This window comes from Streptomyces sp. NPDC002669 (genome assembly GCF_042889165.1).
GTDB lineage: Bacteria > Actinomycetota > Actinomycetes > Streptomycetales > Streptomycetaceae > Streptomyces.
Genome location: NZ_JBIAQQ010000005.1, coordinates 114474 through 170273, shown reverse-complemented (window position 1 = coordinate 170273; position 55800 = coordinate 114474). Strand labels below are relative to the sequence as shown.

Annotated in this window: 49 protein-coding genes, 1 tRNA gene, 1 pseudogene and 1 riboswitch (2 of these 52 running past the window's edge); of the genes and pseudogenes, 29 read left to right on the top strand and 22 right to left on the bottom strand. The window is 72.9% G+C overall.

What is annotated here, in order from left to right; genetic code table 11:
• Positions 1-338, top strand: the 3' portion of a protein-coding gene (locus ACFYW1_RS09780; protein WP_388989670.1) for an FMN-dependent NADH-azoreductase. The gene continues 274 nt to the left of window position 1, outside the view; the window shows 338 of its 612 coding nt (coding positions 275-612); the start codon falls outside the window, past its left edge; the stop codon is at positions 336-338.
• Positions 339-434: 96 nt separating this feature from the next.
• Here ACFYW1_RS09780 and ACFYW1_RS09775 read toward each other — a convergent pair whose 3' ends face one another.
• The gene (locus ACFYW1_RS09775) at positions 435-845 is read right to left on the bottom strand and encodes a RidA family protein (RefSeq protein ID WP_388989668.1); all 411 of its coding nucleotides are present in this window, start codon (positions 843-845) and stop codon (positions 435-437) included.
• 77 nt (positions 846-922) lie between these two features.
• On the opposite strand from ACFYW1_RS09775, the gene ACFYW1_RS09770 reads away from it, so the two are divergent.
• Together ACFYW1_RS09770 and ACFYW1_RS09765 are read left to right on the top strand one after the other, a co-directional pair.
• The gene (locus ACFYW1_RS09770; protein WP_388989666.1) at positions 923-1312 is read left to right on the top strand and encodes a winged helix-turn-helix transcriptional regulator; all 390 of its coding nucleotides are present in this window, start codon (positions 923-925) and stop codon (positions 1310-1312) included.
• A 177-nt stretch (positions 1313-1489) separates the two neighbouring features.
• Complete coding sequence (locus ACFYW1_RS09765) at positions 1490-5005, top strand: protein kinase (RefSeq protein WP_388989663.1); 3516 nt, start codon at positions 1490-1492, stop codon at positions 5003-5005.
• A gap of 74 nt (positions 5006-5079) precedes the next feature.
• On the opposite strand, the gene ACFYW1_RS09760 is transcribed toward ACFYW1_RS09765, so the two are convergent.
• The 6 genes from ACFYW1_RS09760 to ACFYW1_RS09735 form a co-directional block, all read right to left on the bottom strand.
• A complete protein-coding gene (locus ACFYW1_RS09760) occupies positions 5080-5676 on the bottom strand; it encodes a VOC family protein (RefSeq protein WP_388989661.1) in 597 nt (198 codons plus the stop codon).
• A 205-nt stretch (positions 5677-5881) separates the two neighbouring features.
• A complete protein-coding gene (locus ACFYW1_RS09755; protein WP_388989659.1) occupies positions 5882-6664 on the bottom strand; it encodes a maleylpyruvate isomerase family mycothiol-dependent enzyme in 783 nt (260 codons plus the stop codon).
• A gap of 83 nt (positions 6665-6747) precedes the next feature.
• Positions 6748-7317, bottom strand: a complete 570-nt coding sequence (locus ACFYW1_RS09750; protein ID WP_388990166.1) for a hypothetical protein — start codon at positions 7315-7317, stop codon at positions 6748-6750.
• A gap of 155 nt (positions 7318-7472) precedes the next feature.
• Entirely contained in the window at positions 7473-8543 is a 1071-nt protein-coding gene (locus ACFYW1_RS09745; RefSeq protein ID WP_388989657.1) for a prenyltransferase/squalene oxidase repeat-containing protein, read from the bottom strand.
• The gene (locus ACFYW1_RS09740; RefSeq protein WP_388989655.1) at positions 8540-9298 is read right to left on the bottom strand and encodes a class I SAM-dependent methyltransferase; all 759 of its coding nucleotides are present in this window, start codon (positions 9296-9298) and stop codon (positions 8540-8542) included. The genes ACFYW1_RS09745 and ACFYW1_RS09740 overlap by 4 nt, the downstream gene beginning before the upstream one ends.
• Before the next feature lie 65 nt (positions 9299-9363).
• Positions 9364-10686, bottom strand: coding sequence for a glycosyltransferase family 4 protein (locus ACFYW1_RS09735; protein ID WP_388989653.1), 1323 nt, complete (start codon positions 10684-10686; stop codon positions 9364-9366).
• Positions 10687-10918: 232 nt separating this feature from the next.
• Here ACFYW1_RS09735 and ACFYW1_RS09730 point away from each other — a divergent pair, with 232 nt between their 5' ends.
• Together ACFYW1_RS09730 and ACFYW1_RS09725 are read left to right on the top strand one after the other, a co-directional pair.
• Positions 10919-11548 (top strand): TetR family transcriptional regulator, encoded by a 630-nt coding sequence (locus ACFYW1_RS09730; protein ID WP_388989648.1) that lies wholly within the window; start codon positions 10919-10921, stop codon positions 11546-11548.
• A gap of 87 nt (positions 11549-11635) precedes the next feature.
• Positions 11636-12013 carry a DUF4190 domain-containing protein gene (locus ACFYW1_RS09725; RefSeq protein ID WP_388989646.1) on the top strand — a complete coding sequence of 126 codons (378 nt, stop codon included), beginning with the start codon at positions 11636-11638 and terminating at the stop codon, positions 12011-12013.
• Positions 12014-12233: 220 nt separating this feature from the next.
• Here ACFYW1_RS09725 and ACFYW1_RS09720 read toward each other — a convergent pair whose 3' ends face one another.
• Positions 12234-14219 (bottom strand): helix-turn-helix domain-containing protein, encoded by a 1986-nt coding sequence (locus tag ACFYW1_RS09720; RefSeq protein WP_388989644.1) that lies wholly within the window; start codon positions 14217-14219, stop codon positions 12234-12236.
• A gap of 152 nt (positions 14220-14371) precedes the next feature.
• The gene (locus ACFYW1_RS09715) at positions 14372-14842 is read right to left on the bottom strand and encodes a hypothetical protein (RefSeq protein WP_388989642.1); all 471 of its coding nucleotides are present in this window, start codon (positions 14840-14842) and stop codon (positions 14372-14374) included.
• Between the two features lie 802 nt (positions 14843-15644).
• On the opposite strand from ACFYW1_RS09715, the gene ACFYW1_RS09710 reads away from it, so the two are divergent.
• Both ACFYW1_RS09710 and ACFYW1_RS09705 read left to right on the top strand, forming a co-directional pair.
• Positions 15645-16202 carry a hypothetical protein gene (locus tag ACFYW1_RS09710; RefSeq protein ID WP_388989640.1) on the top strand — a complete coding sequence of 186 codons (558 nt, stop codon included), beginning with the start codon at positions 15645-15647 and terminating at the stop codon, positions 16200-16202.
• 36 nt (positions 16203-16238) lie between these two features.
• Positions 16239-17083, top strand: a pseudogene (locus ACFYW1_RS09705) (IS5 family transposase).
• A 15-nt stretch (positions 17084-17098) separates the two neighbouring features.
• Here ACFYW1_RS09705 and ACFYW1_RS09700 read toward each other — a convergent pair.
• From ACFYW1_RS09700 to ACFYW1_RS09690, 3 genes are all read right to left on the bottom strand, one after another.
• Complete coding sequence (locus ACFYW1_RS09700; protein ID WP_388989638.1) at positions 17099-17332, bottom strand: ferredoxin; 234 nt, start codon at positions 17330-17332, stop codon at positions 17099-17101.
• Positions 17332-18795: an aldehyde dehydrogenase gene (locus tag ACFYW1_RS09695; protein ID WP_388989636.1), complete on the bottom strand. Its 1464-nt coding sequence runs from the start codon at positions 18793-18795 to the stop codon at positions 17332-17334. Before ACFYW1_RS09695 ends, ACFYW1_RS09700 begins: the two co-directional genes overlap by 1 nt.
• A 137-nt stretch (positions 18796-18932) precedes the next feature.
• A complete protein-coding gene (locus tag ACFYW1_RS09690; protein WP_388989634.1) occupies positions 18933-20687 on the bottom strand; it encodes a protein kinase in 1755 nt (584 codons plus the stop codon).
• Between the two features lie 312 nt (positions 20688-20999).
• Here ACFYW1_RS09690 and ACFYW1_RS09685 point away from each other — a divergent pair, with 312 nt between their 5' ends.
• The 8 genes from ACFYW1_RS09685 to ACFYW1_RS09650 all read left to right on the top strand — a co-directional run bounded on the left by ACFYW1_RS09685 (position 21000) and on the right by ACFYW1_RS09650 (position 30009).
• Positions 21000-22043, top strand: a complete 1044-nt coding sequence (locus ACFYW1_RS09685; protein WP_388989632.1) for an MBL fold metallo-hydrolase — start codon at positions 21000-21002, stop codon at positions 22041-22043.
• A 174-nt stretch (positions 22044-22217) separates the two neighbouring features.
• A riboswitch (cobalamin riboswitch) is annotated at positions 22218-22293 on the top strand.
• A gap of 128 nt (positions 22294-22421) precedes the next feature.
• Positions 22422-23699 carry a prenyltransferase/squalene oxidase repeat-containing protein gene (locus tag ACFYW1_RS09680; protein ID WP_388989630.1) on the top strand — a complete coding sequence of 426 codons (1278 nt, stop codon included), beginning with the start codon at positions 22422-22424 and terminating at the stop codon, positions 23697-23699.
• Positions 23696-24406 carry an SCO2322 family protein gene (locus tag ACFYW1_RS09675; RefSeq protein ID WP_388989628.1) on the top strand — a complete coding sequence of 237 codons (711 nt, stop codon included), beginning with the start codon at positions 23696-23698 and terminating at the stop codon, positions 24404-24406. Before ACFYW1_RS09680 ends, ACFYW1_RS09675 begins: the two co-directional genes overlap by 4 nt.
• Complete coding sequence (locus ACFYW1_RS09670; RefSeq protein WP_388989626.1) at positions 24403-25575, top strand: energy-coupling factor transporter transmembrane component T; 1173 nt, start codon at positions 24403-24405, stop codon at positions 25573-25575. Before ACFYW1_RS09675 ends, ACFYW1_RS09670 begins: the two co-directional genes overlap by 4 nt.
• Complete coding sequence (locus ACFYW1_RS09665; protein ID WP_388989624.1) at positions 25572-27290, top strand: ABC transporter ATP-binding protein; 1719 nt, start codon at positions 25572-25574, stop codon at positions 27288-27290. Before ACFYW1_RS09670 ends, ACFYW1_RS09665 begins: the two co-directional genes overlap by 4 nt.
• A gap of 65 nt (positions 27291-27355) precedes the next feature.
• A complete protein-coding gene (locus ACFYW1_RS09660; RefSeq protein ID WP_388989622.1) occupies positions 27356-28192 on the top strand; it encodes an ECF transporter S component in 837 nt (278 codons plus the stop codon).
• 321 nt (positions 28193-28513) lie between these two features.
• Positions 28514-28930: a transglycosylase SLT domain-containing protein gene (locus ACFYW1_RS09655; RefSeq protein WP_388989620.1), complete on the top strand. Its 417-nt coding sequence runs from the start codon at positions 28514-28516 to the stop codon at positions 28928-28930.
• A 203-nt stretch (positions 28931-29133) separates the two neighbouring features.
• Positions 29134-30009 (top strand): hypothetical protein, encoded by an 876-nt coding sequence (locus ACFYW1_RS09650; protein WP_388989618.1) that lies wholly within the window; start codon positions 29134-29136, stop codon positions 30007-30009.
• A 101-nt stretch (positions 30010-30110) separates the two neighbouring features.
• Here ACFYW1_RS09650 and ACFYW1_RS09645 read toward each other — a convergent pair whose 3' ends face one another.
• Positions 30111-31400: an alpha/beta hydrolase family protein gene (locus ACFYW1_RS09645; RefSeq protein WP_388989616.1), complete on the bottom strand. Its 1290-nt coding sequence runs from the start codon at positions 31398-31400 to the stop codon at positions 30111-30113.
• A 200-nt stretch (positions 31401-31600) separates the two neighbouring features.
• Entirely contained in the window at positions 31601-32779 is a 1179-nt protein-coding gene (locus tag ACFYW1_RS09640) for a steroid 3-ketoacyl-CoA thiolase (RefSeq protein WP_388989614.1), read from the bottom strand.
• Positions 32780-33061: 282 nt separating this feature from the next.
• On the opposite strand from ACFYW1_RS09640, the gene ACFYW1_RS09635 reads away from it, so the two are divergent.
• Both ACFYW1_RS09635 and ACFYW1_RS09630 read left to right on the top strand, forming a co-directional pair.
• Positions 33062-34333, top strand: a complete 1272-nt coding sequence (locus tag ACFYW1_RS09635) for a cytochrome P450 (protein WP_388989612.1) — start codon at positions 33062-33064, stop codon at positions 34331-34333.
• Between the two features lie 120 nt (positions 34334-34453).
• Positions 34454-35533 (top strand): AEC family transporter, encoded by a 1080-nt coding sequence (locus ACFYW1_RS09630; RefSeq protein WP_388989610.1) that lies wholly within the window; start codon positions 34454-34456, stop codon positions 35531-35533.
• A gap of 171 nt (positions 35534-35704) precedes the next feature.
• Here ACFYW1_RS09630 and ACFYW1_RS09625 read toward each other — a convergent pair whose 3' ends face one another.
• Positions 35705-37714, bottom strand: a complete 2010-nt coding sequence (locus ACFYW1_RS09625; RefSeq protein ID WP_388990164.1) for a bifunctional glycosyltransferase 87/phosphatase PAP2 family protein — start codon at positions 37712-37714, stop codon at positions 35705-35707.
• A gap of 422 nt (positions 37715-38136) precedes the next feature.
• Here ACFYW1_RS09625 and ACFYW1_RS09620 point away from each other — a divergent pair, with 422 nt between their 5' ends.
• Positions 38137-39210 carry a DUF2330 domain-containing protein gene (locus tag ACFYW1_RS09620; protein ID WP_388990162.1) on the top strand — a complete coding sequence of 358 codons (1074 nt, stop codon included), beginning with the start codon at positions 38137-38139 and terminating at the stop codon, positions 39208-39210.
• Between the two features lie 91 nt (positions 39211-39301).
• Entirely contained in the window at positions 39302-39796 is a 495-nt protein-coding gene (locus ACFYW1_RS09615; RefSeq protein ID WP_388989608.1) for a GNAT family N-acetyltransferase, read from the top strand.
• Between the two features lie 111 nt (positions 39797-39907).
• On the opposite strand, the gene ACFYW1_RS09610 is transcribed toward ACFYW1_RS09615, so the two are convergent.
• On the bottom strand, positions 39908-41962 hold the full coding sequence (locus ACFYW1_RS09610) for an MFS transporter (RefSeq protein ID WP_388989606.1): 2055 nt from the start codon (positions 41960-41962) through the stop codon (positions 39908-39910).
• A 197-nt stretch (positions 41963-42159) separates the two neighbouring features.
• Here ACFYW1_RS09610 and ACFYW1_RS09605 point away from each other — a divergent pair, with 197 nt between their 5' ends.
• Both ACFYW1_RS09605 and ACFYW1_RS09600 read left to right on the top strand, forming a co-directional pair.
• A complete protein-coding gene (locus ACFYW1_RS09605) occupies positions 42160-43395 on the top strand; it encodes a peptidoglycan-binding protein (RefSeq protein WP_388989604.1) in 1236 nt (411 codons plus the stop codon).
• Positions 43396-43581: 186 nt separating this feature from the next.
• Positions 43582-44244 carry an HAD-IA family hydrolase gene (locus ACFYW1_RS09600; protein WP_388989602.1) on the top strand — a complete coding sequence of 221 codons (663 nt, stop codon included), beginning with the start codon at positions 43582-43584 and terminating at the stop codon, positions 44242-44244.
• 54 nt (positions 44245-44298) lie between these two features.
• On the opposite strand, the gene ACFYW1_RS09595 is transcribed toward ACFYW1_RS09600, so the two are convergent.
• Positions 44299-45036 (bottom strand): ABC transporter permease, encoded by a 738-nt coding sequence (locus ACFYW1_RS09595; RefSeq protein ID WP_388989600.1) that lies wholly within the window; start codon positions 45034-45036, stop codon positions 44299-44301.
• Positions 45037-45315: 279 nt separating this feature from the next.
• Here ACFYW1_RS09595 and ACFYW1_RS09590 point away from each other — a divergent pair, with 279 nt between their 5' ends.
• The 3 genes from ACFYW1_RS09590 (at position 45316) to ACFYW1_RS09580 (ending at position 48388) form a co-directional block, all read left to right on the top strand.
• Positions 45316-45960, top strand: a complete 645-nt coding sequence (locus ACFYW1_RS09590; protein WP_388989597.1) for an HNH endonuclease family protein — start codon at positions 45316-45318, stop codon at positions 45958-45960.
• 891 nt (positions 45961-46851) lie between these two features.
• On the top strand, positions 46852-47298 hold the full coding sequence (locus tag ACFYW1_RS09585; RefSeq protein WP_388989594.1) for a DoxX family protein: 447 nt from the start codon (positions 46852-46854) through the stop codon (positions 47296-47298).
• Positions 47299-47725: 427 nt separating this feature from the next.
• Positions 47726-48388, top strand: coding sequence for a DedA family protein (locus tag ACFYW1_RS09580; protein WP_388989591.1), 663 nt, complete (start codon positions 47726-47728; stop codon positions 48386-48388).
• Here the strand turns inward: ACFYW1_RS09580 and ACFYW1_RS09575 are convergent.
• The 3 genes from ACFYW1_RS09575 to ACFYW1_RS09565 all read right to left on the bottom strand — a co-directional run bounded on the left by ACFYW1_RS09575 (position 48375) and on the right by ACFYW1_RS09565 (position 49999).
• Complete coding sequence (locus ACFYW1_RS09575) at positions 48375-48599, bottom strand: DUF2277 domain-containing protein (protein ID WP_148834866.1); 225 nt, start codon at positions 48597-48599, stop codon at positions 48375-48377. The two genes, ACFYW1_RS09580 and ACFYW1_RS09575, sit on opposite strands and share 14 nt — an antisense overlap.
• Positions 48600-48658: 59 nt before the next feature.
• Positions 48659-49093, bottom strand: a complete 435-nt coding sequence (locus ACFYW1_RS09570) for a hypothetical protein (protein WP_388989587.1) — start codon at positions 49091-49093, stop codon at positions 48659-48661.
• A gap of 240 nt (positions 49094-49333) precedes the next feature.
• On the bottom strand, positions 49334-49999 hold the full coding sequence (locus tag ACFYW1_RS09565) for a hypothetical protein (RefSeq protein WP_388989585.1): 666 nt from the start codon (positions 49997-49999) through the stop codon (positions 49334-49336).
• A 259-nt stretch (positions 50000-50258) separates the two neighbouring features.
• On the opposite strand from ACFYW1_RS09565, the gene ACFYW1_RS09560 reads away from it, so the two are divergent.
• Positions 50259-50333, top strand: a complete 75-nt coding sequence (locus ACFYW1_RS09560) for a 50S ribosomal protein bL37 (RefSeq protein WP_015034725.1) — start codon at positions 50259-50261, stop codon at positions 50331-50333.
• A 1140-nt stretch (positions 50334-51473) separates the two neighbouring features.
• Complete coding sequence (locus tag ACFYW1_RS09555) at positions 51474-52421, top strand: N-acetylmuramoyl-L-alanine amidase (protein ID WP_388989583.1); 948 nt, start codon at positions 51474-51476, stop codon at positions 52419-52421.
• A 161-nt stretch (positions 52422-52582) separates the two neighbouring features.
• Here the strand turns inward: ACFYW1_RS09555 and ACFYW1_RS09550 are convergent, their stop codons facing one another.
• The gene (locus ACFYW1_RS09550; RefSeq protein ID WP_388989581.1) at positions 52583-53122 is read right to left on the bottom strand and encodes a flavoprotein; all 540 of its coding nucleotides are present in this window, start codon (positions 53120-53122) and stop codon (positions 52583-52585) included.
• A 118-nt stretch (positions 53123-53240) separates the two neighbouring features.
• On the opposite strand from ACFYW1_RS09550, the gene ACFYW1_RS09545 reads away from it, so the two are divergent.
• Positions 53241-54422 carry a helix-turn-helix domain-containing protein gene (locus ACFYW1_RS09545; protein ID WP_388989579.1) on the top strand — a complete coding sequence of 394 codons (1182 nt, stop codon included), beginning with the start codon at positions 53241-53243 and terminating at the stop codon, positions 54420-54422.
• Between the two features lie 89 nt (positions 54423-54511).
• A complete protein-coding gene (locus ACFYW1_RS09540; protein ID WP_388989576.1) occupies positions 54512-54706 on the top strand; it encodes a hypothetical protein in 195 nt (64 codons plus the stop codon).
• Positions 54707-54785: 79 nt separating this feature from the next.
• Here the strand turns inward: ACFYW1_RS09540 and ACFYW1_RS09535 are convergent.
• Positions 54786-54857, bottom strand: a tRNA-Val gene (locus tag ACFYW1_RS09535).
• Positions 54858-55075: 218 nt separating this feature from the next.
• On the opposite strand from ACFYW1_RS09535, the gene ACFYW1_RS09530 reads away from it, so the two are divergent.
• Positions 55076-55800: the 5' portion of a DUF4097 family beta strand repeat-containing protein gene (locus ACFYW1_RS09530; RefSeq protein ID WP_388989574.1), read on the top strand. The gene runs 40 nt beyond the window's last position; 725 of the gene's 765 nt are visible here — the first part of the coding sequence; it begins with the start codon at positions 55076-55078; its stop codon lies off the right edge, out of view.

Here is a 55800-nt window from a genome sequence, read left to right as displayed (position 1 = left end):
CCACCCTGAAGGCATGGCTGGACCAGATCCTCCTGGCGGGGCGGACCTTCGGCGAGGGCGTGTCGCCGTCCGGCAAGCGGATCGTGATCGCGTCCTCGCGCGGCGGCTCCTACCGGCCCGGCACGCCGCGGGCCGGTTTCGACTTCGACACCAACTACCTGCGGAAGGTGCTGGGCGACGTGCTCGGCCTGCCGGTCGAGGTGATCACGCGCGAGCTGACGATGGCCCCCGTCAACCCCGCCATGGCCGAACTGGTGTCGCTGGCCGAGGAGTCGGCGCAGCAGTCGCTGGAGCGGGCCGCCGAGTCCGCCCGGGAGCACGCCGCGCTCCTGGCCTGATGCCCGGTCCCGGTGGTCCCGGAGTCGACGGTCCGGGAGCGACGGCCTCGGAACCGACGGTCCGGGCCCGGCGGCCCCGAACGACCGCCCCGCCCCTCAGTCGAGCAGCGCGGTCGCCTCGACCTCGACGAGAACGTCCGGCTCGAAGAGGTGATCGACGCCGATGAGGGAGGCCGGTGGCAGGGGCAGACGGAGCCCGATCTCCTCGGCCACGGCCTCCACCCCGGCCATGAAGTCGCCGATCCGCTCCGGGCTCCACCGGGTCACGTAGAACGTCAGGCGCAACACGTCCGCGAACGACGCACCCGCGCCCGTCAGTCCGACGGACGTGTTGCGCAGCGCCTGGGCGACCTGCCCGGCCAGGTCGTCGGGCGCGACCGGGGTCCCGTCGGCCCGGCGCGCGATCTGTCCGGCGACATGGACGTGTCTCGTCCCGGTGCCCACCGCGACGTGGTGGTACGGGGCCGGCCGCAGCATGCCCCGCGGCGTGAAGTGCTGGACGGTCATGGGTGTTCCTCCTTCGAACCAGGTATCCGTAAGCTACTTAGTGGCAGAAGGACACTTCAACGAGACCAGGTTTCGCCATGGATACCGAGGACGGACTCCTCATCGGCCCCCCGCACCGCGAGCTGCTCGACCAGGTCCTCGACAAGTGGTCGCTCAGCGTCCTGGGCGAGCTGTGCGAACGCCCCTGCCGTTTCAACGAGTTGCGCCGGGCCATTCCCCGGGTCACGCAGAAGTCGCTGACCGCTACGCTCCGGCGGCTCGAACGCAACGGCGTGATCGAGCGCGAGGTCCTCCCCACCCGCCCGGTGGCGGTCAGGTACCGGATCACGCCGCTGGGCAAGACCCTGCGGCCTCCCGTCGACGTGCTGCTGGCGTGGGCCTCGGCGAACATGCCGGCCATCGCACGCGCGCGCGAGGACTTCGACGCGCGGGAGGAGTCGCGGCTGCTCGCCGAACTCGACGGGTAGGGACTCCCGTTCGGACCGGCCCGGGCCGGGCGGCGGGGTCCGTGCGCTCCGGCGCCGTCCGGGCGGTGGACCCCGGGCGGCCGGGCGTGCCACGGTGGTGCCCGATGATTCACCGACCGGACGGGGGCCGGTGACTCCCCGTGTTCCGGGGCCGGTTCGAGGAGTGGTCACAGGGTCATGCAGCGTTTCTGGCGTTCCCCGTTCCGGCGGGCCGCCCCGGCCCCTGCCGCGGAAACACCGGTCGTGGAGGGGCGGGCGCCGGAGGACTCGGACCGGGCCACGGTGCTTCCGACCGGGGCGGCTCCCGCGCCCTTTGCCGCGGACCCGGCGCGCTGGGCCCCCGGTTCGACCGTTGCGGGGCTCTACCGGGTGGACACCCTGCTGGGCGCCGGTGGCATGGGCGAGGTCCACCGGGTGCGGCATCTCGGCTGGCAGCACGACATGGCGGTGAAGAGCCCCCGGCCCGAGCTGTGGGCGGGCGAGCGGGGCACCGAGGCGTTCCTCGAAGAGGCCCGGGTCTGGGTGGGCCTGGAGCCGAACCCGTACGTCTGCGCCTGCCACTACGTGCGCGTGGTGGCGGGGGTGCCGCGGATCTTCTCCGAGTTCGCCGAGGGCGGCAGCGTCGCCGACGCGCTGCGCGGGGGCCGGATCACGACGGTGGAACAGATCCTCGACATCGGCATCCAGACGGCCTGGGGCCTGCACGCCGCGCACCGGGCCGGTGTGGTGCACCAGGACGTCAAGCCCGCGAACATGCTGCTGGGCGGCGACGGGCGCGCGATGCTCACCGACTTCGGGCTGGCGCGCGTCCGGGCCGGGGCGGCCCCGGCCGGTGCGGTGCCGCCCGCCGTACCGGACGGGGACGGGGGCGGGTCGGTCCTGGTCACCCGGACCGGGCTGACCCCGGCGTACGCCTCCCCCGAGCAGATGGCGGGCTCCCGGGTCGGCCGGCGCAGCGACATGTGGTCGTGGGCCGCGTCCGTGCTGGAACTGTTCCTCGGCGAGGTCGTCTGGATGGCCGGTCCGGTGGCCGGGGAGGCGCTGCGGGCCGCCGTCCGGGAGCCCGCCGCCCCCGGACGGCCGCCGATCCCGCACGAGGTGGCCGAGCTGCTGGACGCGTGCCTGTCCGTCGATCCGGACTCCCGGCCGCCGGACATGGACGCCGTCGCCGCCCGGCTGGTCCGCGTCCACGAGGCACGGACCGGCCGCCCCTTCCCGAGGGCCGCCGCGCCGACGGTGTCGCACCTGGCCGACGGCTGGAACAACAGGGCGCTGTCGCTGCACGACCTCGGCGAGGCGGAGGCGGCCGACCGGTGCTGGCGCAAGGCCCTGGAGGCCGACCCCCGGCATCCCGGCGCCACCTTCAACCGGGGGCTGGCGCGGTGGCGGGCCGGGGAGATCACCGACGCCGTCCTCGTCCGGGACCTGGAGTCGGCGCGGGCGGCGCACCCCGGCGACTCCCGGCCCCTCCACCTGCTGGGGCTCGCTCATCTGGAACGGGGCGACGCGCGGGCGGCGCTCGAAGCGCTGCGCGAGGCCGAGCGGTCGGGCCCGGCCGGTCCCGATCCCGAGACCGGTGCCGCGCTGCGCGCCGCGGCCGTGGCGGCCGGGCGGTCCGTGCCCGGCCGCACGCTTCCCGGGCACACCGCCTGGCCCCACTCGCTCTCGGTGACCCCGGGCGGCCGGTTCGCACTGTCCGGCGGTTCGCAGAACGAGGTGTTCCGGTGGGACCTGGGCACCGGGGCCCGGATCGGCACGGTCGACTCCGTGGCGGATCACATCATGTGCGTCGCGCTGACCCCGGACGCCGGGTCCGCCCTCGTGTGCGACGGCCCCGTGGGGAACGAACCGTCCTGGTGGGACCTGGCGAAGGAGAAGCGGCGCGGCGTCCTGCGGGGCCACCCGAAACAGGTCACGGCGCTGGTGATCACCCCGGACGGCCGGCACGCCCTGACCGGGTCCAGGGACCGGACGCTGCGGTGGTGGAGCCTGCCCGGCGGGCGGTGCCGGCGCGTCCTGAGCGGCCACACCGACGAGATCTGGTCGGTGGCCGTGACCCCGGACGGCCGCCGGGCGCTGTCCGGCGGCTCCGACGGCACGGTGCGCTGCTGGGACCTCGCCTCGGGGAGCTGCGCGCGGCCGATGACGGGCCACGAGTGGGTCCACTCGGTCGGCATGTCCCCGGACGGGCTGCTGGGCCTGTCCGGCGGGGCGGAGGGCACCGCGCGGGTCTGGGACCTGGCCGCGGGGCGCTGTGTCCGGGTCCTCGAAGGCCACTCCGACGCCGTGCGGTCCGTTGCCGTCGGCCCCGACGGGCGCCACGCGCTCACGGGGTCCGCCGACGGCACCGCATGCTGGTGGGACCTCGTGGACGGCCGTTGCCTGCGGACGTTCGCCTTCCCCGGCCACGGCATCGAGGCGGTGGCGTTCGCCGGTCCGCACGACGCCGTCGTCTCGTACGCCGGCGGCATCGAGCGGTTCCGGCTGGAGCCCGGCGACCCCGCACCGTGGAGCTACAGCCTTCCCGGCGGCGCGGAGGAGCTCGGCGCGCGGGCGGCGTCGTTCCGGGAGCACCTGGAGCGGTCCCGCCGGCTGGCCGGGGCGGACGATCCGGCGGGCGCGGCGGTTGCCCTCCGTTCGGCCGGGGCCGTTCCCGGTTTCGCCCGCCACCCCGAGGTCGTCGGGCTGTGGCGCCGGATCGGCCCGTACGGCACCCGGACCGGCCTGCGCGACGTGCGGCACGCCGGAATCATCGGCGGCGAGGAGAACGGGCACCTCGGCGACGTCGCCCTCACCGAGGACGGCCGGCGCGCCCTGTCGGGCGGCTGGGACAACCGGATCCGGCTCTGGGATCTCACCACGGCGGAGTGCCTGCACGAGTTCACCGGGGCGGGTCCCGAAGGCCCGCAGTACACCGGTCTGCCCTTCGGCCGTCCCAACCTCTACCGGGTGCGGGCCGTGGCCATGACGCCGGACGGGCGGTTCGGCGCCGCGGCGAGCGAGGAGGGCTCCGTACAGACCTGGGACCTCACCACCGGCGCCGCGGGGCCCGTCATGCCCGGCGGGGACGGCTCGGCCGAGGCCGTCGCCGTCACCTCCGACGCCCGGCGTCTCCTCGTGGGGTACCAGGACGGCACCGTACGGCTCTGGGACGCGGCCACCGGCCGGTGCGTGCGCACCCTGACCGGGCACACCTCGACGACGGACGCCGTCGCCCTCACCCCGGACGGCCGGTTCGGCCTCTCCGGCTCGTGGGACCGGACGGCCCGGCTGTGGGACCTGGGGACCGGCGGGTGCCTGCGGGTCATGACCGGATCCGACGAGCCCGTCACCGAGGTCGCCCTCACCCCGGACGGGGGCCGGGCGCTCCTCGGCGGCTGGGCGGCCGACGCGCGCTGGTTCGACGCGCGCACCGGCGCGTGCCTGCGGGTCCTCACCGGGCACACCGACGGGATCGCCTCGGTGGCCGTCACCCCGGACGGGCGCCACGGCTTCACCGCGAGCACGGACGGAACCATGCGCTGGTGGGACCTCGGTGACGGGAGCTGTCTGCGCGCCGCCCCGCTCACCGGGCACATCGGCACGGTCGAGGCGGTGGCGGTCACTCCGGACGCCCAGTCCGCCCTGTCCGCGGGTCCGGAGGGCACCCTGCGGCTGTGGGAGTTCGACTGGGACTTCGACTTCCCGTCCTGACCCGCGGGGACGGGGCGGGGTGTACGGGCACGGCTGTACGAACGGGGCGGCTGCGGCGACCGGTTGCGGGCCGGTCAGACGGAGGCGGGCCTGGCGGGGTCGGTCGGCCAGGTGCCGGTGCCCGCCCCGGCCCCGGTGCTGACGGGTGAGGGACGCACCCGCCGTCGGGTCGCGGTGCGCTCCCAGGGCTGCGGGTCCGGGTACGTCAGGAGCTCCAGGGTGCTGCCCCACGGGGTGCGCAGGTACACGAACCGGTTGCGCTCCCCCGCCTCGGGGCCCGGCAGCGGCTGCGGTTCGGCGAGCAGCACGGCCCCCGCGGCCACGCAGTCCCGTACGGCCGCGTCCAGGTCGTCGGCGTACAGCGCCAGGTGCTGCCAGCCGAAGTCGCAGGGCAGCACCGGGGGTTCGCGGCGGGGCCCCTGGAACTCGAACAGCTCGATGCACGGGCCGTCGCAGGGCAGGGCCAGCATCCTGACCGCCAGTTGCAGGGTGCCCGCCGGGACGCCGAGCCGCCGCTCGACCTCCGGCCCGCCGTTCGGCCCGTCCTGGCGGCGCAGGGTGTCGTAGAGCACCTCGGCGCCGAGCGCCCTGACGAGGAAGAGGGTCGCGGTCTCCAGGTCGGGGACCGTGACCCCGATGTGGTCGATGCCTCGCACGGTTGTGGCCGTCATGGGTTCACCGCTCCTGTCCGGGACCGCGCCGCCCGCCCCGGAGCGGGCCGGGACCGGCGTCGTGCCCCGCGCGGGCGGGCCGTCCCACCTCCAGCTTCGCTCAGCCCCGCCCCGCCCGCACAGCGGGCCCGCACGGCATCCGCCCGAATCGGTCCGGGACCGGCCGGAACACCGGTCCCGGAGCGGTCGGGGCCTCGCGCCGGGATCAGCCGAACGAGGCGCGCTCCAGCCAGAAGTCCAGCAGTTCCGCGTCGCCCAGTACCTCGACCCGGTCGCTGTCCGCCCCGAGACGGCGGTTGAAGACCAGCATGACGTCGGTGAGCGTGCCCCGCAGTGCCACGGTCGCCTTCTCGTGGGCGCGCCGCCAGGTGAAGCCGTCGTCGCCGAACTCGATCAGCCACTCGGCGTCCGGGACGTCCGTGGCGTGCAGATGGATGGAGCGGCCGGCCCCGGTCAGCTCGGCGGCCTCCGGGTCGCCCGCGGTACGGACGAAGGCGACGATCTCCAGCCACTCCTCGATGGTGTCCGCGGCCAGCGCCGGCGGCACCTCGTAGTCGGTCTTCGCGGCGAGCGCGGCGTCGGCGTGGTGGACGATCGTCTCGTGCGCCATCCGGCGCGCCCAGAACCCCGTGCTCCGTTCCCACGCCCAGGTCCACACCTCCTGGTCCGGCCCGGCCTCCCGCAGCGCCCGGACGGTCTCCGCCGCCCCCTCCGCGAGCCAGGCGTCGAGCACGTCGGGGTCGTCGCTCCCCGGCTCGAACCGCGGCACGTCCTTCTCCGTCACCTCCTCGGTGGCCCGGGTGCGCACGATCTCGCCCACCCAGCGGTGGGCGCCGCCGACGTGCACGGCGAGGTCGCGCAGGGTCCAGTCGGGGCAGGTCGGGACGGTCGCGCCGAGGTCCGCGCCCCGGAGCGAGGCCCTGAACGCGTCGGTGCGGGCGATGATCTCGGTGCAGTACTCGTCATGCGAAAGCAGCGGTGAACTCATGGGCCGAACCCTAGTGCGACCATGAACCGGAGCCCCATCGTTTTAATCCCGCCCCGACCACCCGGCCATGCGAACTCCCTCTCCTACCCGCCCAGTTGAGCGGTGCTGGGCACCTTGTCCTTGACCTCGGCGCCCGCGCTCGCGCCCGCGTCCTTGACGCTGTTGATCACGCTTTCGAAGACCCCGATGTCGCCCTCGCCCGCCTCGCCCTTGCGGAGCTTGGTGCCCAGGCCCTTGAGCGACTCGATGCCCGCCGTCAGGGGCGCGACCGCCTTCGACAGCAGCGGGTCGCCCTTGGCGTTGACCGCCGCCGCCTTCAGCCGGTTGTAGGTGAAGGCTCCCGCGAGGCCGGCCTTGACCAGGGCGAAGGTCCGCCCGTCCGCGCCCTTCTTGAACGTGCCCGCCCGGTACGGCTTGACGATCCACTGGTACGTGGCACCGGCCGCGAGCCCCGCGTTGCTGACGAAGCGCGTCTTGGCGAACTTCTGCGCCTGGACCGATGACGTCCCGCTCGGGGAGGCCGTGGCACTCGCGCCGCCCCCGTCACCGCCGCCGCAGCCGGTGGCCCCCACGAGCACGGCGCAGGCCAGCAGCGGTGACGCGAGCCTCCGGCGCAGCGGTACGGAACGGGATGCGGCGGCGGGGCCGGTCATGGTGGAACTGGGCACGGCGGGCCTCCTGGCCGGACACCTCGGGAATCCCTGCGAAAACGGAGAGTGACCGATTTCGGCACTCTCCGTAAGGTTCGTCCGGCCCGGTGCGGCCCGCCACCCGGGAAACGCCGTCCGGGTGGCCGGGGCCGCCCCGGTCAGCAGCAGTCGGGGTCCAGTCCGCGCGGCAGGTGCTCGCCGCCGAAGACCGCGGTGGTCGCCTCGTCGCCGCCGAGCGCGGCCACCGCGAGCAGCAGCGAACCGGCGGTCCAGGTGGTGAGCTCCTGGGGCCATATCGCCCGGTTGCCCTCGAAGACGTACCCCGTCCAGTACATGCCGCCCTCGGCGCGGAGGTGCTGGATGGACTGGAGGATCTCCAGCGCCCGGTCGGACTCGCCCATCACCCAGAGGGCCAGGGCGAGTTCGGAGCTCTCGCCGCCGGTGACCCACGGGTTGGGGAGCACGCAGCGCACCCCGAGGCCGGGGACGACGAAACGGTCCCAGCCCTCCTCGATGCGGTCCTTGGCGGCCTTTCCGGTGAGCGCGCCGCCGAGGACCGGGTAGTACCAGTCCATCGAGTAGCGGTTCTTGTCCAGGAAGCGTTCCGGGTGGCTGCGGATCGCGTGGGCCAGTGCCCCGGCGGCCAGCTCCCAGTCGGGCTGCGGTTCCTCGCGCCGTTCCGCGATGGCCAGCGCGCAGCGCAGCGCGTGGTGGACGGAGGAGCAGCCGGTCAGCAGCGCGTCGTGGACGGGGGTGCCGTCGGCCTCGCGCTTCCAGCCGATCTGGCCGCCGGGCTGCTGGAGCCGCAGGACGAACTCGACGGCGGCGTAGACGGTCGGCCACATCCGGTCGACGAAGGCGTCGTCGCCGGTGGCGAGGTAGTGGTGCCAGACGCCGACGGCCACGTACGCGCAGAAGTTGGTCTCCAGGCCCCGGTCGGTCGGCTGCCCGGGGTCGCCGTCGTGGTAGGCGGCGTACCAGGAGCCGTCCTCGTTCTGGTGCCGGGCCAGCCACTCGTACGCGCGTGCCGCGGCCTCGTGCTCGCCCGCGGCGTCGAGGGCCATGGCGGCCTCGGTGTGGTCCCACGGGTCGAGGTGGTGGCCCCGGAACCAGGGCAGTGCGCCGTCCTCGCGCTGGACGGCGAGGAGGGCGGCGACGGTCTCGGCGGCCTGCTCGGCGGTGAGGACGCCGGGCAGCACGAGGTGTTCGGTCCGTTCGGGAACGCTCACGCCTCGGCCCTGGTGAGGTCGTCGGCCGCGGCGGCCGCGGGCAGGTGCGGCTTGGTCGCGTACGCCACGAAGCTCTTGCCGACGACCGGGTTGAGGAGCTGCTCGGCGACCCGGGTCGCCATCGGCTTCTTCATGATGTCCCAGACCAGCAGCTTGTGGTACGCGCGGACCGGCAGCGCCTTGTCGTTGTCCACGCCGAAGGCGCACTTGAGCCACCAGTAGGGCGAGTGCAGGGCGTGGGCGTGGTGGGTGCCGTACGGCTTGAGGCCGGCGCCGCGCATCTTGGCGAGCAGTTCGTCGGCCTTGTAGATGCGGATGTGGCCGCCCTCGACCTCGTGGTACGCGTCGGAGAGCGTCCAGCAGACCTTCTCGGGGCCGTAGCGCGGCACGGTGACCGCGATCCGGCCGCCGGGCCTGAGCACCCGGACCATCTCGGCGAGCACGCCCTTGTCGTCGGGGATGTGCTCCATGACCTCGGAGATGATCACGACGTCGAAGGACTCGTCGGGGAACGGCAGGTTGAGCGCGTCGCCCTCCATCGCGGTGGCGGTGGCGCCCTCGGGGGCCTCGCCGGCCTCCTTCATCGCGGCGAACCACTTGGCGACCTCGCGGATCTCCTCGCCGTTCCGGTCGAGGGCCACGACCTGGGCGCCGCGCCGGTAGCACTCGAAGGCATGGCGTCCGGCGCCGCAGCCCAGATCGAGCACTCGGTCGCCGGCGGCGAGCGGGAAGCGGGTGAAGTCCACGGTCAGCACGAGTGCCTGCTTTCGCGGTCGGAGGGGATCGGGGGCGGAGTCGAGTGCGGGACGGGGCGGCCGGATCAGCGTCGGCGGCCGGCACCGGACCGGGCGGCGATCGCCTCGCGGTAGAGGGCCGCGGTGCCGATGGCGGCCTGCTTCCAGGTGAACCGGGACAGCACCCGCTCGCGGCCCGCGGCGCCGAGCCGGGCCCGCAGCTCCGGGTCGGCGAGCAACCGGCCGAGCGCGTCGGCCAGGGCCCCGGGGTCGGCGGGCGGCACGGCCAGGCAGGTCTCGCCGTCGGCTCCGGCGACCTCGGGGATCGCGCCGCCGGTGGTGGCGACCAGGGGCGTGCCGGTGGCCATGGCCTCGGCGGCGGGCAGCGAGAAGCCCTCGTACAGCGAGGGGACGCAGGCGATCTGGGCACCGCGCACCAGGTCGACGAGTTCGGCGTCGCTGATGCCCTTGACGAACTCGACGGCGTCCTGGAGGCCGTGCCGTTCGATGGCCTGCGCCACGGGTCCGTCCTCGGCCCGCTTGCCGACGACCACGAGGTGCGCCCGCGGGTTGCCGGTACGGAGCTTGGCGAGGGCGTCGACGAGGTGGACGAGGCCCTTCAGCGGGACGTCGGCGCTGGAGGTGGTGACGATCCGGCCGGGTATCTCGGCGACCGAGGGGTCGGGGGACCACAGGTCGGTGTCGGCGCCGATGTGGACGACGTGGATGCGGTCCGGGCGCACCCCGAGGTGGTCGACGATCTCCTGCCGGGAGGATCCGGAGACGGTGAGGACGGAGGGCAGTCGGCGCGCGACCCGCTTCTGCATGCGGGTGAAGCCGTACCAGCGGCGCACGGAGGCGCGGCGGCGGCGGTTCTCGGCGGCGTCCAGCTCCAGCTGCCGGTCGACGGTGATGGGGTGGTGGATCGTGGTGACGAGCGGGGCGCCGAGGTCGGCGAGCAGCCCGTAGCCGAGGGTCTGGTTGTCGTGGACGACGTCGAACTCGCCGCGGCGGGCGGCGAGGTGGCGCCGGGCGCGCAGGCTGAAGGTGAGCGGTTCCGGGAAGCCGCCGGTCCACATGGTGGCGACCTCGGCGAGGTCGATCCAGTCGCGGTACTCGTCGCGCTTCGGGGTGCGGAACGGGTCCGGCTGACGGTAGAGGTCCAGGCTGGGCAGCTCGGTGAGCGGGACGCCCTCGTCGAGCACCGGGTAGGGCTGGGCGCCGATCACCTCGACGCTGTGGCCGAGCCGGGCGAGTTCACGGGCGAGGTGGCGGACGTAGACGCCCTGGCCGCCGCAGAAAGGATTGCCCTTGTAGGTGAGGAGTGCGATGCGCAACGGGCGGTCGTCGGCGGTGCCGGACGCGTCCGGGCCCGTACGGGGGCCCGACTCTATGGCCTCAGCGGTCACACTCGGCCCCCTTCATCACTGCGTTTCCGCCGGAGCGTAACCGCTCACGCTAATCTAGAACAAGTTTCAGACTGGATCGTTCAATGAGCTACGAATCTACCGGCAGGTAGCGTCGGTGCAACGGCCGGATCAGGTGATTCGCGCCACCACCGGGCCCCCTGGCATGCTGTCGCCGCCGGGAGACCGAGCGCCTCCCTCCGATCGCGGACAGCAGCCATGGATGGGGGAGATCATGACCGCGGAAGCCAGGCCGGCGTTGCCGCCCCTGACCGAACGGCAGGAGGCCCGCCGCCGCCGCATCCTGCACGCCAGCGCCCGGCTCGCCGGGCGGGGCGGTTTCGAGGCGGTGCAGATGCGTGAGGTCGCGGAGGCCGCCGGGGTCGCACTCGGCACCCTGTACCGCTACTTCCCCTCCAAGATCCATCTGCTGGTCGCCACCATGCAGGACCAGCTCCAGCGCATGCACGCGACGCTGCACAAGCACCCCCCGGCCGGGGACGACGCGGCGCAGCGGGTCGCCGACACCCTGATGCGGGCGTTCCGCGCGCTCCAGCGCGAGCCGCACCTGGCGGACGCGATGGTGCGGGCGCTGACCTTCGCGGACCGCAGCGTCAGCCCGGAGGTGGACACGGTCTCGCGGATCACCACGACGATCATCCTGGACGCGATGGGGCTGGAGCACCCGACGCCGGAGCAGCTCTCCGCGGTCCGGGTCATCGAGCACACCTGGCACTCGGCCCTGATCACCTGGCTGTCGGGGCGGGCGTCGATCGCCCAGGTGAAGATCGACATCGAGACGGTGTGCCGGCTGATCGACGTGACCCGGCCACCGGAAGCGCCCCGGTCCCGGGATGTGCCCTAGCACACACCACCCTCCTTCCGCAGCGTTTCATCACACCCCCCTCACCTTTCTCTCCGAAAGGGCCACAGGTCGCTCCCTAGCATGGGCATGACCAGCACCGATGGAGAGGAACGCATGTCCGATCAGCCCACCGACACGAACAACACAACGGGACCCCAGGCTCCGAACGGACCGGGATACGCCGCCCAGCCCCCGGCCGGTTACGGGTACCCCATGGCCGCCCCGCTGCCCAGCGGCAAGGCGACGGCCTCGATGGTGCTCGGCATCCTCGGCCTGATCCTGATCCCGATCATCCTGCCGATCATCGCGCTGTGCCTCGGCATATCGGCCAAGCGCATGGCGGACCGGGGCGAGGGCGGCGGTCGCGGCCAGGCGGTCGCGGGCATCGTGATGGGCATCATCGGCATCGTCTTCGCCGCGATCGGCGCGACCGTGGCCACGATCCAGGCGGTCGGCGCGTTCTGACGCCCGTCCGCGCGGACGCAGGGTTCCCGGCCGCATCCGGGAAACCTCGCGACCGGTCCGGGGCGCTCTCGCCGGCCCCCGGTCCCCGCGTTCTTCCCCGGCTCCCGGGGTTCCCTTCCCGGCCTCCGGCCGACGGCCCGGCACTCCCTTCGCGAAGCCCTTTCCGAGGCCCCCGGTCAACGACGCCCGGGACCCCCTCTTCCGGTGCCGAGGCCCCCGGTCAGCGTTTCCGGCCGCCCGTCAGCAGATGCAGCCGCAGGGCGAGCTGGAGCTCCAGCGCCCGGCCCGGCTCGTTCCAGTCCGGCCCCAGCAGCGCCTGCACCCGGTCCAGCCGCTGCACGACCGTGTTGACGTGCACGTGGAGTTCGTCCTTGGCCCGGACGAGACTGCCGCCGGACCCGAAGTAGGCGCCGAGGGTGCGTACCAGCTGGGTGCCGCGCCGCGCGTCGTACTCCAGCAGCGGCCCCAGCGCCGCCGTGACGAAGCCGTCGACGTCCTGCGCGTTGCCCAGCACCACGCCCAGGAAGCCGAGTTCCTCGACGCAGGCCCCTTCCCCCGTACGCCCCAGGACCCGCATGGCGTTCAGACAGCGGGTGGCCTCCTGGTGGGCGCGGACCAGTTCCCGGACCCCGCCGGCCGGGCCCGCGGCGGCGACGGTGACGGGGGTCTGGGCCAGTTGCCCGAGCCGCTCCGCCGCGGCGCGGGCCGCGTCACCGGCCGCCGTCGCCGGACCGTCGGCCGCCGTCAGCAGCACCACGCTGCCGGCGTGCTCCGCGGACACCCCGTGGACGTCGCCGCCGAACAGGTAGCGCACCGCGGCGGGGGCCAGCCGCTCCCGGGCGCCGCCCTCGGCGACCTCGGCCACCAGCAGCAGATGCGGGCGGTCGAGGTCGACGCCCAGCCGCCGGCCGCGTTCGGCGAGACCGTCCGGGTCGCGGTCGGCGCCCGTCAGCAGGTCGGTGACCAGCTCGCCGCGGACGCGGTTCTCGGTCTCGGCGACGGTGCGCCGCAGCAGCAGGAGCAGTCCGGTGACCACGGCGGCCCGTTCGTAGAGCCGCCGGTCGGAGTCGTCGAGCCGCCCGTCCCGGTGCAGGACCAGCCCGGCGAGGAGTTCCTGCCCGGCCAGGACCGCGCAGATCCACCGGCCGTCGCGGTGCACGGCCCGGGCCCCGGTACGGGACTCCTCGGCGGTCTCGGCCAGCCAGCCGGCGTCCATGGCGTCGGGGGTGAAGTCGGTGCCGTCGGGCCGGACGGCCGCCAGGGGGCGCCCGGCCGGGTCGTGGATGGTCAGCGGGGAGTCCAGCAGCCCGGCGACCGCCGCCGCGACGTCCTTGACCTCCCGGCCGCGCAGCACCAGGTCGGTCAGCCGGTCATGGGACTCCTCGGCCCGCCGCATGGCCGCCGAGTGTTCCCGCACCGCCGCGTTCGCCTCGGCCAACTCCGCGTTGGTGACGGCGAGTTCGTCCAGTGCGGACCGGGTGTCGGCGAGCGCGCGGGCGGTGTCGATGGCGATCGCCGCGTGGGCGGCGAGCGAGCAGAGCAGGGCGACCTCGTCGGGGCTGAAGACCCGGGCGGCGCGGTCGGCGGCGAAGAGGACGCCGATGACCTTTCCCGTACCGCCCCGGCTGGAACCGAGCAGCAGCGGAACGCCCAGGATGGCGACGAGCCCCTCGTCCAGCACCCCGGCGTTGATGTTGGGGGTGTGGTGGAAGCGGTCGTCGGTGCGGTAGTCGGGGGTCGCGTACGGTCGCGCGGTCTGAGCCACCAGGCCGCCGAGCCCGTCCCCGAGTTCCAGCCGCAGCCGTTGGAAGACCACCGACACCGACCCGTCGGTGACCCGCATGTAGGTGTCCCCCGCCTCCTCGTCGGGGAGCGTGAGGTATGCGGTGTCCGTGCCGAGCAGCATCCTGGCCCGGCGCACGATCGCCTTCAGCACCGCGTCCAGGTCACGGGAGGCGGCGAGGTCGCCCGCGGTGTCGAAGAGCGCGGTGAGCTGGAGCTCGCGGCGCCGGTGCTGCCGCAGGGCGCCCCTGATCCGCAGCGCGGTGGCGGTGGCCCGCTCCACCTCGGCCAGATCCCCCGGCGCCACCCCGTCCGCCCGCGCCTGGGAGGAGACGGCCCCCAGCGCCTCGGCGGGGGCGTCGTCGGCCAGCAGATCGAGCAGACGGCGCAGATGGGGGGCGGCGGAGGCGGGCGGTTCGGTCATGAGCGGTCGGCAATCGTCGAAAGCGGCGGGGGCACCGGCCGGCACCCCCGCCGCGTTCGTACCCGCCCGACGGGGTCCGACGCAAGACACGGAGCAAGGTCTTCGCCCCGCCCCGCCGGATCACGGCGCACCGTGACGACGGAGAGGGCCTCCTACCGCTCCGCGCCCCCTCGCGTCCCTCCGCCGGGCCAGGACTCGATCTTGCGAAGCCGCCAGGTGTCTTCCTCCGGACTCCTGCGGTAGAAGACGTTCGGCTGGATCGGCTCGCACAGCGCCACAAAAACATCCCCGTTGCGCAGGTGTATCTCTTTCTCGAAGAACGTCTCTCGGCTCCTCCGGGCGCGGATGACGCGAAAAGACAGGGTGTGCACTCCCGGGGAGAGGTCAACGAATTTTGGCCGCCTGAGTGTCGTCCCGTCCTTATGACAGACCTCGACACCGTCGCACTCGATCAGGACGATGGCCCATTTGAAAGTAAAGCTGCGATACGAGCTGCGCATGTCCGCGTGAAAGAGAAGTCCGGTCCTCCCGCGCCGGTCCGCGCGTCCGAGAGCCGAACGAACGCGCCGAGGAACTTTTTCGTCGTCGCCGAGGCAGGTCACCTTGAGCGGTTGATTCTTCACTTCACTCCCCTTCTCGCATGCACCGATGCCCGACGAACATCCCACCCGGTCCGGCCGGGACGACTTTTCAAAGAATCTCGGACAGGGCGGTCGCAATCCAGAAGAGCCCGATCAGAACCGCCCCACCTCCCACCGGTCGAAAAGTTCCGCCCGTAGAAGATCTCATCAGAACACGACAGGAGTGGTAATCGAATATCCGATCCACCAGGTTCCAAAAATTCCCCGACAGGCAGCCCCCGAAGACCAGGAAGACCACCCCGACGAAGAAAGCAAGCATCGAGCGCCCTCCCCAGGGATTTTCATCGCCGCAGCGAGCCGCAGTCCCGGATTGCCGGGCAAAAATATCGTACTGGGTGTCACTTTCCTTCCCAGGACCACGAGTCGGACCGGGCCGCTTCTCGAACCGGGCCCCGATGATTCAGGCACCGAGCCGGCACAGGGGCACACGGCCGAGGTGGCCCGTACCGGTTTCGTCCGGTGCAGGCCACCCAAGGGCTGCTGGGGCGCCCCCTAGGGCCATTCGTTTGGATCACTGCCGAAGCAGGGTGTGATCCAGGTTGAGAACCTTGCGCGTTTAAGGCACCGGGAGACAACCGCGAGGTACTGGAGGATGCGGAATCCCTGCCGAGTGAGTCGTCAGCCGCAGTGCGCAACCCGTCCGGGCCTGGGCGTCCATCCGGCATCCGGCGGGCACGTACTTTGCCGGAATCCGGCATGCCGAGAGCTGATGACGCCGGTATACCGTGGCGGCCACAACCGGTGGCGTCGCTGGCCGGGGCGGATGCATGGCGAAGGGGGCGCGATGTTCTTGGTGGCTTGGGGGGTGTTCGCGACGGCCTTGGGCTGGATCGTCGCGACGGATTTTCGGGGAGCTGCCCACCGCTTCCACGCGTTGTCCCACGCTGCCATGCCGTTTGGCGGTGTCGGCGTGTCGGTCGTGGGCGTCGGCTTCTTCCGCTTGGTGGCAGGGGTGTTCGCCCTGGCCGGTCCGGTCGTCTTGGTCGGCGGGCTCATGGACCTGTGGCGCGGCGAGGCTCGGTCGGACAGTCTGCCTCCGATTCCTGCCTGGTTCGTCGTGGTGGAAGCGACAATCGTCGGTGTCGTCCTCTGGAGAACCTGGCAGCGCACTGGCGTACTGCGCCGTGAGTGGGATGCCGGCAACGGTCCGCGGCGTGGCGCTGTTGCCGGTATCACGGCATCGGCTGTCGCCTTCGTCGTGACGTTGGGCTTCGGCTGGGGAACGTGGATGATGGCTAGCTGGTTGGCCGGTGGCCTGTGTGGGCTCACCCTGTTGCTGGGCGATCGACCCGGTAAACCGTCGGACACCGGACTGGCCTCCGCGGACTCGTCGGACACCTAAGCAGTTTCGTTGAGATCAGCGGCTCGTTGTTCCTGCGTGCCGTTGACTAACGCGCGGTGGGCGCGAATCGAGCCGTTACTCCCAGATCGGTCACCGCAGCGGGGTGGCCGGTGGAGGGAGCGTCGAGAGGTGATCGACGCAATCGCCTGGAAGTTCCAGACTGGATCGCAGTGGATTCACCTCCCCGAGAAGTACGGCAACTGGCGAGGTGTCTACAACCGGCTGCGGATGTGGGCCATCGACGGCACCTGGGAGCGGGTGTTCACCGCGCTGGTCGCGCAGGCCGACGCTGACGAAGACCTCAGCTGGACTGTCCCGGTGGACTCCGCCATCGTGCGCGCGCACCAACACGCTGCTGGAGCCCGCAAAAAGGGGCTCCAGCAGGCGAACCTGCGGACCACGCCATCGGCCGGTCCCGCGGCGGACTGACCACAAAGATCCACCTCGCCTCCGATGCCCACTGCCGGCCACTGGCCTTCGTACTCACCGCCGGACAGGCCGGCGACGCACCCGCCTTCACACACGTCATGGCCTGCCTTCGCGCTCCCCGGCGGCGAGGACGGCCCCGCACCAGGCCGGACGTGGTGCTGGCCGACAAGGCGTACTCCTCCCGCGCGATCCGCGAGCACCTGCGCAAGCGCGGGATCCGCGCTGGGACCCCAATGCCGGCCGATCAACGCGGTCACCGCCTGCGGCACGGAAGCCGAGGCGGCAGGCCACCAGCCTTCGACCGCGAGGCATACAAGCAGCGCAACACCGTCGAACGCTGCATCAACCGCTTGAAACAGTGGCGGGGCATCGCCACCCGCTACGAGAAGACCGCGACCATCTACCTGGCCGGACTCTACGTCGCGGGCATCTTCCTCTGGTCCGCTCGGTGATCCAAACGAAACGGTTTAGTCCTCCGGTGGGAACACCGCCTCCCCCGTCGCGGTCAGGGTGATCGTGATCGCCTCGACCGGGCAGCCCTCGGCGGCGGCCAGGACGCCTTCGTCGGCGTCGGTCTCGGGGGACGAGGGGCGGGACTGGCGGGCGGTGTCCAGGGCGAAGCCGTTCGGGGCGTGGTTCACGCACAGGCCGGAGCCGATGCAGATTCCCCGGTCGACCTCCACGGTCCAGCGGTCCCCCATCACGCACCGCCCTCGTAGCCGGCGGGCAGGTGGATCATCTTGTGCTCGAAGTACTCGCCGTAGCCCTCGGGGCCGAACTCCCGGCCCAGGCCGGAGTTCTTGTAGCCGCCGAACGGGCCGAGCATGTCGAGGCTGAAGGTGTTCACGCTGTACGTGCCCGTCCTGACCCGGCGGGCGATGTCGATGCCGTGCTCGGTGTCGGCGGTCCAGACGCTGCCGCTGAGCCCGTAGTCGGAGTCGTTGGCGATCCGTACCGCCTCGTCCTCGTCGCCGTACGGCAGGAGGCAGATGACGGGGCCGAAGATCTCCTCGCGGGCGATGCGCATGGAGTTGTCGACGTCGCCGAAGAGGGTCGGCTCGACGTACCAGCCCCGCTCCTGGGAGGCCGGACGGCCGCCGCCGGTGAGGATCTTGGCGCCCTCGTCCTGGCCGATGCGGATGTAGTCGAGCGAGCGCTGCTGCTGGCGCCGGGCGACGAGGGGGCCGAGCTCCGTGGCCGGGTCGAGCGGGTCGCCGATCTTCAGCGCGCCCGCCGCGGCGGCGAACGCCTCGGCCGTCTCCTCGTAGCGGGAACGCGGTACGAGGATGCGGGTCTGCGCCACGCACGCCTGGCCGTTGATCATCCAGGCGAAGGGGACGATGCCGGCGACGGCGGTGTCCAGGTCGGCGTCCGGGAGGATCACGGCGGCGGACTTGCCGCCCAGTTCCAGCGTGACGCGGGTGAGGTTGCGGGAGGCGACCTCCATCACCCGGCGCCCGGCGGCGACGGACCCGGTGAACGACACCTTGTCGACGCCCGGATGCCCGACCAGGTACTCGCTGACCTCCCGGTCGGCCGGCAGGATCGACAGCACCCCCTCCGGCAGCCCGGCCCCGGCGGCGATCTCGGCCAGCAGATAGGCGTCCAGCGGGGATTCGGGCGAGACCTTGAGGATCGCGGAGCAGCCGGCCAGCAGGGCGGGCGCGAGCTTGGCGGCGGCGGTGAACTGCGGGACGTTCCACGGCACCACCGCCGCGACCACCCCCACCGGTTCCCGGCGCACCAGCAGCGGCCCGAGCACCCCGCCCCGCCGCTCCTCGTACGGGAAGGTGCGGGCGACGGTGATCGCCGCGTCCCACACCATCATCGCGGCGAGCGCCTGCACCATGACGCTCGACGTGTACGGGGTGCCGTTCTGCGCGCTGATGACCCGGGCGATCTCCTCGTACCGGACGGCGAACGCGTCCTTGATCCGGGTCACCACCGCGATCCGCTCGTCCAGGGACATCCGCGGCCACGGGCCCTCGTCGAACGCCCGCCGCGCGGCGGCGACGGCCCGGTCCACGTCCGCCTCGCAGGCGTGCGGCACGCGCCCGATGACCTGCTCGGTGTGGGGCGAGACGACCTCGATGACGTCCCGGCCCAGCGGGTCGGCCAACTCCCCGCCGATGAACAGTTTTCCGTGTTCGACAAGCTCGGTCATGGCTGCTGCCTCCCGCGAACCGGCACGATATCTGACTACCCGTCAAAACTGATACCAGTTCCAGTTCCAGGAGTCCACGGGTGCGCGCACGGCACGGGGCGGGCCCGCGCGGACCGCGGCCCGGGCGGCCGACGGATTCAGCCCCGGACACTCACCGGTCCGGGGCCGTGGACCAACGCGTCCGCATGGCCCTGCCCTCCGTCCGCCACCCTGATCTCGACGTACGAACCTCCGGAGAAGATCCAGTAGTTGTTCCGTTCGCCCGGCACCTGGACGGCCGCGTCGATCCTTTTCCGGAAGGCTGCGTGCATCGCGAAGCTCGCTCCCCAGTCGTCGAGCGACTGCCAGTCCTTCACGAGCCTGCCCCCGGGGCCGGTGCCTTCCGGTTCGTACCGGGCGTACCGGTTCCCCGAGAACACCCAGAATTCCCGCGCGCCCTCGTCCGGCACCGGCATCATCGCGTCGATGCCGGCCGGTGAGCCGGAGCCGAGCCCGAAGCCGTCCGCCCAGTCGTCGAGCGGCTCGGGGCCCGCCAGCAGGCTGTCGTTGTACGTCTCGTTCTCGATGCCGATCCGGATGTACCGCGCCCCCGAGAAGACCCAGTACTCACCGTCGTACCCCGGGACCGGCAGCACCGCGTCGATCTTCCTGCTGAAATCCTGAAGGCCCTTGAAGGCTCCGCTCCAGTTGCTGATCGGCTTGGGCCCGATGTTCCGCCGGAATCCCTCGTTCGCGTCCGACACGTCGACCCGCACGTACTGGTCCCCGTAGAACAGCCAGAGCAGCTTCGCGCCGTACGGGGCGGGCATCGCCGCGCCGACGGGGATGTTCCTGAGCGTCGAGGAGGCCGGGGCCCCGGGGGCTGCCGCGGAGGCCGATGCCGTCGGGGCCGGCTTGCCGGTGCGTCCCGCCTCGGGCTCGGCGCCGTCGCCCTGCCACAGCCGGCTCACCGCGAAACCGGCACCGGCCCCTCCCGCGAGCGCGAGGCCGGCCGCGAGCACCGCCCGGCGGGACGGCCGGCGGCGCGCCCCCTCCGACCGGACCGTCGCGTCGCGCGGTGTGGGCCCGGAGTCCGGCGCGGCGGCCAGTGGGCGCAGCAGTTCGGCGGCTCGGGCGGCGGTCGGCCGGTCGGCCGGGTTCTTGCTCAGCAGGGCTTCGAGCACCGGGGCCAACCGCCCCGCACCGGCCGGGATCTCCGGCTCCTCCCGCATCACGGCGTGCAGGACCGCGGCGGGCTCCGAGCGGGCGAAGGGGGAACGGCCGGACAGCAGCGCGCACAGGGTGGCGCCCAGCGAGAAGAGGTCGCTGGGCGGCCCCGCCGGGCGGTCGCTCATGCGTTCCGGCGCGATGAAGTCCAGGGTGCCGACCACCCCGCCGGGCGTGGTGAGCGACGCGGTGTCGGCGAGCGCCACGATGCCGAAGTCGCAGAGCACGACACCACCGTCGTCCCGCATCAGGACGTTGGCCGGCTTCACGTCCCGGTGCAGTGCGCCGATGGCGTGCACCGCGTCGAGTGCGGCGAGCAGCTGGAGGCCGATCCCGGCGACCCGGGACGGGGACATCGGACCGAGCTCGGCGACGTGTTCGGCCAGCGAGGGGCCCTTCACGAGCTCCATCACCACCCACAGCCGGTCCTCGTGGTCCACGAGGTCGTGGACGTTGACCACGTTGGGGTGGGAGATCCCGGCGATGGCGCGCGCCTCGCGGTGCGCCCGTCGCGCACGCTTGGCGAACTCCTCGGCCCCAGCCCGCAGATGCACCTCCTTGATCGCGACGGAGCGCTTCAGGAGCTGGTCGGTGGCACGCCACACGGTGCCCATGCCGCCGCTGCCGAGGTGTTCGAGCAGGAGGTACCGCCCGGCGATCACTTGCTGTCGCGCATCGTCACCCACCCGCTCAAGGTAGCCGACCATGACGTCCGCCACAGTGATCCTTCGAGGCTCAACCAACGCCGCTTCGGCCAAAGTTGACGCGTCCCGGTCGGCCGGTAACCGGGCCCGGGCCGGCCGGTGCCCGCCCCGGCGGACAAGACGGTCGACCGGGGCTACCAATGGAACAGGTTCTCGTTACAGTGGGCTCGGTGCACCGCACAGCCGTACGTCCGGTACTCCGGTGTACGTCCGGCACTCCGGTACGCCGATGCACTCCGGCACGCCGGTGCACGTCCGGTACGCCGACCAGGCCGCGGAGGGACGGGGAAGCCCATGACTCAGGTGACCGATCACGGCGGGGGCGTGCACAGCATCAAGGTGCCGATCCCGGACAACCCGCTGGGCCACACCCTCGTGCACGTCCTCGACACCGACCGCGGACCGGTCCTGATCGACACCGGCTGGGACGACCCCGGGGCATGGGACACCCTCACCGCCGGGCTGACCGCCGCGGGGACGGACGTCGGCGAGATCCACGGGGTGGTCATCACCCACCACCACCCCGACCACCACGGCCTGTCCGGGCAGGTGCGCGAGGCGTCCGGGGCCTGGATCGCCATGCACCCGGCGGACACCGAGATCGTGCGCCGCACCCGCGAGTCGGAACCCGGCACCTGGCTGACGTACCTCGTGGGCAAGCTCACCGCCGTCGGGGCGCCCGAGGAGCACCTCGCGCCGCTGCGGACCGCCGCGGCCGGGAGGGGCGCGAGGAGCAGCACCCTGCCCGGACTGCGGGCCGCGCTCCCGGACCGGGAGATCGTTCCCGGCGAGCTGCTGGACCTGGCGGGGCGCCGGCTGCGGGCCGTCTGGACGCCCGGCCACACACCGGGGCACGTCTGCCTGCACCTGGAGGAGGAGCATCCGGGGAACCTGCCGGGCCGGGGCCGGCTCTTCTCCGGGGACCACCTGCTGCCGGGGATCAGCCCGCACATCGGGCTGTACGAGGACCCGGACGACGCCACGGTCACCGACCCCCTCGGCGACTACTTCGCCTCGCTGGAGCGCGTCGGCCGGCTCGGGGTCGCCGAGGTGCTGCCCGCGCACCAGCACGCGTTCACCGACGCGGCGGGCCGGGTGCGCGAGCTCCTCGACCACCACGAGGAGCGGCTGGCCGGGCTGCTCGGGCTGCTGTCCGTCCCGCTGACCCCGTGGGAACTGGCCGAGCGGATGGAGTGGAACCGGCCGTGGGTGCAGATCCCGTACGGGTCGCGCAACATCGCGGTCTCCGAGGCCGAGGCGCATCTGCGGCGGCTGGTGAAGCTGGGGCGCGCGGAGGCGGTGGCGGGCGGCGAGCCGGTGAGGTACGTCGCGGTGTGAGGGGCCCCGCGGTGCCCCGCGGTGTCTCGCGGCGTGCGGGCCCCGCGCCTCCTCGCGACGTGCGGGCCCGTGGCGTCCCGCGGCTCCTCGCGGTGTGAGCAACGGGGCACGGGACGGGCCGGGGGCCGTCCCGGGGCGCCCGGTAGAGTGGGCAGGTCGTCATCATGCCCGTTCAGGGGGAAGCCGGTGCGAATCCGGCACTGACCGCGCAGCCGTGAGCCGTCGTCGCAGGCGGTGAGTCGGAATGCCCTGTCCGAGGTCGTGACCGGCTCGCGCCACCGGGCCCCCGGTGGCCGGCACCGTCGAGGTATACGGGGCCGAGCCCGGTGCCTGAGCGTGCCTGTGCCCGGTTCCGCACCAGGAGAGGCCCCGCCCGCCATGACCGTACGCCGCAGCGTCGCAACGCTCGCCGCCACCGCAGCCGTGCTCTGTTCGGCCGCCGCCCCGGTGGCCGTCGCGGCGCCGTCTCCCACCCCCTCTCCCTCCGCCGCCCTGCCGTCGGGGCTGTACGGCACGAAGGACCCCACCTACGACGGGGTGTGGCGGCAGTCGCTGTCCTTCCTCGCGCAGAAGGTCGAGGGCGTCACCCCCGCCGCGAAGTCGGTGAACTGGCTGGTCTCCCAGCAGTGCGCCGACGGCTCGTACGCCGCGTACCGGCCCGACGCCTCCCGGCCGTGCGACGCGAAGACGGTGCCGGACACCAACGCCACCGCGGCCGCCGCCCAGGCGCTGGCCGAGGTGGGCGGCCACCGCGAGACCGTGAACAACGCGGTGCGCTGGCTGAAGTCCGTGCAGAACGAGGACGGCGGCTGGGGCTACACCGCCGGCGCGCCCAGCGACGCCAACTCCACCTCCCTGGTGATCGGCGCCCTCGCCCGGCAGGGGCAGCGGATCACCGACGTCACTACGCCCGGCGGCAAAACCCCCTACGACCCGCTGCTCGCCCTCGCGATCCCGTGCGGCGGCAAGGACGGCGGCGCCTTCGCCTACCAGCCCGACAAGAAGGGGAAGCTCGCCGCGAACGCGGACGCCACCGCGGCCGCCGTGCTCGGCACGATGGGCAAGGCCCTGGCCGTCGGGAACAACGCCGCGGGCAAGAAGCCCAGCAGCTGCACCCCGGGCGACGACCCCACCCCCGAGCGGGCCGCGCAGAACGGCGCCCACTACCTCAAGGGCGCCCTCGCCGAGCAGGGCCATCTGAACGCGCCGCCGATGCCGGGGGCCACCGACACCACGCCGCAGCCGGACCTCGGCAACACCGCGGACGCGGTCGTCGCGCTGTCCGCGTCCGGTCACCAGAACGAGGCGGACGGGGCCGTGGCCTGGCTGAAGAAGAACTCCCGGGTCTGGGCCGAGCAGAGCGGCCCCGCCGCCTACGCACAGCTGATCCTGGCCGCGCACGCCACCGGTGAGAACGCCCGGGACTTCGGCGGCGTCGACCTGGTCGCCGGGCTGAACGCGAGCGGCCCCGCGCCCGCCTCCGTGGTGACGCCCGACCCGGCCGCCGACACCGGCTACGTGCCCACGGAGCAGGACCAGGTGCACAGCGGCGACGACGTGATCGGGGGCGTGTGGTGGTACGTCGGCATCGGCCTGGTCGTCGCCGCGGGCGCGTTCTTCCTGATCAGCGGACGCCGGAAGAGCCAGCGCCCGTGAGGCGGGCGGGAAGGGCCGGCGCACCGCCGGCGGCACTGGGCGTCGTCCTGACCGTCCTCGCCGTGCTGACCGCGCTCGGCACGGGGACGGCCCACGCGGCGGGCTACCGGTACTGGTCGTTCTGGGAGGGCTCCGGCACCGGCTGGACGTACGCCACCCAGGGCCCGTCCCTGGTCCGGCCGGACGACGGCACGGTGCAGGGCTTCCGGTTCGCGGTGAGCGAGGACTCCCAGGACGCCGCGAAGCCGCGCCACGCCCCCGACTTCGCGAAGATCTGCGCGGGCACCCCGGCCCAGGACGGCACCAAGCGGATCGCGCTCGTCATCGACGCGGGCACGGCGACGGACGCCCCGTCCGGGCAGACCCCGCCCGCGCCGCGCACCGCGTGCGCGCGGGTCGCTCCCGACGCCAGCTCCGCCGAGGCGCTCGCCTCGGTGGCGAAGCCGCTGCGCTACGACAGCGGGGCGATGCTCTGCGCCATCTCCGGCTATCCGCGCGCGGGCTGCGGCGAGCAGGTCTCGGACGAGGACCGCGGAACACCGTCCGCGGCCGCCTCCGACGCCACGCCCCGGGCCGGCTCCGGTACCGCGTCCGACGCCGTCGGCGACTCCGGCGGCGGGCCGTCCGCCGGGGTGTTCGTCGGCGTCGCCGCCGTGCTCCTCCTGGGCGTCGCCGCGATCGCGCAGGCCCGCCGCCGACGCGGATGACCGCCTCCACCGACGGCCCGGCCACCGGCAGCACCGCCCCGGCCCGGCCCCGCCGCGCCCTGGCCCCCGCCGCGACCCGGAGCAACGCCGTGCCCGCCGGGGCCTGGTGGCTGTGGGCCCTCGGGCTGGCCACCGCCGCGTCCCGGACCAGCAACCCGCTGCTGCTGGGGCTGCTGGTGGCGGTGGCCGGTTATGTGGTCGCCGCGCGCCGCACGGACGCGCCGTGGGCCCGCTCGTACGGGACGTTCATCAGGATCGGGCTGTTCGTCGTCGGTGTGCGGCTGGTCTTCTCCGTCTTCCTCGGCTCGCCGCTGCCGGGCACGCACACCCTGTTCACGCTCCCCGAGGTGCCGATGCCGGACTGGGCGAAGGGCGTCAGGATCGGCGGCCGGGTCACCGCCGAGCAGCTGGTCTTCGCCCTGTACGAGGGGGCGAAGCTGGCCACCCTGCTGATCTGCGTCGGCGCGGCGAACTCGCTCGCCAACCCGGCCCGGCTGCTGAAGTCGCTGCCGGGGGCGCTGTACGAGGCGGGGGTCGCCGTCGTCGTCGCGATGACGTTCGCGCCGAACATGGTCGCGGACGTGATGCGGCTGCGCACCGCCCGGCGGCTGCGGGGACGCCCGACCGGCGGCGTCAAGGCGGTCCTCCAGATCGGACTGCCGGTCCTGGAGGGCGCGTTGGAACGGTCGATCGCGGTGGCGGCGTCGATGGACGCGCGCGGCTACGGGCGCACCGCCCGGGTCCCGGCCGCCGTCCGCCGCACCACGAACGTCCTCACCCTCGGCGGGCTGCTCGGGGTGTGCGCGGGCACGTACGGTCTGCTGGCCGCGCAGGGAGCGGTGTACGGGCTGCCGCTGCTGGCCCTCGGGCTGGTCGCCGCAGCGGTCGGACTGCGGCTGGGCGGGGCCCGTTCGGCCCGTACCCGCTACCGGCCCGACCGGTGGGACGTCCGGGCTTGGCTGGTCGCGGGCTCGGGGGTCGTGGTGGCGGTGGCGATGATCTGGGCGGGCGGTGTCGACGAGGCGGCGCTGCACCCGGGGGTCGCGCCGCTGACCGCGCCGGTGTTCCCGCTGTGGCCGGCCGCGGCGGTGCTGATCGGACTGCTGCCCGCGGTGGTGGCGCCGGTGCCGCCGCCGGTGGGCGGGGCGAAACCCGAGGAGGGCCAGTGATCAGGTTCGAGCAGGTCTCGGTGCGGTACGAGGGCATGGAGCGCCCCACCCTTTCCGGGGTCGATCTGACCGTGCCCGAGGGCGAGTTGGTGCTGCTCGTCGGCCCGTCCGGGGTCGGCAAGTCGACCCTGCTGGGGGCCGTGTCCGGGCTGGTGCCGCACTTCACCGGCGGCACCCTGAGCGGCCGGGTCACGGTCGACGGACGCGACACCCGCACCCACAAACCGCGCGAACTGGCCGATCTGGTCGGCACGGTGGGCCAGGACCCGCTCTCCCACTTCGTCACGGACACGGTCGAGGACGAGCTGGCGTACGGGATGGAGTCGCTGGGGCTGGCCCCCGACGTGATGCGGCGGCGCGTCGAGGAGACCCTGGACCTGCTGGGTCTCGCCGGGCTGCGCGACCGGCCGATCGCCACGCTGTCCGGCGGTCAGCAGCAACGGGTCGCGATCGGTTCCGTCCTCACCCCGCACCCCAAGGTGCTGGTCCTCGACGAGCCGACGTCCGCGCTGGACCCGGCGGCGGCCGAGGAGGTCCTCGCCGTGCTGCAACGGCTGGTGCACGACCTGGGCACCACGGTCCTGATGGCGGAGCACCGGCTGGAGCGGGTGGTGCAGTACGCGGACCGGGTCGTCCTGCTGCCGTCGCCGGGCGCGGCGCCGGTCATGGGCGCGCCCGCGGAGATCATGGCGCTCTCCCCCGTCCATCCGCCGGTCGTGGCGCTGGGCCGGCTCGCGGGGTGGGAGCCGTTGCCGCTCTCGGTCCGGGACGCCCGGCGCCGGGCGTCCGGCCTGCGCGAACGGCTCTCCTCGGCACGGCCGTCCGCCCCGGCGCCGGTCTCCTCCGCCACCCCGGCGCCCGCCGCCCCCGCGCCCGCCGCCGGGCGGCGCGGGGTCCTGGCCCGGCTGCTGGGCCGCGGCGCGCGGCCCGTCCCGGAGGCGGAGCCCGTCTCCGACGTCCCGGCGCGGGTCGAGCGGCTGGGCGTACGGCGCGGGCGCGTCGAGGCGCTGCGCCGGGTGACGCTCACCGTCGCTCCCGGCGAGACCGTGGCCCTGATGGGGCGCAACGGGGCGGGCAAGTCCACCCTGCTGGGCACCCTGGTCGGCATGGTCGAGCCCACCGCCGGCACCGTCCTGGTCGGCGGCCGGACCCCGCACCGCACACAGCCGCGCGAGATGGTGCGCCGGGTCGGCCTCGTGCCGCAGGAGCCGCGCGACCTGCTGTACGCGGACACGGTCGGCGCCGAGTGCGAGGCGGCCGATTCCGACGCGGGCGCCGCCCCCGGCAGCTGCCGGGCCCTGGTCTCCGAGCTGTTGCCCGACGTGCCGGACCACACCCATCCGCGCGACCTCTCCGAGGGGCAGCGCCTCGCGCTCGCCCTGGCCGTGGTGCTGACCGCGCGGCCCCCGTTGCTGCTCCTGGACGAGCCGACGCGCGGTCTGGACTACGCGGCGAAGGCCCGGCTGGTCGGGGTGCTGCGCGCGCTCGCGACCGAGGGGCACGCGATCGTCCTGGCCACGCACGACGTGGAACTCGCGGCGGAGCTTGCGCACCGGGTGGTGATCCTCGCCGACGGGGAGGTCGTCGCGGACGGGGAGACCGGGCAGGTGGTGGTCTCCTCCCCGGCGTTCGCCCCGCAGACCGCGAAGATCCTCGCCCCGCAGGAGTGGCTGACCGTGACCCAGGTGCGCACCGCACTGGAGACGGGCTCATGAGCGGACGGCACACGGACCCGGCAGCGGGCACGGAAACAGGTACAGGTACAGGTACGGAAACAGGCATGGGTACGGGGGCGGGCGTGGGCGGGCGGCGGGTGCGGGCGGTTCGGCTCGGCCCCCGGGCGGTCGTCGCACTCGTCCTCATCGGTGTGATCGGGGTGTTCTCGTTCGGGTGGCCCCTGCTGGCCGATGCCGACTCCGGTCTGGCGCACTCCGCGGACGCGCCGTGGCTGTTCGCCGCGCTGCTGCCGCTGCTGGTCGGGGTGGTCGTCGCGACGATCGCGGACGGCGGTCTCGACGCGAAGGCCATCGCCATGCTGGGGGTGCTGGCCGCGGTCGGTGCCGCCCTGCGCCCGCTGGGGGCGGGCACGGCGGGGCTGGAGCCGATGTTCTTCCTGATGGTGCTGAGCGGCCGGGTGCTCGGGCCGGGGTTCGGCTTCGTGCTGGGCGCGGTGACGATGTTCGCGTCCGCGCTGCTCACCGGCGGGGTGGGGCCGTGGATGCCGTTCCAGATGCTGTCGATGGGCTGGTTCGCGATGGGCGCGGGCCTGCTGCCGGGGCCGGAACGGCTGCGCGGGCGCGCCGAGCTGCTGATGCTCGCGGGCTACGGGTTCGTGGCGGCGTTCGCGTACGGCACGGTGATGAACCTGGCCGGCTGGACGGTGGTGCCCCCGTCCGGTTCGGGGATCTCGTTCCAGCCGGGCGATCCGCTGGCGGACAACCTGGCCCGCTTCCTCGCCTACTGCGCGGCCACCTCGCTCGGCTGGGACCTGGGCCGGGCCTCGCTCACCGTGGTGCTGGTGCTGGCCGTCGGTCCGGCGCTGCTGAAGGCGCTGCGCCGGGCCACCCGCCGTGCCGCCTTCGAGGCCCAGGTCACATTCGACGCTCCCCGGGAGTGAGGGCTCCCACAGGCCCTTGGTCCTCCCCTAAGCCGGTTAGTAGCCGCCCGGCGGGCCGACACCCTGCCACGCGTACGCTTTGACCTGCTATGACCGCTTCGGGGCGACTGGGACCGGCCGGGACCTTCGGGGGCCCGCTGCGAGGCCGGCTCGTATGCGGGGTCATTGCGGTGGTTGAAAGCCGCCGCTAACACTGGACGAGTCGCCGAACACCGCCGGGTCCGTCGCATCGGACCCCGGTCGACGAACCCCGGTCCACCCGCACGGCCACGTGCTCCGGACCGGCCCGCGACTTCCCCCGTACCCGACGTTAGGTCTCCTGTGTCGTTCGCCCGTAACATCCTCGCCCTGCCCCGCACCGCCCGTCGCAAGTCCGCCGTCGCCGGCGCCGCCGTACTCCTGGGTGCCACCGGTGTCGCCCTCGGTGTCTCCCCGGCCACGGCCGCCCCGACCGGTGCGCAGGCCACGGCGCGGGCCCTGATCGGTGACGCCGCGCAGTTCCAGTGCTTCAGCAACATCGTCCAGCACGAGAGTGGCTGGAACCACACCGCGACCAACGCCTCCTCCGGCGCCTACGGTCTCGTCCAGGCCCTGCCCGGCTCGAAGATGGCCTCGGCCGGCTCCGACTGGCGGACCAACCCCACCACCCAGATCAAGTGGGGCGTGGACTACATGAAGTCCCGTTACGGCAGCCCGTGCGGCGCCTGGGCCTTCTGGCAGTCCAACCACTGGTACTGATCCCGGCACCAGCCCCTCCCCCGACCGGCCGGAGCGCTCCGACATCACCGGGGCGAGCGATCGAGCGTTAACCCATTCAGGTGCATTTGGCTCGCCCGTCCGTTCCCATCGGCCGCCGACGCGTTGTCACTCACGTGGAACCAAGGGAATTCTGGGAGCGGAACACGGTCCTGGCGGAAGCTTTTTGCGCCAGTGACGAGCGCATGCGCCGGGCTCAGGCGTTGCTCGACGAGATGCAGGCCGAGCGGAGCAGAACGCTGGCGGCCTTCGCCGTCACGGTCGGCGACGACGGCTCGATCGCCGACTTGATGGGCCTCAAGGAGCGCGAAGTGCGATTAGCACGACGTTCCGTCGGCCGCAGCAACGCCCGGTCCCTCGCCGCAGAACTCCTGAGCCAGGTCCCGCACGCCTCGCGGAACTCGCAGGCCCCGCAGGGCCCACAGGTCTCACAGAACCCGGTGCACCCGCAGAACCCGGTGACCCCGCAAAGCCCGCAGAACCTGGTGAATAAACCTTTCGCCTCATCCGATGCCCCGGCGCCCGCGCCGCAGCCGGGCGACGAATCGCCGTCGTCGCCGCCCCCGCTGCCGCAGCAACAGCCGTACGCGCCGGATGCCATGGTTCAGGAGCCGCCGGACGTCATGGCTCCGGGGCCGGTGACGGCTCAGGAGCCACCACCGGCCCCGGAGCCTGCGGCGACTCCGGAATCGGTGGCGCCGTCCGAGCCGGTGGCGGTACCGGAAGCCCCCGAGCTGGTGCCCGCCGTGTTCCAGACCCCGGCGCCGTTCCCGGCCGCGCCGCCGGAACCGGTGTACCCCGTCGCCTGGTCGCCCAGCATGGATTCCGTGCTGCTGTGGAGCTGGGAGTCCGGTCTCGACCTGCAGACCGTGGCCGGGGAACTCGGCCTGGACGTGCGGACCCTGCTGATGCGCGTGCAGGAACTCGCCGACGACGGGCTGATCGTGCTCGCGGCCCCGGTCGCGGAGGTGAACCGGTCCGGGCGGCACCGCCGCCACGAGGAGGGGTACGCCGGGCTGTTCGGCCCCACCACCACCTTCCCCGCCCACGTGCCGTACTGAGCGCACCCATCGACGACGAGGGGTGGCCCCTGCCGGGAGATCCGGCCGGGGCCACCCCTCGTCGTCGGTGCCGCCCCGCCCCGGCGGCCCCGCCCCCTCCGTCAGCGGCGCCCGGCGAGTTGGTCGAACCAGCGGACGATCTGCGGGCCGGCCTTCATGTACGTGCCGTTGTGGTCGACCCCGCCCTGGTCCACGACCCGGGCCCGGACGCCGTGCGAGGCCAGATCGGCGGCGCAGTTGCGGGCGTTGGCGATCGGCACGTCGGTGTCGCCGGACGAGGTGTGGAGCCGTACCGGGACGTCCGGCTTCCAGTCGCAGTTGCCGTCCTGGGCGCGCGCCGCGGCCAGCAGCCCGCCGGTGGGGTGCTGCACCTGGCGGTAGTAGTCGTCGGTGAGCAGCTCCTTGAGCGTCGCGGGCAGCGCCGGGATGATCTCCTCCTCGGTGTGGTTGGTGTCGAAGAGCCGGTCGACGATGTCCGCGTACGGCTTCCGGAACGCCTCGGAGGTGTCCTTGTAGAGCGGGTGCAGCCGGCTCTGCGAGGTGAGGTAGTACGTCATGTAGAAGACGGCGCTGATGTCGTTGACCCGGCCGTCGAAGAGGGCGGGCGTCTCCGCGTGCTCGATGTCGTAGGGGCCCGAGACCGGGGCGAGGGCCCGGAGCCTGAAGTGCCGGTCCGCGCCCTCGTCGAGGGCCCGGCCCAGGGCCATCGCCACCTGGCCGCCCTGGGAGAAGCCGCTGGCGTACACGTCGCCGGTGAGCGGGCGGTGCAGCTGCCGCGCGGCGGTGCGGGAGGCCCGCAGCATGTCGACCGAGGCGGTCACGGCGGACTTCGTGTCCATGTACGGGTGACGGCCCGGCCCCTTGCCGAGGCCCAGGTAGTCGGGGGCGGCGACGGCCCGGCCCGCCGAGGCGTGGAGGTAGGGGGCGAAGCGGCCGAAGCCCTCGCCGACGGAGGGCGCGTAGTCGCGGTGGGCCATCGTGCCGTGGGTGTCGGAGACCAGGTCCAGCCTGCGGGGGCCGCCCTCGGGGAGGACCAGGAGCCCGGTGGCGGTGGTGGGCGCGCCCTGCGGGGTGACGGTGCGGTAGGTGAGGCGGTAGGCCCGCAGACCGTGGCGGACGGTGCCGGTGTCCATGCCGGCCGAGGCGAGGAAACCGGCGACGGCGGCCCGGTCGAGGGCGGCCACGGGGGTCACGCCCAGGAGGGCTCCCCTGCCGTGCGCCGCGGCGTGCGGGCGCGTCGGGCCCGGTGCGCCGGAGGACTGCTGGGCGAGGGCCGGGGCGGTGCCGAGCGCGGCGAGGATCATCGCGGCGGCGGCCGCCGTCACCCGTCGTGCGACGCGGCGCCGCCCCTGCCGGGTCCGACGGTTCGTGGGGCTGGTGTCGTTGTCCATGGCCACGACGCTATGGGGCCGCGTCCGTCGCGGACATCGGCGTGGGCCCCGGCCCGGGGTGTTGCCAAGTACACCCCGGGCCGGGGATGTTGCCAGGTGCACCGCCGCACGGTCGCGGATGCACGGCCGTCGGGCGGTCGTCCGGTTCACGGCCGCCGGGCGGGCGCGGGGGCGGCGGGGTCCCCGGCCGGCCGCCGGGCTCACAGCCGCTGGATGATCGTTCCCGTCGCGAGCGCGCCGCCGGCGCACATCGTGATCAGTGCGAACTCCTTGTCGCTGCGCTCCAGTTCGTGCAGCGCCGTGGTGATCAGCCGGGCCCCGGTGGCTCCCACCGGGTGGCCGAGCGCGATGGCCCCGCCGTTGACGTTGACCTTCGCGAGCCCGTCGAGGTCCCGCTCGAAGACCCGGGCCCAGCTCAGCGCCACCGAGGCGAATGCCTCGTTGATCTCGACGATGTCGATGTCCTTGAGCGACATCCCGGCCCTGCCCAGCACCGCGCGGGTCGCGTCGATCGGCCCGTCGAGGTGGAAGTGCGGGTCCGCGCCGACCAGCGCCTGGGCGACGATGCGGGCGCGCGGTTTGAGCTTGAGCGCGCGCGCCATCCGCTTGGACGCCCACATGATCGCGCAGGCGCCGTCGGATATCTGCGAGGAGTTGCCCGCGGTGTGGATCGCGGTGGGCATGACCGGTTTGAGCCGGCCGAGCCCCTCCATCGTGGTGTCGCGCAGCCCCTCGTCCCGGTCGACCAGGCGCCACATGCCCTGCCCGGCCGCCTGTTCCTCCTCGGTGGTCGGCACCTGGACCGCGTACGTCTCCCGCTTGAAGCGCTCCTCGGCCCAGGCGACGGCGGCCCGCTCCTGCGAGAGCAGGCCGAACTCGTCGACGTCCTGCCGGGTCAGCCCGCGCCTGCGGGCGATGCGCTCGGCGGCCTCGAACTGGTTGGGCAGGTCCACGTTCCACTCGTCGGGCCAGGGCTTGCCCGGCCCGTGCTTGGAACCACTGCCCAGCGGCACCCGCGACATGGCCTCGACGCCGCAGCTGATGCCGACGTCGATGACACCGGCCGCGACCATGTTGGCGACCATGTGCGAGGCCTGCTGCGAGGAACCGCACTGGCAGTCCACGGTGGTGGCGGCGGTCTCGTACGGAAGTCCCACGGCGAGCCAGGCGTTGCGGGCCGGGTTCATGGACTGTTCGCCGGCGTGGGTGACGGTGCCGCCGACGATCTGCTCGACGCAGTCGGCCTGGATGCCGGTGCGACCGAGGAGTTCTCGGTAGGTCTCGCCCAGCAGATAGCCGGGATGCAGATTGGCGAGCGCCCCCTGGCGCTTGCCGATGGGGGTGCGTACGGCTTCGACGATGACGGGTTCCGCGGCCATGAGCTCGTCCTCTCCTCACACGTCCGCAGAGGCGTCCCGGCGCCCGCGGAGTGGAACTAGTACGCGTTCTAGTTCTACGGGCAGTCTCACGAAGGTCACCCCGGGTGTGCAAGGGTCTTGCACGCGGCCGCCGCCCGCTCCCCGCCCGCCGCACCCGGTCTTCACGCAATGAATCGGCCACCACCTCTTGCCAGTTGTAGAACTCGTTACTACCTTTCGGGCAACTTCTGATGGGTCGTCAGACAGTGTTCGGGCGGCTCTCGGACCGACCTGGAGTTGCCGATGTCCTGCCCCCATCTGCCCGAAGGGTTCGACTTCACCGACCCCGACCTGCTCCAATCCCGCATCCCGCACCCCGAGTTCGCACAGATGCGGCAGACCGCGCCGGTCTGGTGGTGCACCCAGCCGGCCGGTGTCTCCGGTTTCGACGACGAGGGCTACTGGGTCGTCACCCGGCACGCCGACGTCAAATACGTCTCCACCCACCCCGAGCTGTTCTCCTCGAACACCAACACCGCGGTCATCCGCTTCAACGAGTCGATCAGCCGCGACCAGATCGAGGTCCAGAAGCTGATCATGCTGAACATGGACCCGCCCGAGCACACCCGGGTCCGCCAGATCATCCAGCGGGGCTTCACGCCGCGAGCGGTGCGCAGTCTGGAGCAGGCCCTGCGCGACCGCGCCCGTTCGATCGTGACGGGCGCACGCGCCGCCGCCGACACCGACGGCTCGTTCGACTTCGTCACCCGCGTCGCCGTCGAACTGCCGCTCCAGGCCATCGCCGAACTCATCGGCGTACCGCAGGAGGACCGGTCCAAGATCTTCGACTGGTCCAACAAGATGGCCGCGTACGACGATCCCGAGTACGCGATCACCGAGGAGGTCGGCACCGAGGCGGCCATGGAGATCGTCTCGTACTCGATGAACCTGGCGGCCGCCCGCAAGGCGTGCCCGGCCGACGACATCGTCTCCCAGCTGGTCGCCGCGGAGGGCAAGGGAAACCTCTCCTCCGACGAGTTCGGCTTCTTCGTGATCCTGCTCGCCGTGGCCGGCAACGAGACCACCCGCAACGCCATCAGCCACGGCATGCACGCCTTCCTCACCCACCCCGACCAGTGGGAGCTCTACAAGCGCGAGCGGCCGGCCACGACCGCCGAGGAGATCGTCCGCTGGGCCACTCCCGTGGTCTCCTTCCAGCGGACCGCCACCCAGGACGTCGAACTGGGCGGACAGTTGATCAAAAAGGGGCAGCGGGTCGGACTCTTCTACTCCTCGGCCAACAACGACCCCGAGGTCTTCGAGAACCCGGAGACCTTCGACATCCTCCGCGACCCCAACCCCCACCTCGGCTTCGGCGGCGGCGGGCCGCACTTCTGCCTCGGCAAGTCCCTGGCCGTGCTGGAGATCGACCTGATCTTCAACGCGATCGCCGACGCGCTGCCGGACCTGCGGCTGCTCGACGACCCGCGGCGGCTGCGCTCGGCGTGGCTCAACGGGATCAAACAACTCCAGGTCGGCGTCGGTACCGGGGACGGGGCTGAACGCTCCGGGTGACTTCGGGCGGCGGGGAGCGCTCCTTCCACGCCCGGCCCCCGCCGCCCGTCGCGGCACCGCCCGCACCCCGGCCGAACCCCCGCACGGGAGGCGCACGGCAGCGCGAGGATCATGGCGGGCATGCACGCCCTGCTCTCCGCCTTCGCCCCGATCTGGACGCTGACCGCCATCGGTTACGCGACCGGCCGCAGCGGCCTGCTGGGCCGGCAGGCGGAGGCCGTGCTCGGCCGGTTCGTCTTCCACGTGGCCATGCCCGCGGCCCTGTTCACCATGGTCTCCGGGGCGCGGCTCGACTCCTTCGCCAACCCCTCGATGGTGGCCTTCGCGGCGGGCACTGCACTGGTCTGCGGCCTCGGCTTCCTGACGGCCGGCCGGCTCTTCGGCCGGGGCACCGCGGACCGGGCGATCAGCAGCATGACGTCGGGCTACGTCAACTCCGCCAACCTCGGCATCCCGGTGGCGGTCCAGGTACTCGGCGACGCCTCGTTCGTCGCCCAGATCATCCTGTTCCAGGTGCTGTTGGTCTCGCCCGTGATCCTGACCCTGCTGGACTCGGGGACGGGAACGGGTACGGGGGCAGGAACAGGTACGGGTACGGGAACGGCCGAGTCCGGTACCGGGGCCGGCGCGAGGCCCGTCGTACTGCGACGGATGCTGACGATGCCGGTCCGCAACCCCATCATCATGGCCTCGCTGCTCGGCGTGGCCGTCTCCGCGCTCGGGCTGCGGCTGCCGCACGCCCTCGCCCACTCCTGCGACCTGCTCGGCGCCGCCGCCGTGCCGACGGCCCTGATCACCCTGGGCCTCTCCCTGAACGCCCGCCCGGACGAGGGCGGTTCGACGGGCCCCGCACGGCCCTCCGTACTCGCGAAGGGCCCGGAACACCCGGCGCGGGCGGACCGCCCGACGCGCACGAAGCGCGCCGAGCGTGCCGAAGTCGCCCTGGCGGTGGCGCTCAAGACACTGGCCCAGCCCCTGATCGCCTTCGCCGTCGGCGGCCCGCTGCTGCACCTGCCGGAACACCAACTGCTGGCCGTCGTGCTCTGCTCCGCGCTGCCGGCCGCCCAGAACGCCTTCATCTACTCCCAGCAGTACGGCCTGGACACCCGCCCGGCCCGAAACGCCGTGGTGGCCTCGACGGTGGTCTCCATGGCCACGCTGTCCCTCGCCACCTGGGCCCTCGGTGCGGCCCCCTCCTGAGCCGTTCGAGTGGCGAAACGGAACGAATGGGCAGATCCTGGTCAGGCGGCGATCCATGCCGAAGGGGTGTCAGGACGACGTGTTCGTCCCGGCACCCCTTCGGCCCTTCATGGGTCCCGGACGGCCGCGCGCCGCTCCCGACGGCCCCTCAGCGGCGCCCGGCCGGCCGGGTCAGCCCCTCTGCGCCGCCCGGTTCCGTCCGCCTGCCGCCGCCTCGGCCGTCGCGTCCGCCGCCGTTCTCGGTGCCGGTGCCGTCCGCCCCGTCGTGCCCGGTGCGCCCTTCCGCCCGTCCCGCCCGGCCGCCGCCGGTGCCCGCGGCCCCGACAGGACGTGGGTGAGCCCGAAGCCGAGCGAGACCACGACCGCGCCGCCCACCGCGTCCAGGACCCAGTGGTTGGCCGTGGCGACGATCGTGGCGGCCGTGAACAGCGGGTGCAGCAGCCCCAATGCCTTCATCCACGCCTTCGGGGCCAGTACGACGACGATCACGCCGCACCAGAGCGACCAGCCGAAGTGCAGCGAGGGCATCGCCGCGTACTGGTTGGTCATCGAGGTCAGCGTTCCGTAGTCCGGCTTCGCGAAGTCCTGGACGCCGTTCACCGTGTCGATGAAGCCGAGCCCCGGCATCAGGCGCGGCGGGGCGAGCGGATAGAGCCAGAAGCCGAACAGGGCGAGGACCGTGGCGAAGCCGATCGTGCTGCGGGCCCAGCGGTAGTCCGCGGGGCGTCGCACGTAGAGCACGCCGAGGATGGTCAGCGGCACGATGAAGTGGAACGTCGTGTAGTAGTGGTCGAAGAACGCCCTCAGCCCGCCGATCCCCGCGACCGCGTGATTGATCCCGTGCTCGACGTCGATGTGCAGCCACTGCTCGACGGCGTGGATCTGACGGCCGTGCTGCTCGGCGGTGCCGCGACCGGACCTCGCCGCGAGCCGGACGTGCGAGTACGCGGAGTACACGACCCTGATCAGGAGCAGTTCCAGCAGCAGGTTGGGCCGGCTGAGCACCCGCTGCCAGAACGGCAGCAGCGGGATCCGGCGCCACCGGGCGGGGGCGGGGTCCGCGTACCGGGTGGGGACCGGGTGCTGCCAGTGCTCCGAGGTGCGCGGGAGGAACGGCACCGCGCAGGCCGCGGCGATCGCGGTGAGCAGCAGCAGGTTGTCGCGCAGGGGGAAGAGGGCCGCCATGTTCGGCAGCAGCATCTTCCCCGGCAGGGTGATGACGAGGACCACGACCACGGGCCAGACCGGCCGGTCGGCGGCCCGCCCGCCGGCCCGTCCGACCACGGCGAGCAGCACCCACAGCAGCTGGTGCTGCCAGGCGGTCGGCGAAACGGCGACCGCGACGCAGCCGGTCACGGCGACGGCGAGCAGCAGCTGCCCGTCCCGCGCGTACCGCACGGCGCGACGCAGCCCGACCCGGCAGACCACGGCCGCCAGCACCACGAGCAGCGCGATTTCGAGGGGGCCCGTGAGCCCGGACCGCAGCAGCGCACCGTGCATGGACTGGTTGGCCAGGTCGGCCGCGTCGTCGCCGAGCCCGGCCCCCGCGACGTGGTGCACCCAGTACGTCCACGAGTCGCCCGGCAGCACGGCCCAGGCCAGCGCCGTGCAGACGGCGAACGTGACGCCGCCGGCCGTCGCCGCCCGGCGGCGCCCGGTGAACCACAGCAGGGCGGCGAAGAGCAGCACGGTCGGCTGGAGCGCCGCCGCCAGGCCGATCAGCACACCCGGGGCGCGTTCCCCGCGGACCACGAAGAAGCCCAGCAGCACCAGCAGGACCGGCAGGATGCTGGTCTGCCCCAGGTGCAGCGCGTTGCGGACCGGCAGGGAGAGCATCAGCAGGCTGATCGCGACGGGGGCGGCCGGCAGGGCGGTGCGGCGGGCGACCGGCCCCGGCAGGGCACGGGCCGCGACCACGCCCAGCGCGGCGACGAGCAGCAGCGAACCGAAGGTCCAGACGACGCCCAGGCTCTGTTCCGCGGTGCTGGCCAGCGGCTTCAGCGCCAGTCCGGCGAACGGGGTGCCGGTGAACCGGTCGCTGTCGTAGAGCGAGCCCGGCACGCGCAGGACGCCGTTCTCCCCGATCCAGGTCTCCAGGCCGGTGAGCCGTCGGCCCGGCTGCCGTCTCAGCACCACCGCCATCTGCCGTAAGGCCAGTGCCGCCACGACCAGCCAGAGCAGGGCGCGAACCGCCCCGGCCGCCGTCCCCGCCCCCGTGCCCCTCCCCGTCGCCGCGCCTGTGCGCACACCCTGCTCCGCATTCGCCACGCTGCGCCGATCCTCCCGCCGGTCCCGTGCCCGCCGCTCAGCCCGGGCACACCGTGAAACTTTCGCATTACCGCACGAGATAGACCCAATCCGCCCTTCCTTCATCTGCCCGTCATCCCGCTTTTATTCGAAATTGCTTCCATGTGACCGGACATATGACCGATGACGATGCCGGGTCGGAACCGGAACCGGAACCGGAATCACTGCTCGCACGTCCTCACCCGTGTTCGTCGACGTACGGGGGAGGAAGGCGACGCATGCGGGGCTCAGGAGGGAAGCCGTGTCCGCGGGACGGGCGGCGCGCATGGGCGGTGCGGGCACTGTCGTTGCTGTTGATGCTGGTGTCGCTCCAGCTCGGCTCGCTGATCGCTCCGGCGTACGCGTGCGGCTGCGGGGCGATGCTCCCGAGGGACGAGAGCCGGGTCTCGGTCGACCGGGAGACGTCGGTGGTGGCCTGGGACGGCCGTACCGAGCAGATCGTCATGCGGCTCACGGTCCGGGGCGACGCCCCCGAGGCCGCCTGGATCATGCCGGTGCCGCACCGGGCGAGCGTGGAGCTCGGCGACGCGGACCTCTTCTCCGAGCTCTCCTCCCTCACCGCTCCGAGGCGCGAGGTCAGGCACTACTTCTGGCCCCGCTCCGACGACTGGCCCCTCGCCCCCACGACCGGTGACGGGGCCGGGGCACCCTCCGCCGCGGCCCCGCCGGTCTCGGTGGTCGGCCGGGAGCGGCTCGGCCCGTTCGACGTGGCACGGCTGGCGGCCACCGACCCCGAGGCGCTCCGGAACTGGCTGGAGGACAACGGGTTCGAGCTCCCCGACCGGCTGGCGACGGCTCTGGAGCCCTACGTCGAGCAGAAGTGGGAGTACGTCGCGGTCCGGCTCGCCCCCCGCGAGAAGGGGAAGCCGCTCGTCGGCAGCCTCGAACCGCTGCGGCTGCGCTTCGCCAGCGACCGGCTGGTCTACCCGATGCGCTTGTCGAAGCTCGCCTCGACGCCGCAGGAACTGGGCCTGTACGTCCTCGCCGCGCACCGGATGGAGCCGCGCGGCCCGATCGGCGGCGACGCGCCGGAGGTCACGTACGCGGGCCGGATCGACCCGGCGTCGGAATACCGCGGCGCGGACGCGCTGGCCGCGATGACCGGCGGGAAGCCGGTGTTCCTCACCGCGATCGAGCAGTCGTTCCCGCACCCGGAGCGGATCGACGGCGACCACGAGCTGCGCGCGGCCGAGGCCGACACCCCGTACCGGACCGTGGTGTACACGGACCGGCTGCTGACCGCGGCCGGCATCCCCGTCTGGGTGCTGACGCTGCTCGGGGTCGTACTGGCGGCGGTCGTCGCGACCGTGCTGCGGGTACGGCGGTCCCGGAGGCGGCGGCCGGTGACGGTTCCGCCGCCCCCGGTATGAGGCCGGGCGGGCCGACGGCCCGGAAAACGGACCGGGAAGCGGATCGGGAATTCGTTCGCCTGCTTGAACGCGCCCGCCCAGAATGACCGGCATGACTGACGCGACCTGGACCTCGGCCCCCGAGGCGTTCGACTCGCCGGACTCCGCACTGCTGCGGCGCGACTACTACGACGAGGTCGCCAGCCGCTACTGGGGACGGCCCGCGACCACCGAGGAGATCGACGAGGGGCTCACCGACGACGGTGCCGAACTGCTCGTACCGCCCACCGGCGAGTTCGTCGTCGGCCGGTTCGGGGGCAGGCCCGCCGCCTGCGCCGGTCTGCTGGTGGTGGACACCGGCGTCGCGGAGCTGAGCCGGGTGTTCGTGCGCCCCGAGTACCGCGGCACGGGCGGCGGCGCGCTGCTCATGGCGGCGGTCGAGGACGTGGCGCGCACTTTCGGCGTACGCACGCTCAGGCTCGACACCCGCAGCGACCTGGTCGAGGCCCGGGGGCTCTACGCCAAGCACGGCTACCGGGAGGTCCCGGCGTTCCACCGGCGGCAGTACGCGGAGCACTGGTTCGCGAAGGACCTGCCGGAGCTGTAGGAGCCCCGGCCGGGGCCGCGAAAGCCCCGGCCGCACGACCCGGCATACGGTTTGGCGCGCGATCCGGCGTACGGTCCGGTCCCCTTCCGTTCCCGGGTCGCATGGTCCCGTTCAGGCCGCGTGGTCCCGTTTCGGTTCGGGGCCGTGCGGCCGTTCCCTGCTCGACCCGCTCGTCTCGGCGGTCAGTTCCGCCACGAGTCTGACCAGGTCGGTCGGGCGTTCCGGCCCCCACCAGTCGCCCAGCAGCTCGGCCATCGACGCCTCCCGGGCCTCCGCGAGCCTCACCACCACTTCCTCGCCGGTCTCGGTGAGCACCAGTTGCACGCCCTCGCGCCGGACCAGTCCGCGTTCCTCCAGCTGACGGGCGGCCTCGCTGATCGCCCGTAGCGGCACGGGGGTGGTGTCGGCGAGCACGGCGGGTTCGACCGTGCCGTGCCGTTTGACGCGCAGCAGCATCCAGCTCGCCGCGGGCAGCAGGTCGTAGCCCGCCCGCTCGGTGATCTTCACGTAGATCTCGCGGCGGCCCGCGCGGGTGGCGAGCACCGACAGGGCGCGGGCGCATTCGTCGTAGGAGGACCGCTCGACCGGGTTCGACGCCAGGGTCTCGGTGGAGTCGGGGGCGGTCACCGAGCCGCGCAGCTTGTCCTCCTTGAGGAACCAGGCGAAGACGAAGGCGATCAGCACGACGGGGGCCGCGTACAGGAACACGTCCGTGATCGAGGTCGAGTACGCGTGGAGCACCTCCGGTCGCAGCGCGGGCGGCAGTTGTCCGATGGCGCGCGGGTCGGCGGCCAGACCCTCCGCACTGGCCCCGGGCGGCAGCGGCCGGCCGGCGAGCACCGTGGCCAGTTCGTCGGTGAGCCGGTTGGTGAAGATCGTGCCGAAGACGGCGACGCCGAACGAGGCACCGATGGAACGGAAGAAGGTGGCCCCGGAGGTGGCGACGCCGAGGTCCTGGTACGTGACGGCGTTCTGCACGACCAGCACCAGGACCTGCATCACCAGGCCGAGCCCGGCGCCGAAGACGAAGAAGTAGACGCTCATCTGCCAGGTGCCGCTGGTCTCCGTGAGGCGGTGCAGGAGCAGCAGTCCGATCGTGGTGATGCCGGTGCCCGCGATCGGGAAGACCTTCCAGCGGCCGGTGCGGCTGACGACCTGCCCGGACGCGGTCGAGGTGAGGAGCAGGCCGAACACCATCGGGAGCATGTGCACGCCGGACATCGTCGGCGTGATCCCGTGCACCACCTGGAGGAAGGTCGGCAGATAGGTCATCGCGCCGAACATCGCGAACCCGACGACGAAGCTGATGACGGCGACGAGCGAGAAGGTCCTGATCCGGAAGAGCTTCAGCGGGATGACCGGTTCGGCGGCGCGGCGTTCTACGGCCACGAAGGCGACCAGCAGCAGCACGCTCAGGACGGTGAGGCCGATGATCTGCGCCGAGCCCCAGGCCCAGGTGGAGCCGCCCAGCGAGGCGACGAGGACGAGACAGGTGGCGACGGAGGCGATGAGGAAGGTGCCGAGGTAGTCGATGGTGTGCTTCGTGCGGTGCACCGGGATGTGCAGCACGGCGGCGATCACGAGGAGCGCCACGACACCGATCGGCAGGTTGATGTAGAAGACCCACCGCCAGCTGAGGTGCTCGGTGAAGAACCCGCCGAGGAGCGGTCCGAGGACGCTCGTGGTACCGAAGACCGCGCCGAACAGCCCCTGGTACTTGCCCCGCTCGCGCGGGGCGACGATGTCGCCGACGATCGCCATCGAGAGCACCATGAGACCGCCGCCGCCGAGGCCCTGGAGGGCCCGGAAGGCGATGAGCTGCGACATGTCCTGGGCGACGCCGCAGAGCGCCGAGCCGATGAGGAAGATGACGATCGCGGTCTGGAAGAGCTTCTTGCGCCCGTACTGGTCGCCGAGCTTGCCCCAGAGCGGGGTCGCGGCGGTCGAGGCCAGCAGGTAGGCGGTGACCACCCAGGAGAGGTGCTCCAGCCCGCCGAGATCACTGACGATGGTCGGCAGCGCGGTGGAGACGATGGTCTGGTCGAGTGCGGCCAGCAGCATGCCGAGGAGCAGCGCACCGATGGCCACGAGGACCGACCGCGGGGAGCGGCCCTCGCCGGGTGTCGGGGCGGGGGCCGGGATCGGGGGGCTCGAATGCTGGGCCATGGAACATCTCCTCGGGTCCGCTACATCCCCATCCTGGACGTTCCACCCCGTTATGGCCTGCCGAAGAGGTGACGACCGCTCTCCGGACGGTGTCGCGTTTCGACCTGGTGCCAGGTGTCGCATTTCGGTACGGCATTGGGCATCCCGGCTGCGGATTGCATAATCGCAAGGCATCCGAGGGGGAGGGGCCCACCACCATGACCGGACACATATGCCCGGAGTGCGGTACGGACGACGGAACGGACAAAAGGCCCGGGGCCGGCCGGGGGGCCGCCCCGGGGGGTGGCTGCACCTGCGGACAGCGGACGCCCGAGCAGCACGGGACGGCACCCGGCACGAAGCCCGGAGCGCCCCCGGGGACGCCTCCCGAGACGACGCCCGAGCAGTACGAGGCGCAGTACCGGGCCGCCGAGCGGCAGCGGGCCGAGCGGTCGGCGGCCGACGAGGCGGAGCGGGCGGCGGCGGAGGACTTCGACCCGCTGCGCATCCGGCCGTACGTGACGCTGGGCAACGACCTGTCGACGGCCGCCCGCGAGGAGCCCCGGGGCCCGCGCGAACCGCACGGGCTCGCCGAGGAGGCGGACGCGACGATGCCGCTCCGACTCGACCCGGGGGCGGGTACGGACCCGGCGGCGGGTACGGGGGCGGGCACGAGCCCGATGGCGGGCATGGCGACGGGTACAGGCCCGGTGGCGGGCGCCGTCGGCGCTTCCGGGATGTCCGGCACCACGGCCCTCGACTCCCCCTTCGCGCCCTCTTCCGCGCTTTCCCCGTCCGCCCCCACCACTCCGATCGCGACCGGTCCGCGTCCCGAGGAGGCCGGCCGGCGGCGCAGGCCCTTCGTGGCGGCCGCGATGGGCGCGGTCGCGATCGCCGTGGTGGGCACGGCGACCTTCGCGAGCGGTCTCCTCGGCGGCGGCAGCGGGGACACCGACCACGACCAGGCCCTGCCGAGCACGGTGGCGAGCCTTCCCGACGTGCCCCTCCCGCCGGAGGAGTCGGCATCGGCCTCCGCCTCTGCCCCGGCCCCGCCCTCCTCCTCATCGGCCCCCGCGGCGCCGTCCGCCCCGGCCTCGGCGAGCGCCTCGCCGTCCCCTTCCGCGTCCGCCACCGCCTCCCGGCCGTCCACCGCCCCGTCCGCCACGCCCTCGAAGCCCGCGGACCCCACGGCGACGGGCTCTCCGCCCCCCTCGCTGGCCCGGCCCACGCTGCGCTACGGCGACCAGGGACCCGAGGTGACCGAGTTGCAACGCCGCCTGGCCGAGATCCGGCTCTACGCCGATCCGGCCGACGGCACCTACACGAGCCGGGTCGAGTACGCCGTGAACGCCTACCAGTCGTACAGGTCGGTCAAGGGCGACCCGCCGGGGGTGTACGGCCCCCACACGCGCCGCGCCCTGGAGGCGGAGACGACGGGCCGGGGGAACTCCTGACGTCCCGGTCCGGGAGGGGATTGGCTTTCCCCGGCAGGTTTTTGTATCGTGATGGAACAAAGTAGCCTCCGCCCGCCACTCCCTGACCGGCGGGCGGGGCTGCTTGTCCCCTTCCTGGCCTTTCCGCGTTTTCGCACCCGTTTCCGCGTTCTCGCGTCTCCGTATCCTGCGTTCTGGAGCCCGCCCATGCCGGCCACCGTCCTCACCGCCCGCGCCCTCCTGCTCGACATGGACGGCACCCTGGTGAACTCCGACGCCGTGGTGGAGCGCTGCTGGCGGCGCTGGGCGCTGCGCGAGGGGCTGGACCCGGAGGCGGCGCTGAAGGTGGTCCACGGGCGGCAGGGCTACGCCACGATGGCGGTGCTCCTCCCGGACCGCCCGATGGAGCAGAACTACGCGGACAACCGCGCCATGCTCGCCGAGGAGACCGCCGACACCGACGGCGTCGTCCCGGTCGGCGGGGCGCCCGCCTTCATGGACGCGATCGCCGCGCTCCCGCACGCCCTGGTCACCTCGGCCGACGCGGCCCTGGCCCGGACCCGGATGAACGCGTCCGGCCTGCGCATCCCGGCCGTCCGGGTCACCGCCGAGAACGTCGGCGCCAGCAAGCCGGACCCCGAGGGCTTCCTCAAGGGAGCGGCCGAACTGGGCTTCGCCCCGGCGGACTGCGTCGTCTTCGAGGACTCGGAGGCGGGCATCGCGGCCGGTCGCGCGGCGGGCATGCGCGTCGTCGGCGTCGGCCCGCGCGCCGCGGCCCTCTCCCCCGACGCCCACGTCGAGGACCTGACGCGGGTACGGGTGGAGGCGGCGGCCGACGGCTCGATCCGCCTGCACATCGACGCGCGATAATCACCCGGGCCCGTGGGCCGCACCGGCTTCCATCCGCCGGGCCGCCCGGTGGGCTCACTCCTCCCGGTGCAGCCACCCCCGCGCCACCAGTTCGAGCACCGTCGCGACGGCCGCCGCCTGCACGGCCATCAACGCCACCAGCACGAACAGCTGCACGGCCCCCGCCTGCACCGGTGAGGCGCCGCCGAGCAGCATGCCCACGAAGGCGCCCGGCAGGGTGACGAGCCCCACCGTCCGGGTCTGATCGAGCCCCGGCAGCAGGGCGTCCGACGCCGCGGGCCGGGCGATCTCCAGCCGCGCGTCGCGGTCGAGCAGCCCGAGCGCCATGCCCGCCTCCACCTCGCCGCGCCGGCTCGTCAGCTCGTCCAGCGCCCGCCTCCCGCCGAGCACGGTCGCGGTCAGCGCGCCGCCGATCAGGATGCCGGTGACCGGGATCAGGGCGATGCCCCGGACCGGGAGCAGTCCGGTGAGCAGCAGCAGGGCGACCACGGGCACGACCCCCACCGCGATCGGCAGGGCCGCCCACCACCAGGTGCGGTTGGGGGTGATCCGGCGCCCCGCGGTCCGTACCGCCACGGCGTACATCAGTGCCACGAACGCGAGCAGCGGCGGCAGCGCGTGGACCACCCAGCCGATCAGCAAGGAGACCGCGGCAAGTTGGACCGCCGCCCGCAGCCCGGCCAGCAGGATCTCGCGCGACCGGCCGAGCGAGGCCAGGGCCGCGATCGCGGCGGCCGCCGCGAGCAGCAGGGCGAGGACCACCCCGAGCGTGACGTCGACCGGTAGCAGCACCCCCCAACCCTACGGCCGGCCCGCAGCGGGCCACCGTCGCGAACCGGTCGCCACAGCCGTCCGCCTGGCGTCGCGTCAGCCTTCGGGACGGCGCGTGCGCCCGCGCAGATGTGGACGTACGCCCCCATGCTCCAGCCATGTTGGCCAGAACCCTTGATGTGACGTGCCCATGTCGCCACTCTGTTACCTGGTGCCCACCCCACGGAAACCTGGTGCCGTCACGATGGCCGGGCCCCACGGGTCACCCGTCCAAGTTCCCCCCACATCAAGGGAGTTCGCATGTCAGGTGTCTACGCGCGTCGCCTCGCCGTCGTCGCCGCATCCGCCGCGTTCGCCGCAACCTCCGCCCTGCTCACCGCCCCCACCGCCCAGGCGGCCATGCCCACTCCGGTCTCCGCCTCGACCGCCCGCTCGTACCTCAGCGACCTGACCGTCTCGCCCGAGGGCTCGTCCACCGGCTACAGCCGCGACAAGTTCCCTCACTGGATCACCCAGTCGGGCGCCTGCAACACCCGTGAGGTCGTGCTGGAGCGCGACGGCACGAACGTGGAGCAGAGCTCCACCTGCGCCGCCGTCAGCGGCAGTTGGTACTCGGAGTACGACGGTGCCACCTGGACCGCCGCGTCCGACCTGGACATCGACCACATGGTCCCGCTCGCCGAGGCATGGCGCTCGGGCGCCAGCAGCTGGACCACCGCCCAGCGGCAGGCGTTCGCCAACGACCTGACGCGCCCGCAGCTCATCGCGGTCACGGACAACGTCAACCAGTCCAAGGGCGACAAGGACCCGGCCGACTGGCTGCCCTCGCGCACCTCGTACCGCTGCACGTACGCGCGGGCCTGGGTGCACGTGAAGCACTACTACGGCCTGAAGGTCGACTCGGCGGAGAAGAGCGCCCTGCAGGGCATCCTCAACAACTGCTGATCCGGGCGCCGGAGACGGGGCGCACACCACCGGCGGGAGACCGCCGGCCGGGCCGCTCCTCCTCCCCCCGCCCCATGCGTACGGAGCCGCGCACCCCGCGCGGCTCCGTACGCATGTGCGCGCAGAACCCCGTAACCGCACAACTCCGCACGCGCCTGCACACGGGGCGCTCCCGCGACGCCCGGCGGCACGGGCGTGTTTTCGGCCGAGTCCGGCGACGCGCGGTGGACACGCGGGGCGTCGACGCCCCGGCACCCGGCCGCGGTCGGCGTCCGACGCCAAGACCGCGGGCCGGAACCGCGCGCGGGCCCCGCCGGCCCCGGACCGGACCGGGCCGCGACGGACGCCCCCGTCGACACCGGCGCACCGGAGCGCCCCGGCCCCCGCGCACCCCGGCGGCGGTATGTGCGCCGTCGGGCGATGTGCTCCCCCGCGCCCGCCACGAAGTCCGCGGCCCCCTTTCGCGACGGCCGGCCGCGCCCCGTGCCCCGCGCCGCGCGGCTGACCTGCCCCCGCCCGCGCGCGAACCGCCCCCGGCCCGCCCCGGACAGGATTCCGCTTCGCCCCCTCCCGGCGCACCGGCGCCCCGACGCCCGAAGTCCGGTCCGCCGCACCCCGATCGCACCCCGGCCGCACCCGCACCGCGTCCCGGCCACCGGACCATGGCGTTCCTCACGGGTGGCCGGAAAGTTACGCCGCCATTGGTTCAGGCCAAGGCGCCTTGTCAAGGACCGCAGATGGAGGCGGTATCACCTCACGGGCTGGCCGACGAGCACATGACGCTTTTCGGACACTTGCAGGATGTTGAAGTTGCAAGCATTGGTGAGGTTTCCCTAATCTGTGCCACTCAATCGGTTCACGTCCCCACCAGACCGAAGGAGCACGCCCCCCATGAACACACGCCTGAACCAGGCTCAGCCCTATGCCCTCTGCCTGTTCCGAATAGTCATCGGCCTGCTCTTCGCCTGCCACGGCGCCTCATCGCTCTTCGGCCTCTTCGGCGGCACCCACTCGGTGTCCGTCGGCGCCTGGCCCGGCTGGTACGCGGCGGTCATCCAGCTCGTCGGCGGCATCCTGGTGATGCTCGGCCTCGGCACCCGCGTCGCGGCCCTGATCGCCTCCGGCTCCATGGCGTACGCCTACTTCAAGGTCCACCAGCCCGAGGCGCTGCTCCCGATCCAGAACGAGGGCGAGCCCGCCGCCGTCTTCTGCTGGGCGTTCTTCCTGCTGATCTTCACCGGCCCCGGCGCCCTGGCCCTGGACCAGCTGTTCAGCCGGCGCGGTGCGGAGAGCGGCGACGCCGGGACCCGCGAGAAGACGGCGGCCGTCACGGTCTGATCCGCCCGCGGAGACCGGGGCCCGCCCCCGGGACCGACGGACGAGCCCGTCGCCGCTCACCGTGAACCGGCTCCACTCGCGGCCGACCGGCCCGTCGCAGACCGCTCCCCTTCCCTGCGACAGCCCCCCGTCCGGCTCCATCACCGGGTCCCTCGCCCCGGACCCGCCCCGGGCCCGCTCCAGAAGCCGCCGGAGGCTTCACGGAAGGCCCTGGAGAGGACCCCGAAGAAAGACCCATTCCTCACGTACATCCGGATGCGCGCCCGGAACCGAGGCTTCCCATTTACGGGTGTACGTGAGGTTCCCAACATCATCCGTATTTTATCGATCACCGGATAAACGGCAGGCGTACGCTTTGCAGCCGACCCTGCCGCTCCTGCCGCTCCCCCGCGACGTCGCGGCGTTGTTCCGAATCGGGGAGTAGTAGGTGCTTGAGAGTGTGGGTGCACTGACCGGCAGCCCATGGATCTACGTCGTGGTGGCCCTCTCGGTGCTCCTGGACGTCTTTCTGCCCGTACTGCCCAGCGGCGTACTGGTGATCACCGCTGCCACGGCCGCCGCCGCCGGTTCGACCACGGTCGCGGGTGCCGCCTCCGCGGCGGGCGCGGGCGAGCAGGTGCCCCAGGTGCCCTCGCTCCTCGCCCTGATCCTCTGCGCGGCCACCGCCTCGGTGCTCGGCGACCTCGTCGCGTACCGGCTGGCCTGGCGCGGCGGGGCGCGCCTGGACCGGGCCATCGCCCGCTCCCGCCGTCTCACGTCCGCGCAGGAACGCCTCGGCGCGGCCCTGTCCCGCGGCGGCATCCTCGTCATCATCGCCCGCTTCGCCCCGGCCGGGCGCTCGGTGGTCTCCCTGGGCGCGGGCGCCGCGCATCGCGACGTCAAGGAGTTCCTGCCCTGGTCCGCCCTGGCAGGTGTGGCCTGGGCCGGTTACAGCGTGGGCCTCGGCTACTTCGGCGGCCAGTGGCTCGGCGCGACCTGGGTGGCCACGGGCATATCCGTGTTCGCCCTGTTCATGGCGGGCGCCCTGGCCGCGTACCTCATGCGCCGGCCGGCCGCGGAAGCCGCCGCGGCGACCACTACGACGCCCTGACGCCGCCCCGCACCTCCAACCCGTCCAGGAGTCTGGCGGTCGCCCCGGCGATCTCGTCGACGGCCCGGTCGAACACCTCCTGGTTGTGCGCGGCCGGGGCGCGGAAGCCGGACACCTTGCGCACGAACTGCAGGGCGGCGGCGCGGATCTCCTCCTCGGTGGCTTCCTCGGGGAGGACGGGCGGGCGAAGGGTCTTGATGCTTCGGCACATGCCCCCAGTGTGAACCGGGCCACTGACAACGCCCCGCCGTTCCGTCGCCCCGCCTCCGCTCAGACGATCGCCTTCGAGCGGTCCGTGCACAGGGCCCAGATCACGAACGTGTCGACGGCGATCGAGATGATCGCCCAGATCGGCTGGTACGGCAGCCAGACGAAGTTGACGATCAGGCTGATGGCGGCGATCACCACACCCGTGGCGCGGGCCCAGAGGGCGCCCCTGAGGATGCCCCAGCCGACGAACCCGAGCACGATGCCGAGCACGAGGTGGATCCAGCCCCAGGCGGTCACGCTGAATTCGAACGTGTAATTCCCGACGCGCGCGTAGACGTCGTCGGAGGCGATACCGGCGATGCCCTTGATCACCCCGAAGGCACCGTCCACGAGGAGCAGGACGCCCGCGAACATGGTGCCTCCGGCCGCCCAGGGGTTGCCGTCCCCCCGAGTTGCGGAACCGGACCGGTCGGACATGGGTGCCGAGTGAGCCATGGGAACCTCCTTGGCCGTGACGGGACGGCGAACAGAACCGACCCTGCGCGGCACCCTCCCCCGCGACCACTCGGGCACCCCCATGGGAGTGAGGCCCGAAACGCCCGGCACCACGCTCCCGCCCCGCCGCGCGACCACCCCACGAACGCCATCCCGCCGACACCGACGGCGACGCGGCCGTCCCGCGAACGCCGCCCCGGAGCGCGGTCGCCACTCCCTCCGGCCCTCCCGGAGCGTGCCCTACGACGACGGCAGCCGCGTCACCTTCGAGACCCGGCAGGTCATCTTGCCCGGAACCTTCCCCAGCCCCTGGGCCTTCTCCACCGACTTCTGCCCGGCCGCCAGATCGGTCGCGGTCGCCAGCCCCGAGGCCCGGCGGGTGCCCTCCCCGTCCACGAACTCCACGGACACGATGTAGGACGCCCGGTCCTCGGAGTGGTTCACGATCTCCACGTCCGCGTCGGGCCACTCGGTCAACGAGTCGATCGCACACCTGGTGATCCGCACGTCGCCCGTGGCGTCCGCGCCCTCCCGGGCGGGCAGTTCCGTGGGGGCGTCGGACGCGTCGGACGTCCTGTCCGGCGCGGGCGTGCCCTCCTTCGCCGGCGCACTGCCGTCCGAGGCCCCGGCCACCGGCCGCTTCGAGCCGTCCGACGGCGAGTCGTCGCTGCCCAGGACCGCGATCAGTGCCCCGAGCGCCAGCAGGACGGCCGTACCGCCCACCACGGACAGCGTGACGATCAGCCCGGTACGGGACTTCTTCGGCGGCTGCGGGTAGCCGTACGCCCCGGGGCCGGGCTGCGGCCAGTGCTGGTACGGCGCCCCCTGCGAAGGATCCTGGGCGGACGGGAACGGCGGCGAGGGCGGCTGCTGCCCCGGCTGCGGCGGCGGATAGCCGTACGACATGGATGATCCCCCCTGGGACAGGACCTGCTCGAACGGACATACGGTACGGCCAGGGCCGGCCCGCCCTTCGAGCAGGGGGAGAAACAGGAGAGAGCGGGGTAAAGACAGAAGGAGTCGCCCGCACCCGATCCATCGCCACGCCCATCACCCTCGTTGCCACCACCATCACCACCGCCGTCGCCATCACCGCTGATGCGGCGGACACAGGTCGAACCTAAACTGGCGTGAACGCGAAGATCCCGGACAAGGGAGACACGTCATGGCCAAGCGCGGAAACAAGCGACGCGCCCGCAAGAAGAAGAACGCCAACCACGGCAAGCGTCCCAACGCCTGAGCCGAATCCCCCGAACTCCCGAGCTCTCGAACCGCCGAGCCCCCCGAATCGCTCCGCGCCCCTCCCGCCCCGTGCGGGAGGGGCGCGGCTTCCGCGCGCACCGGCACGGCCGCTCCGGACCGGCCCGATCGGACCCGCGCTTTCCCACACGTACAACACCCCGTCGCCGTCCTGTAATCGGACCGGGGGGTCAAGGGTGCGAACCCCGCGTCCACCCGCGCGAGTGCGGTGTGGGATCACTTCCGTACATCGGTGGGCCGCGTGCTCACAGGGTTCCTACTGTCAGCGGTATTGCTCGACGACCGCAACGGGGGGTTACCCGTGACGATGACAACCAAGGCGTACGAGGTCGACCGGCAGGACCTCGTACGCGCCCTACGGCAGGGGGCCGGGGCCGTCCTTCCGGTCCGTGGATCCGGACCCGGGCCCGTCCGCCGCACGCCCGGACCGCGCGTACCACCGCCGCTGCCGGGCCGAACAGCCGTGACCACACCCGACATCGGCCCCGGGGACACCACCGGGGGCAGCGCCGGGGCCCGGCCCGAGCCGCACCGCCCGGACACCCCCCGATGACCCCCTCCCCGACCGCTCCTGCCCCGACGGGACGACGCCCGGGACGGGGCACCACCCATCCATCGGAGAGGAGGACGGCACCATGCGATGCAGCAAATGCGGCGCCCAGATGAGCCAGACCGCCGGCGGCTGGTGGCAGTGCTGGGGCTGCGGCAACAGCCAGCCCGGCTATGCGGAAGCCGACGAACGGCCGTACGCGGACCGGCGCGCCCCGACCGGACGACCGCCGGACGGACATCCGGGCCGAGGAGCGGGCCGAGGGGCGGCCGAACCCCGCCCGGTGCTCGTACAGCTGACAGTCCGTACACGTTTTCGACCCCCCAGTCGAGTCCGACCGCCGTCACCGGGGTATGGAACCCGTACGGGTCGGTCGTCACCGCGGAGCAGCCCGCGTTCGCGCGGACACCGACGAACGGCATGAAGTACGCGGTCACGGCGGCGGATCACCACCGGCGCGGCCCCGTGCTCACGGGTGGAGAAGATGGAGCGGATCGACAACACGGCGCACGTGCCCCGCCGACGGGGTTCGCAACGTTACGTACACCTCGGGCTGAAGGGGAGGAACACATGGCACAGCCCATGACTGCCGCGCGGGTGCTGTCCGCACTGCGCGCCGAGGGTGTCCGCGTGGTGGAGGTCGGCAACTGGCGCACGCACAACCGGAATTCGAAGGGCCCCTGGGGCCCGGTCAACGGCAGCATCGTGCACCACACGGTCACCAAGGGGACGGCGGCGACCGTGGCCATGGTCCGGGACGGATACGCGGCCCTGCCCGGGCCGCTGTGCCACGGGATGATCGCGAAGGACGGCCGGGTGCACATGGTCGGCTGGGGCCGCGCCAACCACGCCGGCGGCGGCGACCCCAAGGTGCTGGACCAGGTCGTCGCCGAGTCCTACGGCACGCGCCCGACCCCGCCCACGAAGGGCAACGCCAACGGGGTCGACGGCAACGCCCGGTTCTACGGCTGGGAGTGCGAGAACCTCGGCGACGGCAAGGACCCCTGGCCCAAGGCACAGTACGACGCGATCGTCCGGGTGCAGGCCGCGTTGTGCCGGGCGCACGGCTGGTCGGCGAAGTCCGTGATCGGCCACCTGGAGTGGTCGAACGACAAGGTCGACCCCCGTGGTTTCACGATGCCCCGGCTGCGTTCCGACGTGGCCGAACGCCTCAAGCACCCCGCGAGCTGGAACCCGAACGAGGAGGACCCCATGGCAGGCATCACCAAGCGCGACATCTTCGACGCCGTCTGGAAGACCGACGCGATCGGCGGTCCGTCGGACGCGGCGGACCACGCGACGAACCCCACGTGGCAGCCGCAGTCCATCCTGAAGGACATGCAGGCCCGCATCCGTTCCATGGACAAGCGCCTTGCCGCGCAGACCGCCGCGATCACCGCCCTCGCCGGTCAGCTCGGCAAGGGCGCCGACACCGCGACCATCGTCACCGCGGTCCGGACCGCGATCGACCAGGCCGTGGTCGACGACAACGCCGCGGCCGACGCCAACGGGGCCTGACGGCACCGGATCACGTCCGGGTTCCGGCCCGGGGCCGCGGTACGCGCCTCGCGTCCCGCCGTCCCGGGCCCGCTCGCGGCACCCGGCCCGAATGCCTCACGGGTCCTGCGGACCCTCGGCCGGTTCCGGCCCTGCGCGGCGCCCGTACGGGCCCGCCCCGGTCACCGGCCGCGGCCCGGGGTGCCGACCGCGTCCAGGGCGAGGTGCCAGGGAAAGCCCTCGGGCCGGCGCTCGCCCGGCTGGTTCGGCTCGAATCCGCCCGGCCCGTAGAGCACCGTCACCCCGGCGCCCCGCAGCGTCGCCACCGACAGGTCGAACCGGGGGTGCCGCGCGTAGGCCGCGTTCAGGCACGGCATCACCACGGTCGGGATCTCCTTGCCGATCGCCTCCGCGGCCACCCCCACCACGAACTTGCCCGTCAGGCCGAGGGACCACTCGTTGACGGTGTTGAAGGTGGCCGGCGCGAACAGGATCGCGTCCGCCTTCGGCCATATGTCCGGCTCCCCGGGCAGCTTGTACTCCCAGCGCACCGGATGCCCCGTCAACCGCTCCAGCTCCGGCAGCCGTTCGGCCAGCCACCGGGCCGAAGCCGGGGTTAAGCCGAGGCACACGTCCCACCCGCGGGCGCGGGCCTCCGCGATGGCTCCGTCGACCTCGAGAACGGGCGGGGCGGCGGATCCGAACAGGTACAGAGTCGTCATGCCGTCATACGACCACACCCGTGACCACCCCCGGACCGGGTGGAATCGAGGTGACACGAGGACGGGGGCACAGGCGGATGAGTACGGTCCGGATGACGATTCAGGAAAGGAGGCCGGCATGCCCGGACCGGACGACCACACAGGTGCCCGCATCAAGGAACAGCGGAAACTCGCCCGGCTGACGCAGCGGCAGCTGGCCGAACGGCTTCCGTACTCGTACAGCCTCCTGAACCAGGTCGAGTGCGGCGCCAAACCGGCGAACCTCGACTTCGTCGCGGCGGTGGCCCAGGCCCTGCGCATCGACGTCACCGCGCTGACGGGGCAGCCCTACGTGACCGAGCTCCAGCAGGACCGCCTCACCGAACTGGTGCGTCCCATCCGCGAAGCGCTCGACCTGTACGACCTCGGGCCCGACGACGCCATCCCCGGCAGGCCGGCCAAGCAACTGATCGCGGCCGCCGAGGACCTGTGCGCCCAGGTCAGGGCCACGCGTCTGCGCAGCGCCGCCCGGCTGCTGCCGGCCGTGATCGCGGAACTCACCACCGCGGCCTGGCGCACCCGGTCGACGGAGCTGTGGCGGGCGCTCGCCTCGACGTACCGCACCGCGCACGACATCGCGGTGAAGCTCGGGTACTACGACCTCGGCTCGGTCGCCCTGGACCGCATGTGCTGGGCCGCCCACCGGGCCTCCGACCCCTGTCTGGCCGCCATCCGCCAGTACATGCGGGCCCTGGCGTACTTCCGGGAGGGCGAGTACGCCATCGGGCAGCGCCTGGTCGCCGCCGGTCACGGCATCGTCGGCGCGGCGGAGCAGACCCGTGAGGCGGTCGCCGTCACGGGACAGCTCCATCTCGGGGCCTCCGTCATCGCAGCCCGCGCCGACCAGCAGAACGTGGTCGACACCCACATCGCCGAGGCGAAGCGGTGCGCCTCCCGGACCGGGGACGCCTCCGAGATCCACTGGCTCTCCTTCGGCCCCACGAACGTCGCGCTCCACAAGATGTCGGCGGCGGTCGAGATGCGGCAGTACGACGAAGCCCTCGCCCAGGCCAGGAACATCGCGCTCCCGCCCACCCTGGCCACCTCCCGCCGCGCCCATTTCCTCATCGACAGGGCCCGCTCGGAGATGGAGACCGGCCGCACCGAGGCCGCGCTCGGCAGCATCGTCGACGCCCGGCACACGGCCCCCGAACAGACCCGCTACCACCCCGGCGCCCGGGAGACCATCAAGGGCCTGGTCCACGCCTCCCGCCGCACCCCGGACACCCTCGGCCACATGGCCGCCTGGATCGGCCTGTAACCCCGCCGACGCTCACAGATCTGTGAGCGTTGGGCCCCTCCCCGCCCGGCATCCTGGTTCCACCTGAAGAGCGACGAGCCGGGGACACCATGACAGTGAGGGACCTGCCACCAGTCGACGAGCTGACGGGCCAGCAGCAGCGCGGCGCGCACTGCTGCTTCTGCGGCGCCCCCCTGCTCAACGGAACCGCCCACGACCTCGGCCCCCGCCCGGTGGACGCCCACGGCACCTCGGCCCTCTGGTTCCCCCGCTGCTGCCCCCTCTGCTGGAAGGACCCCGGGTAACCGCCCCCGGCCCCCGCAAAGCCCCTCACGCATACGCCGAAGGCCCCCAGCCAGGATCGGCTGAGGGCCTTCGTACCGGTGGGCGCGGACGGTTTCGAACCGCCGACATCTGCTTTGTAAGAGCAGCGCTCTACCCCTGAGCTACGCACCCGTGGATGAGGCAACAGCGTACATGGCCCGAGGCTCCCGGTCACAAACGGTTTCCGTCGGTGGTGGGCGGGTGAGGGGCGGGGAGGCTGTGCGGGGGTTATCCCCACCCCTCATACGGTAGCCGTCCGCATTCTGTGCGGGCGGGCGGCTTCGTACGGTGGAGCCACCGCGGCGGAGTGCACGCCGTACACATCCGTCCCGCCTTGGGGGAAGATCATCGTGACAGTCCGTACCCGTACTCTCATCGCGTCCGGTGGGGCCGTGCTCATGGCCCTCGTGCTCACCGGCTGTGGCGGTACGGACGTCAGCGACGCGCCTGCCGAGCACAAGTCGTTCGCCTTGAACGGGAAGACGCTGACCATCCATGCCGGCCACTCGTCGCTGGAACTCGTACCGGCCGATGTGCAGAAGGTCGAGGTGACCCGGCGCGTCGACGGATGGGTGATGTTCGGGAGCGGGCCGGAACCGCGGTGGGGCATGGAGGACGACACGCTCACCCTCGGGGTGAAGTGCGACGCCCTGGTCAGCGACTGCGTCTCGGAGCACCGGGTGAAGGTGCCGCGCGGGGTGCGGGTGGTCGTCGAGGGGGACGACGGGAGGATCACCGCGTCCGGCTTCGACACCCCGCTCTCGCTGACCGCCGACAACGGCAGGGTGACGGTCCGGGACTCCAGCGGTCCGCTGGAGCTGAAGAGCGACAACGGGCGCATCACCGCCGAGCGGGTCTCGGCCCCGTCCGTGTCGGCGCAGTCCGACAACGGCAGGATCCGGCTGGAGTTCACCTCCGTGCCGGACCGGGTGGACACCGTGAGCGACAACGGGGGGATCGCCGTCGTCCTGCCGGGCGGTGCCACGAAGTACGCCGTGGACGCCTCCGCCGACAACGGTCGCGTCTCGGTGGACGTGCCCCGCGGCGAGGGCAGCCGCCACGTGGTGAAGGCCCG

Excerpts from the sequence above, each read along its gene's own strand:
- ACFYW1_RS09775 (WP_388989668.1), bottom strand. The coding sequence starts at position 845 with ATGACCGTCCAGCACTTCACGCCGCGGGGCATGCTGCGGCCGGCCCCG.
- ACFYW1_RS09770 (WP_388989666.1), top strand. The coding sequence starts at position 923 with ATGGATACCGAGGACGGACTCCTCATCGGCCCCCCGCACCGCGAGCTG.
- ACFYW1_RS09765 (WP_388989663.1), top strand. The coding sequence starts at position 1,490 with ATGCAGCGTTTCTGGCGTTCCCCGTTCCGGCGGGCCGCCCCGGCCCCT.
- ACFYW1_RS09760 (WP_388989661.1), bottom strand. The coding sequence starts at position 5,676 with ATGACGGCCACAACCGTGCGAGGCATCGACCACATCGGGGTCACGGTC.
- ACFYW1_RS09755 (WP_388989659.1), bottom strand. The coding sequence starts at position 6,664 with ATGAGTTCACCGCTGCTTTCGCATGACGAGTACTGCACCGAGATCATC.
- ACFYW1_RS09750 (WP_388990166.1), bottom strand. The coding sequence starts at position 7,317 with ATGACCGGCCCCGCCGCCGCATCCCGTTCCGTACCGCTGCGCCGGAGG.
- ACFYW1_RS09730 (WP_388989648.1), top strand. The coding sequence starts at position 10,919 with ATGACCGCGGAAGCCAGGCCGGCGTTGCCGCCCCTGACCGAACGGCAG.
- ACFYW1_RS09725 (WP_388989646.1), top strand. The coding sequence starts at position 11,636 with ATGACCAGCACCGATGGAGAGGAACGCATGTCCGATCAGCCCACCGAC.
- ACFYW1_RS09720 (WP_388989644.1), bottom strand. The coding sequence starts at position 14,219 with ATGACCGAACCGCCCGCCTCCGCCGCCCCCCATCTGCGCCGTCTGCTC.
- ACFYW1_RS09710 (WP_388989640.1), top strand. The coding sequence starts at position 15,645 with ATGTTCTTGGTGGCTTGGGGGGTGTTCGCGACGGCCTTGGGCTGGATC.
- ACFYW1_RS09700 (WP_388989638.1), bottom strand. The coding sequence starts at position 17,332 with ATGGGGGACCGCTGGACCGTGGAGGTCGACCGGGGAATCTGCATCGGC.
- ACFYW1_RS09695 (WP_388989636.1), bottom strand. The coding sequence starts at position 18,795 with ATGACCGAGCTTGTCGAACACGGAAAACTGTTCATCGGCGGGGAGTTG.
- ACFYW1_RS09685 (WP_388989632.1), top strand. The coding sequence starts at position 21,000 with ATGACTCAGGTGACCGATCACGGCGGGGGCGTGCACAGCATCAAGGTG.
- ACFYW1_RS09680 (WP_388989630.1), top strand. The coding sequence starts at position 22,422 with ATGACCGTACGCCGCAGCGTCGCAACGCTCGCCGCCACCGCAGCCGTG.
- ACFYW1_RS09670 (WP_388989626.1), top strand. The coding sequence starts at position 24,403 with ATGACCGCCTCCACCGACGGCCCGGCCACCGGCAGCACCGCCCCGGCC.
- ACFYW1_RS09660 (WP_388989622.1), top strand. The coding sequence starts at position 27,356 with ATGGGTACGGGGGCGGGCGTGGGCGGGCGGCGGGTGCGGGCGGTTCGG.
- ACFYW1_RS09650 (WP_388989618.1), top strand. The coding sequence starts at position 29,134 with ATGCGCCGGGCTCAGGCGTTGCTCGACGAGATGCAGGCCGAGCGGAGC.
- ACFYW1_RS09645 (WP_388989616.1), bottom strand. The coding sequence starts at position 31,400 with ATGGACAACGACACCAGCCCCACGAACCGTCGGACCCGGCAGGGGCGG.
- ACFYW1_RS09640 (WP_388989614.1), bottom strand. The coding sequence starts at position 32,779 with ATGGCCGCGGAACCCGTCATCGTCGAAGCCGTACGCACCCCCATCGGC.
- ACFYW1_RS09635 (WP_388989612.1), top strand. The coding sequence starts at position 33,062 with ATGTCCTGCCCCCATCTGCCCGAAGGGTTCGACTTCACCGACCCCGAC.
- ACFYW1_RS09630 (WP_388989610.1), top strand. The coding sequence starts at position 34,454 with ATGCACGCCCTGCTCTCCGCCTTCGCCCCGATCTGGACGCTGACCGCC.
- ACFYW1_RS09620 (WP_388990162.1), top strand. The coding sequence starts at position 38,137 with ATGCTGGTGTCGCTCCAGCTCGGCTCGCTGATCGCTCCGGCGTACGCG.
- ACFYW1_RS09615 (WP_388989608.1), top strand. The coding sequence starts at position 39,302 with ATGACTGACGCGACCTGGACCTCGGCCCCCGAGGCGTTCGACTCGCCG.
- ACFYW1_RS09610 (WP_388989606.1), bottom strand. The coding sequence starts at position 41,962 with ATGGCCCAGCATTCGAGCCCCCCGATCCCGGCCCCCGCCCCGACACCC.
- ACFYW1_RS09605 (WP_388989604.1), top strand. The coding sequence starts at position 42,160 with ATGACCGGACACATATGCCCGGAGTGCGGTACGGACGACGGAACGGAC.
- ACFYW1_RS09600 (WP_388989602.1), top strand. The coding sequence starts at position 43,582 with ATGCCGGCCACCGTCCTCACCGCCCGCGCCCTCCTGCTCGACATGGAC.
- ACFYW1_RS09590 (WP_388989597.1), top strand. The coding sequence starts at position 45,316 with ATGTCAGGTGTCTACGCGCGTCGCCTCGCCGTCGTCGCCGCATCCGCC.
- ACFYW1_RS09585 (WP_388989594.1), top strand. The coding sequence starts at position 46,852 with ATGAACACACGCCTGAACCAGGCTCAGCCCTATGCCCTCTGCCTGTTC.
- ACFYW1_RS09575 (WP_148834866.1), bottom strand. The coding sequence starts at position 48,599 with ATGTGCCGAAGCATCAAGACCCTTCGCCCGCCCGTCCTCCCCGAGGAA.
- ACFYW1_RS09570 (WP_388989587.1), bottom strand. The coding sequence starts at position 49,093 with ATGGCTCACTCGGCACCCATGTCCGACCGGTCCGGTTCCGCAACTCGG.
- ACFYW1_RS09565 (WP_388989585.1), bottom strand. The coding sequence starts at position 49,999 with ATGTCGTACGGCTATCCGCCGCCGCAGCCGGGGCAGCAGCCGCCCTCG.
- ACFYW1_RS09555 (WP_388989583.1), top strand. The coding sequence starts at position 51,474 with ATGGCACAGCCCATGACTGCCGCGCGGGTGCTGTCCGCACTGCGCGCC.
- ACFYW1_RS09550 (WP_388989581.1), bottom strand. The coding sequence starts at position 53,122 with ATGACGACTCTGTACCTGTTCGGATCCGCCGCCCCGCCCGTTCTCGAG.
- ACFYW1_RS09545 (WP_388989579.1), top strand. The coding sequence starts at position 53,241 with ATGCCCGGACCGGACGACCACACAGGTGCCCGCATCAAGGAACAGCGG.
- ACFYW1_RS09540 (WP_388989576.1), top strand. The coding sequence starts at position 54,512 with ATGACAGTGAGGGACCTGCCACCAGTCGACGAGCTGACGGGCCAGCAG.